The organism is Vibrio sp. 704 (genome assembly GCF_033339295.1).
The window spans coordinates 7322-51966 of record NZ_JAWOUH010000026.1; the positions used below are offsets into that span (position 1 = coordinate 7322).

The window sequence follows — 44645 nt, forward strand, 5'->3', positions numbered from 1 at the left end:
TAGACATATAGACATATAGACATATAGACATATAGACATATAGACATATAGACATATAGACATATAGACATATAGACGTCTAAACATCGATTTTAAGGATTTGTTTTCGTGGCGGAGTGCCGCAGGGAGAGTAAGATGGGATATACGCACGCAGGCCATATCGACGCCTTGAACCAGAATATTGCTGAGTTATCAGATAACATCAATGTATCGTTTGAGTTTTTTCCGCCAAGCAGCGCTAAGATGGAAGAAACACTTTGGAATTCAGTGCACCGTCTTAAAACGCTTCAACCTAAATTTGTTTCTGTGACTTACGGTGCGAACTCCGGCGAGCGTGACAGAACACACTCCATCATTAAAGAAATTAAAGCAACAACCGGATTGGTTGCCGCTCCCCATCTCACTTGTATTGATGCGACTCGTGAAGAGTTGATTAATATTGCCGATGATTATTGGAACAATGGTATTGAAAATATCGTCGCTCTGCGTGGTGATATTCCTCCAGGTGGAGGTGCGCCTGATATGTATGCCTCGGATTTGGTTGAGCTGCTGAAATCACGCCACGATTTCGATATCTCCGTTGCTGCATTCCCTGAGGTTCACCCTGAAGCTAAAAGCGCTCAGTCTGACTTATTGAACCTAAAACGTAAGGTAGATGCAGGTGCAAACCGTGCTATTACTCAGTTCTTTTTTGACGTTGAGTCTTACCTGCGATTCCGTGACCGTTGTGTCGCAGCAGGAATTGACGTAGAAATTGTGCCAGGAATTTTGCCTGTATCGAACTTTAAGCAAGCTTCTCGCTTTGCGGCACAGAACAACGTGAAAGTACCAGGATGGATGAGCAAACAATTCGATGGTTTGGATGATGATCCGGTGACTCGCCAGCTTGTAGGAGCTAGCCAAGCTATTGATATGGTGCGTGTACTGAGTCGTGAAGGGGTTAAGGACTTTCACTTCTACACACTAAACCGTGCAGAGATGACTTACGCGTTATGCCATACGTTGGGTGTTCGTCCTCGCGCAGTAGTCGGTGCGTAAATCTGGTTTCAAAAAGATAAAAGGCTTGCCAAGTGGCAAGCCTTTTTCGTTTTATCAAAGCAAAAGGAGTTTAACCAATCACTTCAAGTTCAGTTAGAACTTCTTCTGCCCAAGTGATCCAAGTTTCACGTAACAGAAGGTTACGGCGAAGCGTTAGACGTTCTAGGCGAGCTTGTTTATCTAAAGTTGACGGCGTTGCGTAGTAAGCCGCTTCAATTTCTTTGTAGTGAGAAACCAGTTTGCGAGACTCTTCAACTAGCTCGGCGAGTTGGTCACGGAATGGAGCTGCAGGTTGAACGGCACATGCCATCAATTTCGCTGAAAACTCATCACGAACTGTTGGGTGTGCAGTTGGTTGATCAAACCACTCTCCTAAAGCGCTGCGACCAGCGTCTGTAATGGAGTAAACCTTGCGGTCTGGTTTGCCTTCTTGGGGTTCTAATACGCAAGTAACCAGTTCTTTCTCAGCCATTTTGTTGAGTTCACGGTACACCTGTTGGTGGCTTGCTTTCCAGAAGTAACCGATGCTAGCAGAGAATTCTTTAGTGATATCGTAACCGGTTGCGTCGCGAGTGCTAAGAACAGTTAAGATTACGTGTGGTAATGACATGTCTTCAATCCAAATGGTCAATAAACTTGTAAACAAGCTACTTATACTTTCAGCTGCGCTCTTACTGGCACTTGAGTTTTTTAATGTATAAGTAGCACCAACAATGTTGGTCCTGTCACCTTAAAGCCGTTTATCACCTAGAGAGATGGGGAGTCCCATCAAGGCTGGAGCAGGTATGATTGGATTTATGAGCTCTCAGCAGGCAAGTAGTATATAAATAATAAGCATGAAGTGGAATAGTAGGACAAAATTACCCTAAAAAACTAACATAATAATCAATAGTGTTAACTTGTGGTTTTTTGTTCTTTTATTTTGGTATTTTTTGGGTCTGTTATGGTTTATTTGACTGCTTTTGTTTTGGTGCGATTATCCTGTGATAAAAAAAAGCTGAGCATTTGCCCAGCTTTTTATTAAAAATGAAACGATTAGCCTGTGTTGCGCATACCAGCAGCAATACCAGCAATCGTCACCATCAACGCTTCTTCCAAGTTTGCAGAGGCTTCTTCGGTTTGACGCGTGCGGTATAGCAGCTCTGCTTGTAGCATATTCAATGGCTCAACGTAGATATTGCGTAAGCGAATCGACTCGAGTCCCCAAGGGTCATGCTGCATCAAGTTTTCATTGTTCTCTACATTCAGTACCGCTTTGATGTCTTCTTGAAGCTGAGCACGAAGTTTTTCACCGAGTGGACGGAGCGACTCATCCACCAATCGCTCATCGTAGTAGCGAGAGATATCAATATTACACTTCGAGTACACCATCTCTAGCATGCCGAGACGAGTAGAGAAAAACGGCCATTCGCGGCACATCTCTTCGAGCAATGCTTGGTGGCCTTTATCGATCGAGTATTGAATCGCTTCACCTGCGCCTAGCCATGCAGGAAGTACCAAACGGTTTTGACTCCATGAGAAGATCCACGGGATTGCACGTAAGCTTTCTACTCCGCCTTTAGGGTTGCGTTTTGCAGGACGAGAACCAAGTGGCAACTTGCCGAGTTCGAGTTCTGGTGTTGCTTGGCGGAAGTAAGGCACGAAATCTGGCTCGCCACGAACCACATTTCGGTAAGACTCACAGCTTACTTCTGATAGCACTTCCATCAAGTCGCGCCATTCTTGTTTTGGCTCTGGTGGCGGTAACAAGTTGGCTTCCAGAATCGCACTTGCATATAGGTTAAAGCTGTTTACTGCGACATCTGGGAGTCCCAGTTTAAAGCGGATCATCTCGCCTTGCTCTGTTACACGTAAACCGCCTTTCAAGCTTTTTGGTGGTTGCGACAAAAGCGCAGCATGTGCAGGTGCGCCACCGCGACCGACTGTGCCCCCACGACCATGGAATAGAGTTAGCTCAACGCCTTCTTCCTCAGCCACTTTAACTAACGATTCCATCGCATGATACTGAGCCCAACCAGCAGACATAACACCTGCATCTTTCGCTGAGTCAGAGTAACCAATCATGACCATCTGGTGGTTTTGGATAAAACCACGGTAAAGGTCAATCCCCATAAGCTGCTTGATGACCGATTCCGCGTTGTTCAAATCGTCTAGCGTTTCGAATAGAGGACACACATCCATGCGGTAAGGGCAACCAGCTTCTTGTAGCAGTAGATGAACGGCTAGTACGTCAGAGGCGGTACGTGCCATTGAAATAACGTAAGCGCCAAACGCTTCACGCGGTTGTGCTGCAACAATCTTGCAGGTATCCAAAACCTCTTTGACGGGTTCAGACGGTTCCCAATCACGAGGGAGAAGCGGACGTTTAGATGCAAGCTCGTTAGTTAGAAAAGCAATCTTATCTTGCTCACTCCATTGTTCGTAATCACCAATACCTAAGTAGCGAGTTAGTTCAGACAAGACGTCTGAGTGACGCGTGCTCTCTTGGCGGATATCAAGACGTACAAGATGGATACCAAATGCTTTTACGCGGCGTAGTGTATCCAGTAGTGAGCCGTTGGCTATTACACCCATGCCACATTCGTTTAGTGACTGGTAGCAGGCATACAGCGGTTCCCAAAGTTGCTCGACTTTTTGCAGTGGTGCTTTAACGGCCAGTTTTTGACCGTGGATCTTAGCATCGAGAATATCTTTGGTTTCATTGAGCAGAGTGCGTAATTGCTTCAGGATCGCACGGTATGGTTCGTGCTGATCTTCGCCAGCAAGTTCACGGACTTGATCGTTTGAAACTGTCATAGACAGCTCGCTGATCAACTCGTTAATGTCATTGAGATAAAGATCGGCGGCTTTCCAACGAGACAATAGTAAGACTTCACGCGTAACGTTGTGAGTAACAAACGGGTTACCGTCACGGTCACCGCCCATCCAAGAGGAGAAGTGCACTGGGCGAGCATCAATGGGTAAACCTTCTCCAAGGTAAGATTTTAGACGGTCATTCATCTCACGTAGGAAGTCCGGTACTGCTTCCCATAGCGAGTTTTCAACGACCGCAAAGCCCCATTTTGCTTCATCCAACGGAGTTGGGCGTTGTTGTCGAATCACGTCTGAATGCCAGCCTTGGGCAATCAGTTGCTCTAGGCGGCGTTCGGTTTTTCTGCGCTCTTTAGAAGAAAGATCGCGTAGCTCCAACTTTGATAAGCACTCGTTTATCTTGACCAGTTTGTTGATCATCGTACGGCGCGTAATTTCTGTTGGGTGAGCCGTCAATACCAATTCAATATTTAGATCACGAACCGCTTGGGCAGTGTCCAGTTTGCTCACATCGTTTTGTACCAGTTTAGAAAACAGCGAGTTAATCGCGTCTGGTTCACAAATGTGCTCTTCACAATGGCGTGAAATCGTGTGGTATTGCTCAGCGATATTGGTGAGGTTTAGAAATTGGTTAAACGCGCGAGTAACGGGCGTTAGCTGCTCATCAGGTAGATGTTTGATTTCTTCGATCAAGCTGTCCCTGTCTGCTTGATTCCCTGCTTGAGCTGATTTGGATAATTTACGAATGGTTTCCACTTTCTCGAAGATTTCTTCGCCATGGGCATCGCGAATGGTGTTACCCAATAAGTGGCCTAACATGCGCACATTACTTTTGAGTGCGGCGTATTTCTCGTTCATTGTCGTCCTGCCTCGTAAAAAAACTACATCCATTGTCCTTGTTAAGACTCCAATCTAGCGAAAAGCACCAGTTATAGTCAAATAAAGCAGACTAAGTTTGCAATTATTCCGCTGTCTCCTGATTTAGAGCAAATTTACGGCAGCCATAGAGTAAGAAGTGAAAATTAATTACAAAATAACAAGTTAAATAAGTGTTAAGACTAGCGCTAAATTGTGAAGATAAAAAGATGCAGCTCAATCGAGCTGCACAGACTTTTGAGCTTAAACGCGTATTAACAGCAGTACTTGACCATCGCCTTTGAAAGCACATCAATTGTGGGGTCGATAAAGTCGAAGGATAGAAACTCATCCGGTTGGTGGGCTTGGTCGATTGACCCAGGGCCGAGCACCAAGGTTGGACACAACTGCTGTAGAAATGGTGCTTCAGTACAGTAGTTCACGGTTTCTGAACTGGTTTGGCAGATCTCTTCAACACCACCAATAAATGGGTGGTCATGTTGGCATTCGTAACCTGGAATAGGCTCATGCAATGGAATAATCTCCAGTCTCCCAGGCCATTTCGCTTCGACTTCTTTTAATGCTCCGCGCAACATGTTCTCTAAACCATCAAGACTAATGCCGGGAAGAGGACGCACGTCGTAATGCAGCTCGCAGCAACCACAAATACGGTTAGCGCTGTCACCACCATGAATGTGTCCAAGATTTAGGGTTGGGCTTGGAATGGCAAAACCCGGATGGTGATATTCTTTAATCAATTTGTCACGCAGTTGCATCATGGCGAACATGACTTCATGCATGATCTCAATAGCGTTAACGCCAAGCGCTGGGTCCGATGAGTGACCGGACTTGCCTGTTACGCGAATGGCATTTGCCACATGCCCTTTATGACCTCGAATTGGTACAAGGCTGGTGGGTTCACCAATGATGCAGTAATCCGGCTTAAATGGGGCGTTTGCTGTGAAATGTCGCGCGCCCAACATGGTGGTCTCTTCGTCACAAGTGGCTAATACGTAAAGTGGTTTGCTCTGCTTGCTCCAATCGACTTTCTTCACTGCTTCATAAATAAAGGCGAAAAAGCCTTTCATGTCTGCTGTGCCTAAACCGTAGAAGCGGTTGTCTTTTTCCGTCAGTTTATGCGGATCAAAATTCCATCGCCCTTGATCGAATGGCACGGTATCACTATGGCCAGCAAGTAAAAGGCCACCTTCTCCCTCTCCCATACGTGCGATCATATTGTGCTTGCCTGGCTCGACTTCGATCACTTCAACGCTAAAACCCAGATCTTTAAACCAAGATGCGAGTTTTTCGATGACTTTTGCATTGCCCTGATCCCAGCTCGGATCCGTGGAGCTGATAGAAGAGGTGCTGATGAGTCCTTCATAGACCTCTAGAAAAGTTGGTAATTGCATGGATTCTTCAAATCTCCTGTTGACAGACAGACCACAAAAATGTAAAACACATATTAAATCATATTTAATGAATAAAAAATCAAAATAAAGCAAAAATTAAATATGAATAGTCATTTGAGCCTTTAAGTATATGGATGTCACACAATGCTAAAAACCACGATTATTGGAGCCAGCGGTTACACCGGCGCAGAGTTAGCGTTAATGGTTAATAAACACCCACAACTCACGCTATCAGGTTTATACGTTTCCGCCAACAGTGTTGATGCGGGAAAGAGCATCGCGCAGCTGCACGGTAAGCTAGCGGGCATCATTGATATGCCAGTTTTACCACTAACGGATCCACTGCAAATCGCTCAAGAATCGGACGTGGTGTTTTTGGCAACGGCTCACGAAGTCAGCCATGATTTAGCCCCAACTTTCTTGGAGGCAGGCTGTCAGGTATTCGATTTATCGGGTGCATTCCGTGTGAAAAGTGAAGGCTTTTACGACACTTTTTATGGCTTCGCACATCAACATAACAACTGGCTAGATAAAGCAGCATACGGCTTAGCTGAGTGGAACCAAGAATCAATAAAAACCACTCCTTTGATTGCAGTAGCAGGTTGCTACCCAACCGCTTCACAGCTTGCAATCAAACCTTTATTAGAACATGCGTTGCTCGATACCAACCAATGGCCAGTGATCAACGCAACCAGTGGTGTATCAGGTGCAGGGCGTAAAGCCTCCATGGTTAACAGCTTCTGTGAAGTGAGCTTGCAACCCTATGGTGTATTTAACCATCGTCACCAGCCAGAGATTGCTCAGCACTTGGGTTGCGATGTGATTTTTACTCCGCACCTCGGCAACTTTAAACGCGGCATTCTTGCCACTATCACCATGAAGCTTGCGCAAGGTGTGACAGAAGCACAAGTGGCACAGGCGTTTGAACAAGCTTATCAAGGCAAGCCTGCGGTGCGTCTTAAAGGCGACGGTATTCCACGTATTCAGGATGTCGAAAATACCCCTTTCTGTGATATCGGCTGGAAGGTACAAGGCGAACACATCATTGTGATTTCAGCTATCGACAACCTACTTAAAGGTGCATCGAGTCAAGCGATGCAATGTCTCAATATTCATTACGGTTACCCAGAACTGACAGCGTTGCTGTAGTCGTTGAAAGAGGGAAATGCGATGACGCAAACCAATCAAGCTCCTTTAGTCATTAAGCTAGGTGGTGCAGCTCTATCATGCACTCAAACCTTAAGCCAACTGTTTGGTGCCATTGCGGCTTACCAAAAATCGGCACAGCGACAAATCGCCATCGTTCATGGCGGTGGCTACCTAGTTGATGAGTTGATGGCAAAGCTTCAGCTTGAAACCGTAAAGAAAAACGGTTTACGCGTAACGCCATACGAGCAAATTCCTGTGATTGCAGGCGCGCTTGCGGGCACTGCGAATAAGCTACTTCAAGGTCAAGCGATTGCGGACGGTCTTAACGCTGTGGGCCTTAGCCTTGCGGATGGTGGTTTGTGTCTTGTTGAAGAACTTGACCCAGAACTCGGCGCGGTAGGCAAAGCATCACCGGGTGACTCAGCACTATTACAAGCGGTGCTAAACACAGGTGCACTGCCGATCATCAGTTCAATTGGTTTAACCAAAGATGGCCAGATGATGAATGTGAATGCTGATCAAGCAGCAGTCGCGGTTGCGGGCGCATTAGATGCGGAGTTAGTCCTGTTATCAGACGTGAGTGGTGTATTAGATGGAAAAGGCCATTTGATCAAAACCCTGTCAGAGCAGCAAGCTAACTCGTTGATCGATGGACATGTGATCACCGATGGCATGATCGTCAAAGTTAAAGCTGCTTTGGAGGCCGCCAATGATCTTGGCCGTCCAATTGAAGTCGCGACCTGGCGTTACCCAGAAAAATTAGCACAGTTATTCGCTGGTGAAAGTATTGGTACTCAATTCTTGCCTCAATAAGCATCAGCAAAAGAATTCAATATTAGGAAGTCGTAGTTGGCACTGACCGCCGAGCGCAGCGCCAGTTAAGTTTGGAGAAAAAACATGAGCAAAGTGAACGTAAATAAAGTGGTAGTCGCATACTCAGGCGGTCTAGATACTTCAGTAATTATCCCGTGGCTAAAAGAGAACTACGACTGTGAAGTAGTGGCTTTCGTTGCCGATGTTGGTCAAGGTGCCGAAGAGCTAGAAGGCATTGAAGCGAAAGCAAAAGCCTCTGGTGCTTCTGAGTGCTACATCGCTGACTTGAAAGAAGAAATGGTCGCAGACTACATTTACCCAACGCTAAAAACCGGCGCGTACTACGAAGGTAAGTACCTGCTAGGTACATCAATGGCGCGTCCAATCATTGCCAAAGCGCAGGTTGAAGTGGCACGTAAAGTGGGCGCGGACGCTCTGTGTCATGGCTGTACAGGTAAAGGTAACGACCAAGTACGTTTTGAAGGCGCATTCGCAGCACTAGCACCGGACTTACAAGTGATTGCACCTTGGCGTGAGTGGGACCTAGTGAGCCGTGAAGAGTGTTTGGATTACCTAGCTGAGCGTAATATTCCTTGCTCTGCGTCTCTTACTAAGATCTATTCACGTGATGCAAACGCATGGCACATTTCGACGGAAGGCGGCGTTTTAGAAGATACGTGGAACGCACCAAACGAAGACTGCTGGGTGTGGACTGTCGACCCAGAGCAAGCGCCAAATGAAGCGGAATACGTCACGCTGAAAGTAGAAAAAGGTGAAGTGGTCGAAGTTGATGGTGAAGTGATGACACCATACAACGCACTGGTTTACCTAAACGAGAAGGGCGCTAAGCACGGTGTTGGCCGTATCGATATCGTGGAAAACCGTCTTGTTGGGATGAAGTCTCGTGGTTGTTATGAAACACCGGGAGGCACCATCATGATGGAAGCGCTGCGTGCTGTAGAGCAGCTTGTGCTAGACAAATCATCATTCGAATTCCGTGAGGAGCTAGGTCTAAAAGCGTCTCACCTTGTATACGATGGCCGTTGGTTTACGCCACTATGTAAATCGATCCTTGCCGCTTCAGAAGAGCTAGCGCAAGACGTTAACGGTGAAGTGGTTGTTAAGCTCTACAAAGGTCAAGCGACAGTGACGCAAAAACGTTCTGACAACAGCTTGTATTCAGAAGAGTTCGCGACTTTTGGTGAAGATGAAGTTTACGACCAAAGCCATGCAGGTGGGTTTATCCGTCTTTACTCGCTATCAAGCCGTATTCGTGCATTGAACAGCCAGAAGAAATAATCCCTTAACATCCATCTCGGATTGAATAAAGACCCGCCATTTATAGGCGGGTCTTTTGGTTTCTAAAAGCGGGTATCTAAAGTTAGTTTGAATATATATGTAAAAATATTGAATTTATACTTTATTTTTTATCGAAATTGCCGTAACGTTGACCCATAAGAAAAAGTGAGCAAATGACCATCAAATTGGTTACTACTCATTCGAGAACGTTAGAGTAAGCAATAGTCATCAGGAGAGACGCAATGGCATTATGGGGCGGAAGATTTACCCAAGCGGCAGACACCAGATTTAAAGAGTTCAATGATTCGTTGCGTTTTGACTACCGATTGGCTGAGCAAGACATCGTAGGTTCAATCGCATGGTCTAAAGCTCTGCTTTCTGTTGATGTGCTATCGGCAGAAGAACAGCAGAAACTGGAACTTGCTTTAAATGAGCTGAAGTTAGAAGTGATGGAAGACCCTCACCAAATTCTTCGCTCTGATGCAGAAGATATCCACTCTTGGGTTGAACAGCAGCTAATCAGTAAAGTGGGAGATTTAGGTAAAAAACTCCACACTGGGCGTTCTCGGAATGACCAAGTCGCCACAGACTTGAAACTTTGGTGTCGTCAGCAAGGTCAGCAATTATTGATTGCTTTAGATCGCCTACAAGCACAAATGGTCCATGTTGCTAAACAGCACCAAGGCACCGTATTGCCAGGCTATACTCATCTTCAGCGTGCTCAACCTGTAACCTTTGCTCACTGGTGCTTGGCTTATGTTGAAATGTTCGAGCGTGACTACTCTCGTCTGAATGATGCCTTACAGCGTCTCGACACTTGTCCACTTGGCTCGGGTGCGTTAGCGGGAACGGCTTATCCGATTGATCGCGAACAATTAGCACATAATCTCGGTTTCCACCGTGCTACGCGTAATTCACTCGATTCGGTTTCAGATCGTGATCATGTGATGGAACTGATGTCGGTGGCGTCGATTTCTATGCTTCACCTTTCTCGTCTTGCAGAAGATATGATCTTCTACAATTCAGGCGAGTCAAACTTCATTGAGTTAGCGGATACGGTGACATCTGGTTCGTCATTAATGCCACAGAAGAAAAACCCAGATGCACTTGAGTTGATCCGTGGTAAGACAGGGCGTGTCTATGGCGCATTATCGAGCATGATGATGACAGTTAAAGCCTTGCCATTGGCGTACAACAAAGACATGCAGGAAGATAAAGAAGGGTTGTTTGACGCTTTAGATACATGGAACGACTGCATGGAAATGGCAGCTCTGTGTTTTGACGGTATTAAAGTGAATGGCGAGCGCACACTAGAAGCGGCGAAACAAGGTTACGCAAACTCGACTGAGTTGGCTGATTACCTAGTGGCGAAAGGCATCCCATTCCGTGAAGCTCACCACATCGTCGGTGTCGCGGTCGTTGGTGCTATTGCTAAAGGCTGTGCGCTGGAAGAATTGTCTCTGCAAGAGCTAAAAGCCTTCTCTGAGGTGATTGAAGATGATGTGTATGACATTCTGACTATCGATTCGTGTTTGGAAAAGCGTTGTGCTTTGGGGGGGGTTTCGCCTCACCAGGTCGCTTACGCGGTAGAACAAGCGGATAAGCGCCTGAGCCAGCGTGACAGCTCGGCGGTGAAAGTGCGTCCTGCACGTTTGACGGACATTGAAACGTTGGAAGGTATGGTTGCTTACTGGGCGAACCTTGGTGAGAATCTTCCGCGCTCTCGTAATGAGCTCGTGAGAGATATTGGCTCTTTCGCGGTGGCTGAGCATCATGGTGAAGTGACGGGTTGCGCTTCTCTATATGTGTATGACTCAGGGTTGGCTGAAATACGCTCTCTTGGTATCGAAGCGGGCTGGCAAGGCCAAGGGCAGGGCAGTGCGATTGTGAACTATTTGGTTGAGAAAGCGCGCCAGATGGCGATCAAGAAAGTCTTTGTTCTAACGCGAACGCCTGAGTTCTTTATGAAGCAAAGCTTTTTACCGACATCGAAGTCATTACTGCCGGAGAAAGTTCTGAAAGATTGCGATCAGTGCCCACGTCAACATGCATGTGATGAGGTAGCGCTTGAGATCAATTTAATGGAGCAAGTGATCCAAAAAACGCATGTGGCATGAACTGAAGTTGTGGAGTGATTTTATTAGCATTCAATGACATAGTCATTTTCCTGTTTACTTACATCAGTATTCGCTAAAAAAATCGAAAAAATTTGGAACCTTTGAGAGGAAGCCCGGTCTATTAAAGTACCACTGCTTTTTCTTAGAAGAATCTAAGAGAGCCCCAGAACTGACATTGGTTTTGGGGCTTTTTTCTATCTGTCACTTTTCTCTTTTTTATTCGCCTTTTTTTGTCCCCGTCGACGCTGCCAAGGCAAGATGACAAAACGCATCCATAAGTGTAAAAACAACAAAACGTTGAAAGCGAAGCCGGCAAAGATCAAAGCGATCGACTCGATGCTTTGTGGATCATCTTTGAGCGTAAACCACCATACAATCCAACACAGTACAGAAAGTACCGTCAATTGATCCAAGCATCGTTGGCAACGTCCAAGTTTTTTCCAAAACCAATGTTCTTCGCAGCGGCGACAAGTCATAGTGTTTTCCAAACCATTAGTGTTGCTTCAGATTATATATCTAACTAAATGGTGGAAAGCGTTTCTTACACGGGCTTAGATCGCCATGACACAACCAAAAATGGAAAGTTAGCTTTGTAAAAGCTTTGTGGCACGTAATTGATGTATGGTGCGCTGTCAGTCTTTAACAGGAAATATAATGATGTCGACAGAGTTGAAACTTGCGCTGAGTATCGCTGGTGGGTTCTTTATGATCGGTGTTGTCGCGATTTGTATGGTCAGCCGCTATGCAATGATGGCAGCGTAAGAGAGATTTCATTGCACCGAAGTAGTAAAGCAAAGCCTCGTTGATGACGAGGCTTTGCTTTATATTTAGATAGAAGCCTGAAAGCGTTAGCAGCCAGGGCCGCAGTCAAGACAATGTTTCACCATTTCTGGCCCTAAGTGTAGTTTTGCATTCAAATCACGTAGAGCGGTGCGGACGCCTTCTTCAATCACTGGGTGATAGAAGGGCATATCTAACATCTCAGAAATCGTCATCCTATTTTGGTGCGCCCATGCTAAAAGGTGAGCAAGATGCTCTGCATTCGGGCCCATCATTTCTGCACCTAAAAAACGTCCAGTGCCTTGCTCTCCGTAGACATGCAGAATGCCTTTATTACGAAGCATGACGCGCGAACGTCCTTGATTTTCAAACGAGACTTCACCGGTTGCGAAACATCCACATGTGCCTAGACGTGTTTCTAGTTGTTTATATGTTTCGCCAACCATAGCAATTTGAGGGTCGGAGAACACGGCTGAAATTGGTGAGCGACGCAGACCCGCACGAATATCTGGGAAACGGCCTGCGTTGTCTCCAGCAATACGGCCTTGGTCAGCGGCTTCGTGCAGCAGTGGAATTTGGTTACTTGCATCACCTGCGATGAAGATGCTCTCTACCGAAGTTTGCAATGTATAGTGATCCGCCGTTGGTACGCCACGTTCATCGAGCGCCACATTGGTGTTCTCGATCGTCAGCTTATCTACGTTTGGACGACGACCCGTTGCAGCCAATACGTAATCGACAACGAAAGTTTCTAATTCGCCATCATGGTTGATGAATTGGATTTCGACCTTGTCTTCGCCGTCATTGTCTGACGAAGCAATGCGTTTCATGCTTTCGACTTTTACATCTGCATCAAGGTAGAACTCTTCCTTAAAGGCTTTATCTGCATACGCCATCACCTCTGGGTCTGTCAGTGGGCCCACTTGTCCTCCAATGCCAAAGAGCTTCACGTTTACTCCTAGGCGGTGTAAAGCCTGACCCAATTCAAGGCCGATGACTCCTGGGCCAAATACTGCCACGGACTCTGGTAAGTCATCCCAGTCAAATACATCATCGTTAATCACTAGGCGATCACCCAGTTCATTCCAAGCTGCCGGATATGCTGGACGAGATCCTGTCGCAATAACAATGCGCTGTGCGGTGACCTGAGTATGATCATCTATGATGAGAGTGTGGTCATCGGCAAACTTCGCGTAGCCCGATAGTTTGTCTTCAGCGGGAATATCATCGACACTTTCAAGCACAAAGCCAACAAAACGATCGCGTTCGCGCTTTACACGATCCATAACTTCTCGTCCGTTAATTCGTACTTCACCTTGCGGGTGTATCCCAAATCCAGGTGCTTTTTCGATTTGATGAACACTTTCTGCTGCCGCAATTAACAGCTTAGACGGCATGCATCCGACACGAGCACAGGTTGTTCCGTAGGGACCGCCCTCAATCATTACCACGCTGTTGGTATGAGCTTTTGCTGCTCGATAAGCACCAAGACCAGCCGTCCCGCCACCAATAACCGCTACGTCGACATTAACTTGTTTCATCGTGAACTCTCGCTTTTGTTTTAAGCCAAGCTAGCTACATTGAGCTTGGAGAGTGAATTGGATAGTTGAATCTGGATAAGTAGTCACCTTATTGGTAGATGACTACTTATCTAGACTAGTAGAAGAAGTGGTTTAGGGTTGGCCTCCGAGCCAAAAGGCACCGGAGACCGAGGGTGTAGGCTATGGACAGCTTAGCCTAGATACGCTTCTAGCTCTTCGCTACCGCCGATGTGCTTGCCACCGATAAAGACTTGTGGAACAGTCGTGCGACCAGATATAGCTCGTAGACTAACTGTTGTTGCGTCTTTACCCAGAATCACTTCTTCATATTGAAGACCGTGGTCAATCAGATTTTGTTTCGCTTTCATACAGAAAGGGCAGCCTGGTTTAGTGAACACAGTGATGGATTCTTGCGTTTTGTAGTCAGGCGCTATGTAGTTCAGCATCGTATCTGCGTCTGACACCTTGAATGGGTCGCCTGGTTCGTTTGGCTCAATGAACATTTTTTCCACTACGCCATCTTTTACTAGCATGCTGTAACGCCATGAACGTTTGCCAAAGCCGATGTCGTTTTTATCCACTAACATACCCATGCCATCGGTGAATTCACCATTACCATCCGGGATGAAGGTAATGTTTTCTGCTTCTTGGTCTTGTTTCCATGCATTCATCACGAACGTATCATTGACCGAGACACAAATAATCTCATCCACTCCGTGCTCTTTAAATACAGGGAACAATTCGTTGTAACGAGGTAGATGGCTTGATGAACAGGTTGGAGTAAATGCACCCGGTAAGCTAAATACGATAACGGTCTTACCTTTAAATAGCTCATCGGTCGTTACATTCACCCAAGAGTCACCTTGACGAACTGGAAAAGTAACTTGAGGGACTTGTTGACCTTCTTTAGATACAAACATAATGATTTCCTTTAACTATTTTAAATTATGCGTATAGAGCTTAGCGTTTTTCGTCGCTCTGTTTCGTTTTGTTGAGCCCATTATTGTAAAAATCCTTTGATAGCTCTAATCGTTTGGTGTTATGGTTTTGATAGGTATTAGCTATTGTTAAAGAAGCGAAGCGTGAAGTATGAATATTCGAGATTTTGAGTACTTAGTTGCACTTGCGGAACATAAGCACTTTCGCAAAGCGGCAGAGGCATGTTTTGTTAGCCAGCCAACATTGAGTGGGCAAATTCGTAAACTAGAGGACGAACTCGGGACCACGCTTTTAGAGCGAAGCAGCCGACGTGTTTTGTTTACCGATTCAGGGTTACAGCTGGTGGAGCAGGCTAAACGCATCTTAAGTGAAGTGAAAACCTTCAGAGATATGGCAAGCGGTCAAAGCGGAGCCATGACTGGACCGATGCATATTGGTTTCATCCCGACGGTTGGGCCTTATCTACTACCCAAAATTCTGCCGCAGATAAAAGAAGCATTTCCTGAGCTGGAGCTATTTCTGCACGAAGCTCAAACACATCAATTAGTGCGTCAATTGGAAGAAGGCAAACTAGATTGCTTAGTTTTAGCTTCGGTTGATGAAACTGCGCCATTTAAAGAGATCGAAGTGTATCAAGAGCCATTAAGTGTCGCAGTGCCATGTGACCACGAGTGGGCCTCTCTCGACCATGTTGATATGTTGGAGCTGAATGGTAAAACCGTTTTAGCGTTGGGAGACGGCCACTGTCTGCGAGATCAAGCGTTAGGTTTTTGTTTTGCCGCTGGTGCAAAAGACGATGAGCGTTTTAAAGCCACCAGCTTGGAGACGTTACGCAATATGGTTGCTGCCGGTGCGGGGATTACGTTATTGCCTCAGCTTTCTATCCCTAATGAGAAGCAAAAAGATGGCGTATGCTACGTACCAGCTGTTAACCCAACACCCTCGCGTAATATCGTTCTCGTATATCGTCCGGGCTCACCATTACGAGCTAGGTTTGAAGCTTTAGCAGCGAAGATTAAAGAGGTGTTGGCTTCTTATCCATCATTGAATGCTGCAGCATAAGAAGCAGACATAAAAAAGGGAGAGCTTGATGCTCTCCCTTGTGCTTTTGTGATTTAGAACAGTTCTTCTGCGCCAGAGCCTGAAGAGTAAATACTATCTTCTAAACGGTCGCCAGCGTATTCGGTAGGCTCCGTGCCTTTTTCAAAGTATTCGAACATTGATGTGCTATCTACCTTGTGCGTTAGCATACCGCTGTTGCGATCAATACGAACTCGAATAATATCCTCTGGAATATTTTTACCTTGCTCCGGCGTCCCTTCTAGCGCAACACGCATGAAGTCAATCCAAGCAGGCTCTGCGGTTTTCGCACCCGACTCGGCACCAGAAATTTGGCCTTGCCCTAGGTTGCTGTTAACAGTGGTGCGGCCAAGTGCACGTGAGTGATCATCAAAGCCAACCCAAGCTATCGCAACGACACCAGGTCCATAGCCATTGTACCAAGCATCCTTGGAATCATTCGTTGTACCCGTTTTACCCCCGATATCACGACGACCAAGTTTTTGCGCGCGCCAGCCTGTACCATTCCAACCTGTGCCTTCACGCCAGTTACCGCCACCCCAAATGTTGCTGTACATCATCTCACGCATTAAGAATGCATTCTGTTCGGAGATAACTTGCGGTGCATATTGAGGTTCATCATTTTCAAGGGCATTGTCTGTTGCAAGGCCGTCAATTGCGACGTCTTGTTCGCCAAATTCATCAGCGTAGCGATTTTCTGGCTGCTCGCTCATTTGTGGACAATCCTTATGACAAACACTCTTTGGGTTGGCTTTAAACAGTACTTCACCGAATGCATCTTCCACGCGTTCTACATAGAATGGTTCAACGTAATAACCACCGTTTGCAAACACAGAGTAACCTTGTGCCACTTTCATTGGTGTTAAGCTGCCAGCTCCGAGTGCGATGGTCTCAGAGCGTGGTACTTGGTTAATATCAAAACCGAAACGAGTAAGGTACTGACGTGTCTCCTCGAGGCCAACTTCACGGAGTGTACGTACTGCCATGACGTTTTTTGATTGAGCTAAGCCGAGGCGAAGACGCGTTGGACCACCATAAGTCGGTGGTGAGTTTTTTGGTCGCCAAGCTGAACCAGAACCTGCATCCCACTTGTTAATCGGCGCATCGTTAATCAAAGTGGCTAGAGTCAGTCCTTTGTCAATTGCTGCCGAGTAGATGAAAGGCTTGATACTTGAACCAACCTGACGCACTGACATGGTTGCACGGTTAAACTTGCTGTGAACAAAGTTGAAACCACCAACCAGCGACAATATCGCGCCATTTTCTGGGTTCATCGCAACAAACGCGGTGTTTGCTGTCGGCACTTGGCTCAGTTTCCAGCTCAGTGTTGTGTTGTCATCTTCATCGGTTTCACTTACTTCGCGAACCCAAACTTGTTGACCTGTCGCTAGCACATCATGCGCTGACTTTGGTGTTGAGCCTTGGCGGTTATCGGTAATGTACTTACGCGCCCAGTGCATTCCAGTCCAAGGGATGGTTTGCTCTTCATGGTTCTTAACCCATACTTGCGCCGTCTTATCATCGACTTTCGTCACAACCGCAGGGTAAAGGTCACCATAAGTTGGCTGTTTCTTCAGGTGCTTTTCTATTTGCTCATTGCCCCAGGCTGCTTCCCCTTCTTTCCAAAGCACACTTTCTGCACCACGGTAGCCATGACGTTCATCGTATGACAAGAGGTTATTTACCGCAGACGTATTTGCAGCATCTTGCAGTTTAGAGTCCACAGTCATGTAGATATTCAAGCCAGAGGTGTAAGCTTCTTCTTCACCGTACTCTTTTACTGCCCATGCACGAGCCAACTCTGCTACGTAAGGCGCTGAAAGCTCAATTTCAGCGCTATGATAACGCGCCACAATAGGTTCATTGCGTGCTTCGTCATACTGCTCTTGTGTAATGTATTTCTCATCAAGCATTCGCATTAATACAACGTTACGGCGTTTTGTTGCGCGCTCAAGAGAGTAAATTGGGTTCATGGTTGATGGCGCTTTTGGCATACCAGCGAGTGTTGCAATCTCACTTAACGTCAATTCATCAAGGCTCTTGCCAAAATACACTTGAGCGGCAGCACCAAAGCCATATGAGCGGTAACCAAGGAAGATTTTATTGACATAAAGCTCCATGATTTCTTGCTTACTTAAAAGCTGCTCAATATGGATAGCAATAAAAATCTCTTTAATCTTACGCATGATCTTCTTCTCATTAGATAAGAAGAAGTTACGAGCTAGCTGTTGCGTAATCGTACTTGCACCCTGTTTAGCCGAGCCTGAAACCGCAACAACAACAGCTGCACGAGTGATGCCGATAGGGTCGATACCGGGATGCTCGTAGAAACGGCTATCTTCGGTTGCGATGAGCGCGTGAATTAAGTCTTGAGGAATTTCGTCATAAGTAACAGGAATACGACGCTTTTCACCGAACTGTGCGATCAGCTTCCCGTCTTGACTAAACACCTTCATAGGTGTTTGTAATTCAACGTCTTTTAGAGTTGCAACATCTGGCAATTCAGGCTTCACGTACTGATAGAAGCCAAATATTGTGGTGACTCCAAGAATTATGCAAATCAATGTTAAAAATAATAAACGCTTTATGAACTTCACCGGAGAATCCCTGATTGGTTGAGGCTGTGTAACGGCAAACCCTTGTACTCTTAGGTCAAAAATTTAGCACATAAGAGATATTAACTCTTATTTGGATGCTAATAACAACCTTTGCACGAAGAAATTTCGGAGCGAGAGTAAGAGATGGATAAGCTAATCGTTACCGGCATCGATATAGGCCATAACAGCCTCAAAGCCGTAGTACTTAAACCCACAGGCAACAATTACGCTCTGTTGGGTTACAAAGAAATATTACTAAAGGAAGGTATTGTCGCTGAAAATAACACCATAAATCATCAAGAAATTGTAAAGACCCTCAAGCAGATAAAAAAAGAACTGCCTTTTGGCGCTAAAAAAGTTGCGATTTCAGTTCCTGATAACTCGGTAATTAGCAAGAAACTGCAAATAGAACAAAATCTTGAAGAGAGTGAAGTTGAGTTTGCAGTGATACAAGCCTTTTCTCATCAATCGCCATTCCCTGTCGAAGAGCTGAGTTTAGACTTCGTTCGTCTTCGCGCTGAGGGCGGGCAGAGTGGCAGTGATAGCTATCAAGTGTTTGCGACAAGAAAAGATGTGGTAGAAGGCCGAGTCGATGCATTACAAAAGTCCGGACTAAAACCTGTTTTAGTGGACGTGCATTCGCAAAGCCTTGGTCATATCTGGAAGCTCACCGCCGATCGCTTTCCTGACAAAAACAAATACTGCTTACTCGATATTGGCACCTTATCGAGCTCCTTCACCATGTTTACCGAACAAGGTGAACTGTTTCACAAAGAGTTTGCTTACGGCACACGCGGAGTAAACAGCGCTTCTCCAGTCGATTTTCTGTCCGATGATGCTCAGGAGAAAACAGAGCTGTTTAACCGTCAAATCGTAGAGCGAGTAAAGCGCCAGATGCAGCTCTATACCTCAATCAATGGCTCACAAAACATCAAGGGTATCTGGTTATCAGGGGAAGGGGCCTCCACTCCCATGCTCGCAGAGGAGTTGTCTCAACAATTGTCGTTAGAGTGTGAATTGCTAAATCCGCTAGGGCTATTTGAGATGAAGGTGTCTAAGCGTAAGCGTCGTGCTGTGGATTGGCAGCATTTCTCAACAGCAGCCGGACTGGCCGTTCGTGGCATTCATTGGCTAGGAGGCGCCCGTGCTTTATCGCATTAATTTACTTCCTTGGCGAGAGAATCAAAGAGAAGAGCACCGACGTCGTTTCATCAGTTTGGTCGCATTAGGCATGTTGGTCGCTGTTGGCATCCAGTGGGGTATTGGAAAGTTTTTTGAGTACCAACAAGATCAACAACAGGAGCGGCTCGATTACCTCACTCACTACATTGCCGAACTCGACCAGCGTATTGAAGCAATGAAAATTGCAGAGCTAGAGCACAGCAAAATCCTCGAACGTCTAAAGGTCGTTGAAGGTTTACAAAACGGACGAAACAAAACGACCGAGTTCATGAACTTAATGCCTGCCGTTATCCCTGAAGGTGTATATGTCGACAAGATCAAAATGAATGATCTGGAAATTGAGATCTCTGGGATCTCTGATAGCACTCCAAAACTTGCCACGATGCTGGACAACATGGAGCGCTCGGCCAAGTTGAACGACGTAGAAATGCATTCCATCGTTCACGGCAAAGCCCGTTTTGGGAAAGAGTTTCAAACATTCAAAGTGTCTTTCATGTTCAAAGTAACGGAGAAGAAATTGGAGGCTCAACGTGGTTGATTGGCAGGATCTCGAAATAGATGAAATGGCCGAGTGGCCATTGTTGCCCCAGATTGTAGTAATCGCACTTCTGATCATGGCGATTCAAGGCTTAGGTTATTGGTTTTACCTTAAACCGAAAGACGAACAGTTGAATCACTTGATTCAGCAGGAGCAGACACTCAAGGTGGCATTGAAGATCAAAGCGAACAAAGTGGCAGCGTTGCCTCAGCTTCAATCTCAATTGGATGAACTTACCACTCGTTACGAGTTATTACTGCAACAACTGCCTGCGCAAAAAGAGCTGGCTACAATGCTCGCTTCAGTGAATGAGCTTGGCATCGACAATAAGCTGACTTTCACCCGAATCGACTGGGGCGAAAAACAATCAGAGCACTTCCTTTATCGTCTCCCTTTAAACATAGAGTTAACGGGCGACTTTCATGACATCGGCCATTTTTCTCAGGCAATAGCGACGCTACCTCGAATCATCACGTTTAAAGATGTGACTTGGCAACGTGTCAGCCAAGAGAGCGAAACCCTGCACTTTCGGGTGCGTGCTAATACCTATCAGTTTAAGCCGGAGGAGACGAAAAATGACAAGTAAGTCTTTGTTGCTGGTACTGATGGGTTCTCTATTGATGGGCTGCCAGGCGAATGATGAATCATTGACGGATTTTATTCGAGGAGTGGAAACACAGGCGCGTCGAGAGGTCGAGAAGCTTAAGCCCGCAGACAAGTATGTTGCAGTCACGTACGCACCGGAAGTACAGCGTGCACCCTTTGAATTACCCAAAGAAGCCACCATCGCGACTCAGCCAGTTGCAAGAAAAGATTGTTGGCAACCGCCCTCAAGAAGGCGAACTGGCAAATTAGAAAAATTCCCATTAAGCCAATTACGTTTGAAAGGTGTCATGGGCATGGATAACACGGTTTCTGGCCTCGTTCAGGCTCCCAATGGCACCGTCTATAAAGTTAAGCCGGGTCAATACCTCGGACGCAATAATGGCAAAGTGACACATGTCAGCCACTCCTATTTGTTGATTAATGAAACGTTGCCCGACGGCTTAGGATGTTGGCAAAAACGTAAAGTTAAGTTGGCTTTGAGATAGCCCCATTTATTTTTGATATTGAGTAATGAAAATGAGACAAGGATTAACACGTACACCAAGGATACTTACTGGGCTCTTCTCCTTATGGTTGTTTGTATTTTTAGCCCCTTTAGCGGCAGCTGAAGAAGTTTCGTCCAATGCCCTAAAAAGTATCGACTTTCGAACTAATAAAGATAAAGACGCCGTGATTGTCGTCGAATTGGCGTCACCGGCCGCGATTGTAGATATCAAGCGTGTACAGGAAGGGTTAAGTATCGATTTGCTTAACACTTCAGTAAAAGACGAGCAATTGTATCTCCTAGACGTGAAAGACTTTTCGACTGTGGTTGAGAGCGTAGAAGTGTTTCGCGACACCTCGACGACGCGCTTGGTTGCGCACATCAATGAAGAATACATGCATGATTACCGTTTAACGGGGCGTTTTTTGGAAATCAAAGTAGCGAAGATCAAACCCAATGAGAAAACCCCAGATAAAAGCATTTTAGAAAGAGAAGGTAAGCTTATTTCGATTAACTTCCAAGATATTCCTGTGCGAAACGTCTTGCAGCTTATTGCTGATTACAACCAATTCAATTTGGTTGTCTCCGACTCTGTAGAAGGCAACCTCACGCTTCGTCTTGATGGTGTCCCTTGGCAGCAAGTGCTGGATATTATTTTGCAAGTTAAGGGGTTAGATAAGCGTGTTGATGGCAACGTGATTTTAGTTGCTCCGACTGATGAGCTGGACTTGCGTGAGAAGCAGCAGTTAGAAAAACAAAAATTGACGGAAGAAATGGGAGAGCTTTCATCTGAAATCATCAAAGTTAATTTTGCTAAAGCATCAGACATTGCGGAGATGATCAATGGTGAAGGAAATATCAGCATGCTGTCAGAGCGCGGCAGTATGACCATTGATGAGCGAACTAACTCGTTATTGATTAGAGAGTTACCTGAAAACATCGAGGTGATTCGAGAAATTATTGAGTCTTTGGATATTCCAGTTAAACAGGTTCAAATTGAGGCGCGTATTGTGACCATCAATGAAGGTAACATGGACGAGTTAGGGATTCGTTGGGGTTTTACGTCTATTAATGGCAGTAATACAGTGGGTGGTTCTATTGAGAACAACCTCGCCACGATCGGTCTCTATAATGGAGAAGGGGGTGATGACGGTGGTGACGGTGATGGAGTAGGGATCGATGACTTCCTAAATGTAAACTTAGCTGCAACCAGCCCGAATGCGACCAGCATTGCTTTTCAGGTCGCAAAGTTAGGTTCAGACACCTTGTTGGATCTTGAGCTTTCTGCGCTGCAACAAGAGTCTAAAGCTGAGATTATCTCGAGCCCACGTTTGATCACTACCAATAAGAAACCTGCCTATATCGAACAAGGTACAGAGATTCCTTACCTAGAGTCATCATCAAGTGGTGCAACGACGGTGACGTTCAAAAAGGCGGTATTAAGTTTGAAGGTAACCCCGCAAATCACACCGGATAACCGCTTAGTATTGGATTTAAGTGTCACGCAAGATAGACCAGGACAAGTCGTGAAGACAGGCACTGGTGAAGCTGTTGCGATTGATACTCAACGTATCGGGACGCAAGTGTTAGTGAATAACGGTGAAACGGTCGTTCTTGGTGGTATTTTTCAGCACAGCATTACTAACTCGGTGGACAAAGTGCCTTTGTTGGGCGACCTGCCGCTATTAGGTGCTCTTTTTCGTCGAAGTTATGAGAATGTTGGCAAAAGTGAGCTGTTAATTTTCGTCACGCCTAAGGTGGTGATTCAGTAGTTCTGTCTCGGGAAAAACTGATTAAATCAAAAATAAAGTTGCAATAGTGGCACCATGCTTGGATAATTTCGGGTCTTATCACGAATTATCTGTGAGGAACTGGTGCCACAAGCCTTGTAGAACAGCAGTTTAGCTGTGTTTTCTTGTGGCGATCTTATTGAATCAATGTTGTAAATTACTGCTAAACATGGCTGAGAAACGTAATATTTTCCTTGTTGGCCCAATGGGCGCCGGCAAAAGTACAATTGGTAGACATCTAGCACAGCAACTGCATATGGAGTTTGTTGACTCCGATACAGTGATCGAAGAACGCACTGGTGCAGACATCTCTTGGGTTTTTGATGTAGAAGGTGAAGAAGGCTTCCGCAAGCGTGAAGAAGCGGTACTTGAAGACCTAACACAAGAGCAAGGCATCGTGCTTGCGACTGGCGGTGGCTCTGTTAAGAGCAAAGAAAACCGCAATCGTCTTTCGGCACGTGGTGTTGTTGTTTACTTAGAAACGACGATTGAAAAGCAACTTGCGCGTACAAACCGCGACAAGAAGCGTCCTTTACTTCAAACGGATAACCCTCGCGAAGTACTGGAGCAATTAGCTGAAGAACGTAATCCTTTATATGAAGAAGTAGCGGATTACACTGTTCGCACTGACGATCAAAGTGCAAAAGTGGTAGCCAACCAGATCGTAAAAATGCTAGAAGAGAGATAAGTCTTTATCTTTTTTTTAATTGGAGCAAACCGATGGAACGGATTACGGTCAACCTAGCTGAGCGTAGCTACCCAATCTCTATTGGCGCCGGGTTATTTGAGGACCCGGCGTACCTCTCTCAAGTTCTCTCAAACAAAAATGCAAAACAAAAAGTTGTTGTGATCAGTAATGTCACAGTGGCGCCTTTGTATGCAGACAAAATTTTAAAGCAACTCGAGCAGCTCGGTTGTAGTGCATCCTTGTTAGAATTGCCTGATGGTGAACAGTACAAAAACTTGGATGTATTTAATCAAGTAATGAACTTCTTACTGGAAGGGAGTTATGCTCGTGATGTTGTGATCATCGCGTTAGGTGGTGGTGTTATTGGCGACCTTGTGGGTTTTGCGTCTGCCTGTTACCAGCGTGGGGTCGACTTTATTCAAATACCGACCACATTACTATCCCAAGTGGACTCTTCGGTTGGTGGAAAAACCGCGGTTAACCATCCGTTGGGTAAGAACATGATAGGTGCGTTTTACCAACCTAAAGCCGTGATCATTGATACGAACTGCCTGTCGACGTTGCCTGAACGTGAGTTCGCTGCGGGTATCGCCGAAGTCATTAAGTACGGCATTATTTACGATGCAGATTTTTTTGTATGGTTAGAAGACAATCTTGAGCGCTTGTATGCGTTGGATGAAGAAGCACTAACTTATGCGATCGCACGTTGCTGTGAAATAAAAGCGGAAGTGGTGGCTCAGGATGAGAAAGAATCGGGCATCCGTGCTTTGCTTAACTTAGGTCACACCTTTGGTCATGCGATTGAAGCGGAACTTGGCTATGGCAATTGGCTGCATGGTGAAGCGGTATCTTCCGGCACTGTTATGGCGGCCAAAACGTCGCATCTACGCGGTCTGATCTCGGAAGAGCAATTTGAGCGTATTGTTGCGATTTTGCGTCGTGCAAAACTGCCTGTGCATACTCCAGACAGTATGAATTTCGATGACTTCATCAAGCACATGATGCGAGATAAGAAAGTCCTCTCTGGTCAATTACGATTGGTTTTGCCTACAGGCATTGGCACTGCCGAGGTAATTGCTGATACGACGCAAGACGTACTCAAACAGGCGATAGACTTCGGTCGCGATATTTAACCTTGTAATGGCGCCTTTGGGCGTCATTCTTGTAGTGTATTAAGGTTATTAGATGAGTGTTGCTCACGTACTGGAATTAGATTCTCAAATCGAGTTGCTTGATAGATTAGGTCTACTGACTAACTTTGGTTCCAATCTCATTGCGATTAATGGTCATGATGGGTACGGGAAATCTTGGCTAGCGCAGCGATACCTTGAAGTGGGTGCCAGTAACAAGAATCAATGTTTGTTACTTTGTCATTCTAATCAAGACGATGTGCAGCATCGCGTCCTTATTTTGAGTCAACTGGTTTCAGACGCATTGTTTAATCAGCAAGAGCCTTTACTTGATAGCCTTGAAAGGCTTTTAGGTGATGAGCCGTGTGACATTGCAATTGTTGTAGATGATGCGCATTTATTGAGTGAGACACTTATCTCTGAGCTTTGGATGCTGGTCTTAGAGGCGCACCATAAGCCAAATTGGACCATCAATATCCTACTGTTTACACAGTCTGGACGTTTAGAAGGTTTGCTAGCACGTCTCAGTTATGGACAAGAGATAAAGCCTGTTGAGCTTGATATTGATATGTTGTCCGAAGTGGAAGCTCGTCGTTTCTTTGAGTCACTTGTTGCGCGCTACGTCGATGATGAGTCTGAGAAACGGGTTCGAGATGCATTTAAAAAAGTCGACCCAGTACCGGGTGACATCATGGCGTTAGGAGAGATGAAAGTGGAAAAAAGGATCATTATCCGCTCGATTGTCGGTTCACCCCTGAATATTGCGTTGGTGGTATTAGTATTACTGTTGCTTGCTGCTGGTGGCTATTGGTGGATGCTTAGTCAACCAAGTCCTGATGATAAAGCGCAGCAAATTGCTGGCAGTTTAGAGCAAACGGCTATTCCAACTTTTGAAGAGTCAGGAATCAGTGCAGCGCAGTCTTCACTGATTCCTGTAACCGATGGCTCTAGCAGTCTTGATAAGTCTGGTGCGGTTGATGATTCTGATTCATTACCGCCAGCAGTGACAGAAGAAGTAGCGAGCGTAGGCAGTGATGACAATCAACAAAGAGTGGTGATTGAGTCGAATGTGGTCGATGCATTGCTTGAAGGTAAAGCTGATTCAGCAGACACAAAAGCGATTGATGATGTCGTAGGTACTGAGAAGACAGAAACCGCCGATGAAACTAGCTCCCCTTTGATTAAAGTCGTAAAACCGAATCAAGATATGACGCAAGCACCTGCTCAGTCAGAAGAGGGTGAGGCAAACCAACCTGTTGTGAAATTTTCATTTGCTCGTGAAGAACTAAAAGCGCTATCGCCAAGAGCTTATACTTTACAACTCGCGGCTATGACCTCAATGGAAGATGTACAATCCTTTCTCAATGAGCATCAACTGAATAATCAAGTGCGAATTTATCCTACCGTTCGTAATGACACCGAGTGGTATATCATCACATATCAAGATTATCCGACAATTCAAATGGCTCGTGATGCCGTCGCAAGCTTGCCAGATTCGGTTAAGTCGGTGAGTCCTTGGGCAAAATCACTCCGTCAGGTTCACCGTGAAATTGAACGAGTGAAATAAACCTGAGCTTCCCTGAAAAATATGTTACATTCCGCAGCCTTAATTTTTGGTCGATAGATAGAGCAGTAGATGAAAAAGCAACGAGCCTTTCTTAAATGGGCAGGAGGAAAATACGGACTGGTTGAAGACATCCAACGTCATTTGCCGCCGGCTCGAAAGCTAGTTGAACCTTTTGTTGGTGCGGGCTCAGTGTTTCTGAATACCGATTATGACCATTATCTACTTGCAGATATCAATCCAGATTTGATCAATCTGTACAACCTGCTGAAAGAACGCCCTGAAGAGTATATCTCTGAAGCGAAGCGTTGGTTTGTCGCTGAGAACAACCGCAAAGAAGCCTACCTACACATTCGCGCTGAGTTTAATAAAACCGATGACGTGATGTACCGCTCTTTAGCGTTTTTGTATATGAACCGCTTTGGTTTTAATGGCCTATGCCGTTACAACAAAAAAGGTGGCTTCAATGTACCGTTTGGCTCTTACAAAAAGCCGTATTTCCCTGAGGCGGAATTGGAGTTTTTTGCAGAAAAAGCCAAAAAAGCTACGTTTGTTTGTGAAGGTTATCCTGAAACATTTCGTCGTGCGCGCAAAGGGAGCGTCGTGTATTGCGATCCACCTTATGCGCCGCTTTCAAATACGGCAAATTTCACCTCATACGCAGGTAATGGTTTCACGTTGGACGACCAAGCTGCATTAGCCGACATTGCTGAAAGAACAGCGACTGAACGTGGCATTCCTGTGTTGATTTCTAACCACGACACTACCTTGACACGTCGGTTGTATCACGGCGCGGATCTTAATGTGGTAAAAGTAAAGCGTACCATTAGCCGTAATGGTAACGGTCGTAATAAAGTTGATGAGCTACTTGCGCTTTTTCATGCCCCAGACATGGATAAATCAAGCTCTTAATTCTCACACTATTATATCTAAATAGTGGATCTCCCCACTGGCTTCGGTAGAATTGCGCGCAGATTGTTTGCTCATTACTACTGAGGTCAGGTATGAAAGATTTTCTTATTGCTCCATCCATTTTATCGGCAGATTTTGCTCGTCTCGGTGAAGATGTAGAAAAAGTACTCGCAGCGGGTGCGGATGTGGTGCATTTCGACGTTATGGATAACCACTATGTACCAAACCTGACTTTTGGTGCGCCTGTGTGTAAAGCACTACGCGATTATGGCATCACAGCGCCAATCGATGTTCACCTAATGGTGAAACCCGTTGACCGTATTATTCCTGATTTCGCAAAAGCGGGTGCGTCGATGATTACGTTCCATGTAGAAGCTTCTGATCATGTAGACCGTACACTGCAGTTAATTAAAGAGCACGGCTGTCAGGCTGGTGTGGTACTAAACCCAGCAACGCCACTTGCAAGTCTTGAGTTTATTATGGATAAAGTCGACATGATTCTACTGATGTCGGTAAACCCTGGTTTTGGTGGTCAATCATTCATTCCTCATACACTAGATAAACTGCGTGCCGTTCGTAAGATGATTGACGAGTCTGGTCGTGATATCCGCTTAGAAATCGATGGCGGTGTGAAGGTTGACAACATTCGTGAAATTGCAGAAGCGGGCGCAGACATGTTTGTTGCAGGCTCGGCGATTTTCGGTGAGCCAGATTACAAACAAGTGATCGATCAAATGCGCGCTGAACTAGCTGAAGTTAAATAAGCACCGATAATCCAGCGCAATAACACGCTGATTTTAAAGGCTGCCATGTTGTTGGCAGCCTTTGTGTTTTCTAGTATTAGAAGAAATTAAATATCCGCTGCGATGAGCAAATAATCACTTGCCTATTTTACGCCCTTTCTGTACTATTCGTGCTCCTTAAACTCAGTCAATTATCTTTAGTTCCTTGCTTCCTCTGGACGACTGAGCCATTTGTGGAAGCTGAATAATCCGTAAGGAGCAACCAATGCGTCATTACGAAATCGTATTCATGGTGCACCCAGATCAAAGCGAGCAAGTTGCTGGCATGATCGAGCGTTACACTGGTTCAATCACTGAAGCTGGCGGTAAAATCCACCGTCTAGAAGACTGGGGCCGTCGTCAACTGGCTTACCCAATCAACAAGCTTCACAAAGCTCACTACGTTCTTATGAACGTTGAAGCTGACCAAGCTGTAATTGATGAGCTAGAAACTGCTTTCCGTTTCAACGATGCAGTTCTACGTAACATGATCATGCGTACTAAAGCAGCGATCACTGAGCAATCTATCATGCTTAAGCAAAAAGAAGAGCGTGCTCCACGTCGTGAAGAGCGTTCTGAAGCTAAGCCTGAAGCTAAGTCAGAAGCTGCTGAGTAAGTTTTCTTATGGCCAATCGAATGGAGCTGAGCGGCACCATTGCCAAACCGCCCATTCGTAGTAAAAGCCCTGGTGGCATTGAACACTGTCGGTTTTGGCTGGAGCATCGCTCTACTATTATCGAAGCTGACTTACCTCGACAAGTTTATTGTCGTATGCCGGTAGTCGTCAGCGGGCTTGGGTCACAAGCACTAACTCAGAATTTAGTTCAAGGCAGTAACATTAAGGTAAGTGGTTTTGTCACTTATCAAACCGGCCGAAATGGCGTGGGAAAATTAGTGTTACACGCCGACAACATTACTCAAATTTAAGATCAGGAGATAGCCCATGGCTCGTTTCTTCCGTCGTCGTAAATTCTGCCGTTTCACTGCAGAAGGCGTACAAGAGATTGATTACAAAGACGTAGCAACTCTTAAAAACTACATCACTGAAGCTGGTAAAATCGTACCTAGCCGTATCACTGGTACAAGCGCTAAGTACCAGCGTCAACTAGCACGTGCTATCAAGCGTTCACGCTACCTAGCTCTACTACCGTACACTGACAAGCATCAGTAATCGGTTCATTTTATTAAGAAAGAGGATTAAGCAATGCAAGTTATTCTACTTGATAAAATTGGTAACCTAGGTGGTCTTGGCGATACTGCAAACGTTAAATCTGGCTACGCTCGTAACTTCCTTATCCCACAAGGTAAAGCAGTTATGGCAACTAAAGCTAACGTTGAAATGTTTGAAGCTCGTCGTGCTGAACTAGAAGCTAAAGTTGCTGAGCAACTAGCTGCTGCAGAAGCTCGCGCAGAGAAAGTTAACGCTCTAGAAGCGGTAGTTATCGCTTCTAAAGCTGGTGACGAAGGCAAACTATTCGGTTCTATCGGTACTCGTGACATCGCTGACGCTATCACAGCTGCAGGCGTTGAAGTTGCTAAGAGCGAAGTTCGCCTTCCTGAAGGTGCTCTACGTAACACTGGTGAGTTCGAGATCAGCGTTCAACTTCACTCTGAAGTTTTCGCGACAGTTAACCTACAAGTTGTTGCTGCTGAGTAATTCAGTATCAAGACGAAATACTAAAAAGCACCTCCTCGGAGGTGCTTTTTTTATTTCTAAAACTGAGAGAAAAAGGGTTAAAAAGCGAAAAGTAAATTAACGGAAAATACGCTGTCCGCTTTGCTTAAGCCTTCAGGCACTTTATCGTGATACTGACGAGAGTGCGCCAGTTTCAGTGCAATATCTTCAGTAATATCATTGGTTACACTGAGTTCACTATCAGTACGTGTGTTACTTCTACCTGTTACCAACGTAATATCAGCTGCGAAACTTAAATTATCCAACGCATGCCAAGTTGTGTTGATATTTCCTCGAAAAATGCCTTCTCTAACGATATCGGGAAAGACAATATCGTCATCATCTATTTCGTCTAAGTTTGGCTCTTGATAGCGAAAACCAGGGCCTACTTCTACCTCTAAAATGAAGTTCTCAGTGTAGGAGAACTGGTAACCCAAACCACCTGACAACGTATAGTCTTTAAAATAAGCACTGTAGCGAGAATCCACTCCTTTAAAGCTGCCATACAAATACGTCTTAGGGCCTAACTTGTAGTCACTCTGCAGGGAATAGGTGGATGAGCGTTTGTCTTCTTCACCGTCTTTGTACAAGTTGTAGTACTTCCATTCACCATTAGAACGGTGTCGACCTGACGTATATTCAGCACTCAAACGAGCATTCAGGGAACGAGAGTCCGTGTTACCTGTGTGAGCTTGATAGCCGAACTCCACCTCGGTTTTTAGTGGGTCGGGTACATCAATATTTTGCTCTGGCTGTACTGATTCGTCAGCATACGATGCACTAGCGCACAGTAGGCTAAAGCTAAGTAACCAGTATCGGGACACATCAACCTCGAACGTAATCAAAAAGGAGGGGCATGATACTGATACAGATATTTGGTTGGGTCAATGGTAGGTTAATTTTTATTAGAGCTAGGCGGAAGAACCAGGCTATTACCTGGGTGGTTCACATGATGATTTCTTAACAAGTAATTGTCGCTTCGGGGAAGCATCTCAGTTAGGTTAAGGTTATAATCGTGGGTCATAGTAGTTATCGAGCAAAGTCATGGCGGAAAACAGAAATCGCAAACCTTCAGACAGTCAGGTCGACGCAATCAAAGTGCCACCTCACTCACTAGAAGCCGAGCAATCAGTAATTGGTGGTCTTTTACTGGATAATGAACGTTGGGACACCGTTGCCGAACGTGTTGTGAGCAGTGATTTCTATAGTCGTCCACACCGCCTGATTTTTGAAGGTGTAAAAACCATTCTTGAAGCGGGTAAACCTCTCGATCTTATTACTTTATCGGAGTATCTAGAGCGTCACGAGTTGTTAGAAGATGTAGGCGGTTTTGCTTACCTCGCTGACTTGGCGAAGAATACGCCAAGTGCAGCTAACATCAATGCGTATGCTGATATTGTCGCTGAGCGTGCGATTGTTCGTGGCCTTATTGGTGTCGCGAATGAAATTGCGGACGCGGGCTATGACCCTCAAGGTCGCAGTTCTGAAGATTTAATAGACATGGCGGAGAGTAAAGTTTTTGCTATCGCCGAGTCTCGAACTAGTGAAAACGAAGGACCACAAAACGTCGACAACATCCTCGAAAAGACGTTAGAACGTATCGAGTTGTTGTATAAAACGCCACAAGATGGTGTTACGGGGGTCGATACCGGTTTCACAGATCTCAATAAGAAAACCGCAGGTTTGCAAGGCTCTGATTTGGTGATTGTCGCAGCGCGTCCATCGATGGGTAAAACGACCTTTGCGATGAACTTGTGTGAAAATGCGGCCATGCAACAAGAAAAGCCCGTACTTATTTTCTCGTTAGAGATGCCAGCTGAACAGTTGATGATGCGTATGTTGGCCTCTTTGTCTCGTGTAGACCAAACCAAGATCCGTACGGGTCAGCTAGATGACGAAGATTGGGCGCGTATTTCTTCTACTATGGGTATCCTGATGCAGAAGAAAAATATGTACATTGATGATAGCTCTGGTCTAACTCCGACCGAAGTGCGTTCGCGCGCTCGCCGTATCGCTCGTGAACATGGCGGTCTATCGATGATCATGGTCGACTACCTTCAGTTGATGCGCGTGCCTTCGTTAACCGATAACCGTACTCTTGAGATTGCTGAGATCTCTCGCTCTCTTAAGGCGCTGGCAAAAGAGCTAAATGTGCCTGTTGTGGCACTGTCGCAGCTAAACCGTTCCCTAGAGCAACGTGCGGATAAACGACCAGTAAACTCGGACTTGCGTGAATCCGGTTCCATCGAGCAGGATGCCGACTTGATCATGTTCATCTACCGTGATGAGGTTTATCACCCAGATAGTCCGTACAAAGGTACGGCCGAAATCATTATTGGTAAACAGCGTAACGGTCCTATCGGCTCTGTTCGCCTCACTTTCCAAGGTCAACATTCGCGTTTCGACAACTACGCGGGTCCTGCATTCGATATTGATGATGAGTAATTCCATGAGCTATATGAAAGCGGCCAAGGCGTGCATTGATTTGTCTGCGTTGCAGCACAACTTACAGCGCGTAAAAGCTCAAGCGCCACAAAGTAAAGTGATGGCTGTCGTCAAGGCCAATGGTTATGGTCACGGATTACGTCATGTCGCAAAACATGCTAACCATGCGGATGCGTTTGGCGTGGCTCGCATTGAAGAAGCATTGCAACTGCGCGCTTGTGGAGTAGTAAAGCCGATTCTATTGCTAGAAGGTTTTTACTCTCCTGGTGATTTACCTGTTCTTGTGACGAACAACATCCAAACCGTGGTGCACTGTGAAGAGCAGCTTATCGCCTTGGAGCAAGCAGACCTTGAAACTCCGGTTGTCGTGTGGCTGAAGATTGACAGTGGCATGCACCGCCTTGGGGTTCGTCCTGAACAATATGACGACTTTGTAACGCGGCTGAAGGAGTGTCCAAATGTAGCGAAACCGTTGCGTTACATGAGCCACTTTGGCTGTGCAGATGAGCTGGATAGCGATATTACCCCACAACAGATTGAGCTGTTTAAATCGTTGACTTCTGGTTGCCAAGGGGAACGTTCACTGGCGGCATCTGCGGGGTTATTGGCATGGCCTCAAAGCCATTTAGATTGGGTTCGTCCGGGTATTATCATGTATGGTGTGTCGCCATTCGATGACAAAACGGCGCAAGATCTTGGGTATCAGCCTGTCATGACACTTAAATCCCACCTTATTGCGGTACGTGAAGTGAAGAAGGGCGAAAGTGTTGGCTATGGTGGTATTTGGACCAGTGAGCGAGATACAAAAGTTGGGGTCATCGCTGTAGGGTATGGCGACGGTTACCCAAGAAGTGCTCCAAACGGTACGCCGGTGTGGGTTAATGGCCGTAAAGTACCTATTGCAGGTCGAGTTTCCATGGATATGCTGACGGTCGATTTGGGACCAGACGCAACGGATAAAGTCAGCGACGAAGCGATTCTTTGGGGGAAAGAGCTCCCAGTAGAAGAAGTGGCGGGTCACATTGGTACGATTGCGTATGAACTCGTGACTAAGCTAACGCCTCGCGTCGAGATGGAATACTCCAAATAAACAACGAAAGGCTAACCCAAGGTTAGCCTTTGTTTTATCTACTCACCGTTAATCGTAGCAATAACGCGGCGGCCGCCACCAAAGTCTCGATGCTCACCCAAGTAAATACCTTGCCATGTTCCTAAAGCTAATCGACCATTTTGGATTGGTACCGTCACACTACTGCCAAGCAGTGATGCTTTAATATGTGCCGGCATGTCGTCGTCACCTTCATAGGTGTGCTGATAATAAGGAGCACGCTCTGGCACAAACTTATTGAAGTGCGCTTCCATGTCCATACGCACGGTTGGATCAGCATTCTCATTTAAGGTCAAACTGGCGGAGGTGTGCTGAATAAATAAGTGTAATAAACCTACTGAAAGTTCGTTTATTTGTGGTAATTGTTGTTCAATTTCATCAGTTATCAGGTGAAAACCGCGGCTTCTCGCTTTTAATTGCAGTGTTTTTTGTGCCCACATACGTGTTCCTTTGGAAATTTATAAATTGGCGTCTATCCTATTCCAATTAGAGCCTGTCATTAGTAAATGATATGATTCTTGTCATCGTAAATGAATGTTCAATTTCAGGGCAGGGAACGTGACCTAACTCAATGTGAGTGTAAAAGCTCTCGGTCATAATTGGCGCCTGAAAAAAAATTACAAAGACTTGTTTTGTGGCAATTTGCCCAAACATCTAATTTATATTCTATTTGCTAAATCGGGGATTCCACAGTTTTCGCTAGACTGTAAGGAATGGAACCTACTGTAACATCGGGATAAAGACCATGTTGAAAAATATCAATCCAACGCAAACACAAGCTTGGAAAGCGCTAACGGCGCATTTCGAATCTGCACAAGATATGGATCTTAAAGAGCTGTTTGCTCAAGACGCAGCGCGTTTCGACAAATACTCTGCACGTTTCGGCTCAGACATCCTAGTCGATTACTCAAAGAACCTCATCAATGAGGAAACTCTGAAGCACCTGTTTGCTCTTGCGAAAGAGACCGAGCTGAAATCTGCAATTGAAGCGATGTTCAGTGGTGAAGCGATCAACCAAACAGAAGGTCGCGCTGTTCTTCACACTGCACTACGTAACCGCGCTAATACTCCAGTTATGGTAGATGGCGAAGACGTAATGCCAGCAGTGAACGCGGTTCTAGAAAAAATGAAATCATTCACTGAGCGCGTTATCGGCGGTGAATGGAAAGGTTACACAGGCAAAGCAATTACCGATATTGTGAACATCGGTATCGGCGGTTCTGACCTTGGCCCTTACATGGTGACGGAAGCTCTAGCGCCATACAAAAATCATCTAAACCTTCACTTCGTATCTAACGTTGATGGTACACACATCGTTGAAACGTTGAAGAAAGTTAACCCAGAAACGACGTTATTCTTGATCGCGTCTAAGACGTTTACAACACAAGAAACCATGACTAACGCGCACACTGCTCGTGATTGGTTCCTAGAATCGGCGGGTGATCAGGCTCATGTGGCTAAGCACTTTGCTGCGCTTTCAACAAACGCGACAGCCGTGTCTGAATTTGGTATCGATACAGCGAACATGTTTGAATTCTGGGACTGGGTTGGTGGCCGTTACTCACTATGGTCTGCGATCGGTCTATCAATTGCACTAGCAGTAGGTTTCGACAACTTCGTTGAGCTGCTTGATGGCGCTCACGAGATGGACAAGCACTTTGTATCAACAGATCTAGAAAGCAACATCCCTGTGATCCTTGCGCTTATCGGTATTTGGTACAACAACTTCCACGGTGCGGAATCAGAAGCTATTCTGCCTTACGATCAGTACATGCACCGTTTCGCGGCGTACTTCCAGCAAGGTAACATGGAATCAAACGGTAAATACGTTGACCGTGACGGCAATGCTGTAACTTACCAAACTGGCCCAATCATTTGGGGTGAACCAGGTACCAACGGTCAGCACGCGTTCTACCAGCTAATTCACCAAGGTACTAAGCTTATCCCATGTGACTTCATTGCACCTGCAATTAGCCACAACCCAGCTAGCGATCATCACCAAAAACTGATGTCTAACTTCTTCGCGCAAACTGAAGCTCTAGCGTTTGGTAAAAATGAAGAAACCGTGAAAGAAGAGTTGGTGAAAGTAGGTAAGAATGCTGAAGAAGTGGCAGCGATTGCGCCATTCAAAGTGTTTGAAGGTAACCGTCCAACAAACTCTATTCTAGTGAAGCAAATCACGCCTCGTACGCTAGGTAACTTGATCGCAATGTACGAACACAAAATTTTCGTACAAGGTGTTATCTGGAATATCTTCAGTTTTGACCAGTGGGGCGTGGAGCTAGGTAAACAACTGGCTAACCAAATCCTACCTGAGCTTGCAGACGAGTCTCAAATCAGCTCGCATGACAGCTCAACAAATGGTCTAATCAACGCATTTAAAGCGTTCAAAGCTTAATGTTTGAATAGATAAAGAAAAGGTCAGCAAATGCTGACCTTTTTATTGCCTGAGGCAAAAACAAAATAGGTTGGCCAGTGCCAACCTATTTTTTCTCTTTTATTCGAAGCAAATTTCGATAAAGGCATTTCCCCATTGGGAAGAGAAAGGCATGATAATAATTGAGCCTTCACACTTGTGGCGAATCGTATGACCTCGGCCCGAAACCACAACCGGTGTTGCCATATCAAAGTCAAAACCACTTTCCGCCAGAATGCGTTTCGCACCACCAGTAACCATGTTGGTGATCTCACCCACCATATCGGTCACTTCTTCATTGAGCCCATTTGGACGTTCACCAAGCATGTTCTGCATGATTTCTAGGGCGAGTGCTTCATCAAAGGTGATCGACATTGAACCACGAGTTTGTGGGCCTACCATACCAATCAGACCAGAAACGTCACCTCGTGCGATCTCATCTTTTTTGATTCGCGGTTTTTGTGGCTTCAGCTCAAGAGAAGCCATAGTTTTTAGCACGTTCATTAAAGAAGCTAAAAACGGGTTTACAAATTCAGCGCGCATAACGTTCTTCTATACTTTTTCTTTCGTCTCGGAGGAACAGGCCTGGCATTCACCATGAGTTTCAATAACTTGGTTGGTCAGTTTGAATCCATGCTTCTCGGCGTTTTCGGCTAACAAGGATATCAGCGTCTCATCTTCGAGTTCAACGACATCACCACATTTATCGCAAATTAGTAATTGGAAAAAGTGCTGCTGAGTATTGAAAGAACAACAAGTAATAAAGCTATTTGTCGATTCCACTCGGTGGATGAAGCCTTGCTCTAGGAGAAAATCTAATGCTCGATAAACAGTGGGCGGCTTAGCCTGAGGCTCACTCTCTTTTAGTTGCTCCAATAGCTCATACGCACTTGAGGCGCGGCGATTAGAACAAATGAGTTCAAATACGCGTCGGCGTTGCGGAGTCAGTCGTACTCCACGCTCTGCGCAGATACTTTCAATTTGTTCAATGATTGTTGGGTTCAAACCTTTCACCATAACTATCGGACGTGCTCTATGATAAATCATTTCTATACGAAGTTCGTTTAGAAATGCTTCATTTTACCCACTATCAAAACGAAAATCATGAATTAAAGCAAGTCGGTGGTGGTGTGAAGGCGGAATGATCATCACAGAATGAATCAACGAATGACAGATTCGTATTACTTCTGCGTATTCCTAAGCACTTGGCTAGTCAGCCAACCAAATCATTCTCGCTGAAACTAGCACCCAGAGGTGCTTGGGTATACAATACCCGACTTATTTTTTGAGCGTACTGCTGCGCTCGACCTTGGCAACATAAAAACGGGTGTTTATATCATGACTCATTCTTGCAGGCTCTCCGTAGCACCAATGTTAGATTGGACTGATCGTCATTGTCGCTACTTCCATCGCTTAATGACCAAAGAAACCCTGTTGTACACTGAAATGGTGACGACAGGTGCGATCATTCATGGAAAAGGAGATTTCCTGGCTTATAACGAAGAAGAGCATCCGTTAGCCCTTCAACTTGGTGGTTCAAACCCAGCAGATTTGGCTACGTGTGCCAAGCTAGCGCAAGAGCGTGGCTACGATGAGATTAACCTAAATGTGGGGTGTCCATCTGACCGCGTACAAAACGGTCGATTTGGTGCTTGCCTAATGGCTGAACCGCAGTTAGTTGCGGATTGTGTCGCAGCAATGAAAGACGTGGTCGATATCCCTGTAACAGTCAAGACTCGCATTGGTATTGATGATCAAGACTCTTACGAATTCCTAACGGATTTCGTTTCTATTGTTTCAGAAAAGGGTGGCTGTGAGCAGTTCACTATCCACGCACGTAAAGCATGGTTAAGTGGTCTAAGCCCAAAAGAAAACCGTGAGATCCCACCATTGGATTACCCACGCGCTTACCAATTGAAGCAAGACTTCTCACACCTAACGATTGCGATTAACGGTGGCGTGAAATCATTAGAAGAAGCAAAAGCACATCTTCAGCATCTTGACGGTGTGATGATTGGTCGTGAAGCATACCAAAGCCCATATTTACTGGCATCGGTAGATCAAGAGTTGTTTGGCTCTAATGCTCCAGTGAAGAAACGCAGCGAAATTGTTGAAGAGATGTATCCATACATTGAAGCGCAATTAGCGAAAGGTGCGTACCTTGGTCATATTACCCGCCACATGTTAGGTTTGTTCCAAAGCATGCCCGGTGCTCGTCAATGGCGTCGTCATATCAGTGAAAATGCGCACAAACCAGGTTCTGGTCTAGAAGTATTGCAAGACGCGCTAGCTAAGATTCCAAAAGAATTGAATGTGTAAAATTCGCCAGTGAATGGCTAAAATTACCAACTAAAGAATGATAAAGCCAGAGTGCAGAAATGCCTCTGGCTTTGTTTTTTTATTAAAAATCATAATCTTAACTTCGTTTCTGTAAGTTGGTATGGAAACTGCTCTGTTTATTGAAAACAAATGGAGAAGTGATTATGTTGGAGCTAATCTTTATTTTAGTCTTTGCGGCGACCTTGTTGGTTACGGGTATCACAATGATGACCGTATTCGCAGCAACTGGTATTGCGTTAGTTGTGATGTTTTTACTGGGAATGGTTGGAGCGGTACTTAAACTATTACCATGGTTAATCGTGATTGCATTGGGTATTTGGTTCTTCAAGAATTACGTCGCTCAGCCCCGCTATAAATAATGAGTAACATCATTTAGTTGATGGAGAGGCGTGAGAATATGGTATATTTCCTCTCACGTCCTCTACGTGAATATCAGCTATCTCGGAGTAAATACTACATGACAAATAAAGCGAACATCGCTTTAACGGCATTATCGTTGGCAGTATCTTTTCCTGTTTTTGCAGAGTACTCTGTATCGACAAAAGTCGGCGCAGAGGTATGGGCTGCCGACACTAAAGTTAATGAAGTGAGACGAGATAGCAGTACCGCAGGCACTTTTTACGCGGCGATTGAACATGATGTTAAATACGTCCCTAATGCGCGCCTTCGTTACTCAAGTGTTGATGCGGATTACATGGGGTTCGATAAGCTCGATTTAACCTTGTATTACCACGTTCTAGAGCATGATTTATTGCACTTTGATGCGGGTCTCACGTTTAGTAATTTAAGTGACACTAAATACATTGATGCTGGCTCAAGCAGGCGTGTAGAAGAATTTGATGAGCTGATTTGGGCTTGGTATGGTTACGCAGAAATTCAAGTTCCGGATACAAACTTTGATGTGATTGGTGAGATAAACTTTGGTGACAACAAAGGTATCAAAAGCACCGATTTCATGGCAGGTGTTCAATACAATGTACCGCTCGAAAAAGCTCGACTGGCTTTTCGTGGAGGTTACCGTGTGATTGATTTAGAGTCCGATAAATTCATGTCGGATCTAGGGAAAGAGTTTATTTTTGCTAACGGCTTCTTTGTGAGTGCGGAATACGCGTTCTAAACTCAGCCATGTTAGATATTCGATTTACTTAAAACGTCGCTTTATAAGCGGCGTTTTTTTATATCACTTCATTATATCTAATCGAAATTTCTCCCTATTTGGCTGACTTAGACCATGCTTACCTAGGAGCAATGTGAAAGTTAAAACAGGGATAGCGATGACAATAAATGAACTAAGACATCTATTCCGTGAAAATCAGCTTATCGAAGCGATTATTGAGCCTGCAATCCAAGAGGGTGGTTGGGTTGTAGAGTTCAGACATGCGCGCGGTGGTTTTGTTTTTCTAACGGACAGTCACGGCGAAGAATGTCTTTATGAAGATTTGGATACTGCGTCAAAATCGGCAATGGCAGTAGGCTTTCAACAAGTCCGCATTGAAGATCGATGAGCAAAAAGTAAGCCGTTCTTACTTCCAAAAAGTTATAAAACATTCACTTCTATTCTTTCTTGTTATTAAGGAGAGTGGGTACTCTATCGTCACGCAATGAATAGGGATGTCGTGATAATGTCTTTTCAAAAGAATGAGTATTCTCACAAGAATGTGTCTGAAGATAATAATGGGCAAGGAGGAAATCCTCCAATCGCAAGCCCTCTGAATGACCAACAAATTAGCTCACTCCAACAAACTGTCTCTGAGTTGTCTTCACAGCAACTTGCTTGGGTCAGTGGGTATTTTTGGGGATTAGCTCAAAATCAACCAAACACAGCGGTAACGCCAATTGCACAAGCAACGGCAGCCGTATCAGCGAAGCCAGCAGGTAAGTTGAGTATTATTTTTGCTTCCCAAACGGGCAATGCTAAAGGTGTTGCTGAAGCTCTGGAGCAGGAAGCAAAAGCAGAAGGAATTGCAGTCGAACTTTTTGATGCAAGCGATTACAAAGGTAAAAACTTAGCCAAAGAAACGCATGTCATTATTGTGGCATCGACTAACGGCGAAGGCGAAGCGCCAGACAATGCCATTGAGCTACATGAGTTTTTGCAATCGAAGAAGGCTCCTAAGCTGCCAAACCTGCAATATGGTGTTATTGCATTGGGAGATTCTAGCTACGAGTTCTTCTGTCAGACCGGTAAAGACTTCGACACTTACCTATCAAAGCTAGGCGCGACTCCATTTATCGAGCGTCTTGATTGCGATGTGGATTATGAAGCCCGCGCAACTGAATGGCGTAAGAATGCGTTAGACAAGGTAAAAGATACACTTTCTTCTGGCTCTGAAGCGGATGTGGTTCAACTTCCTGTGGGTCAAGCTGCGACTGCGCACTCTCCTTACAATAAACAAAATCCGTACACTGCGACGTTACTGACCAGTCAAAAAATCACGGGCCGTGACTCTGGAAAAGACGTTCGTCATATAGAAATCGACTTAGAAGGCTCGGGCTTAACGTATCAGCCAGGTGATGCACTAGGTGTGTGGTTTGAAAATAGCTCGGAACTTGCAAATGCCATTCTTGGTAAGGTCGGTTTGTCTGGGGTTGAGACTGTTGACGTTGATGGTGAAAGCTTGTCAATCCACAGTGCTCTTGTGAGTAAATATGAAATCACAACATCTAACCCGCAGCTCATCACAAAGTTTGCCGAGTTATCCGGTAGCAAGAAGCTACAAAAGTTAGTTGAAGATAAAGATAAGCTTCGCGAGTACTCTGCAAATACTCAAATCGTTGATGTACTGGCAGAAAAGAAAACCAAGTTAACCGCAGATGAGTTGATTGGTTTGCTTCGTCGTCTTACTCCACGCCTTTACTCTATTGCATCAAGCCAAGAAGAGGTCGATGAAGAAGTACACCTAACGGTTGCTTTGGTTGAGTACGAACAAAACGACGAAAAACGATATGGTGGTGCGTCTAGTTTCTTAGCACAGCGTCTCGAAGAGGGAGATGAAGTTAAAGTATTTGTTGAGCATAACAACAACTTTAAACTGCCGGAAGATGATAGTACTCCAATTATCATGGTTGGTCCTGGTACAGGGATCGCACCATTCCGTAGCTTTATTCAGGAACGTGAAAACCGCGATGCTGAAGGCAAAAACTGGTTGTTCTTTGGTGATCGCACGTTCACTCAAGATTTCTTGTACCAAGTGGAATGGCAAAAGTATCTCAAGTCAGGAGTACTAAGCCGATTGGATGTTGCCTTTAGTCGTGACCAAGTAGAAAAGGTTTACGTACAACATCGCATCTTAGAAAACGCAGCTCAAGTGTGGCAGTGGATCCAAGAAGGCGCTTATATCTATGTCTGCGGTGATGCAACGCGTATGGCAAAAGATGTGCATGACGCATTGGTTATCGTTGCTGAACAAGAAGGCAAGATGCCGCGTGACGATGCAGAACAATTTATTAATGACCTACGTAAAGCGAAACGTTATCAGAGGGATGTGTACTAATGACTTTTTCTACGGACAATAATAAGCAGGTTGTATTAGGTGAAGAGTTAGGGCCGCTATCTGATAACGAGCGCCTGAAGCGAGAAAGCAACTTATTACGTGGCACCATTGAGCAAGATTTACAGGACCGTATTACTGGTGGCTTTACTGCCGACAACTTCCAGTTAATTCGTTTCCACGGTATGTATCAACAAGACGATCGTGATATCCGTAATGAACGCACAAAGCAAAAACTGGAACCATTACATAATGTGATGCTTCGTGCTCGTATGCCTGGAGGCATCATCACGCCAACGCAATGGTTAGCGATCGACAAGTTCGCAACGGAGCACTCTTTATATGGAAGTATTCGTCTGACGACTCGCCAAACGTTCCAGTTTCATGGGGTATTAAAACCGAATATTAAGTTGATGCATCAAACGCTCAACAGTATTGGCATTGATTCGATTGCAACCGCGGGTGATGTAAACCGTAACGTGTTGTGTACCACTAACCCAGTGGAGTCAGAGTTACACCAAGAAGCTTACGAATGGGCGAAGAAGATCAGTGAGCATCTATTACCAAAGACGCGCGCTTATGCAGAGATTTGGCTAGACGGTGAAAAAGTAGAAAGCACGGAAGAAGACGAACCGATTCTAGGCAAGAACTACTTACCACGTAAGTTTAAAACTACAGTGGTTATCCCACCGCAAAATGACGTAGATGTACACGCTAACGATCTCAACTTCGTAGCGATTGCAGATAACGGTAAGCTGGTAGGCTTTAACGTCCTGGTCGGCGGCGGCTTAGCGATGACGCATGGCGATACATCAACTTATCCGCGCCGCGCTGACGACTTTGGCTTTATTCCGCTGGACAAGACACTTGATGTTGCCGCAGCTGTAGTAACAACTCAGCGCGACTGGGGTAACCGTTCAAACCGTAAGAACGCAAAAACCAAATACACATTGGATCGTGTAGGTAGCGATGTCTTTAAAGCGGAAGTCGAGAAACGTGCTGGTGTTAAGTTTGAGCAAAGCCGTCCATATGAATTCACAGAACGTGGTGACCGTATTGGCTGGGTAGAAGGAATTGATGGTAAATATCATCTAGCGCTTTTCATCGAAAACGGTCGCTTATTAGACTTTCCAGGTAAACCACTTAAGACGGGTGTTGCTGAAATTGCCAAAATCCACAAAGGCGATTTCCGCATGACAGCAAACCAAAACCTAATTGTTGCGGGTGTACCTAAAAACGAAAAAGCGAAGATTGAAAAGATCGCTCGTGAACATGGCTTAATGGACGACGGCGTAAGTGAACAGCGTAAGAACTCAATGGCTTGTGTTGCTTTTCCAACTTGTCCGCTAGCGATGGCAGAAGCTGAACGTTTCCTTCCTCAGTTTGTTACTGATGTGGAGGGGATTCTGGAGAAGCACAACCTACCAGAAAATGACAACATCATTTTGCGTGTAACTGGGTGTCCAAATGGCTGTGGTCGCGCAATGTTGGCTGAAATTGGTCTAGTTGGCAAAGCGCCGGGTCGTTACAACTTGCACCTAGGTGGTAACCGTGCCGGTACTCGAGTACCAAAAATGTATAAAGAGAACATCACGGATAAGCAAATCTTAGAAGAGATTGATCTGCTGGTGGCTCGATGGTCGAAAGAGCGTGAAGAAGGCGAAGCCTTTGGCGATTTCACTATTCGTGCTGGCATTATCCAAGAAGTGCTCGTATCAAAGAGGGACTTTCATGCTTGATTCTGTAGCATCCAAGCTGGAGCTCACAGAGTTACTGACATTAACAAAGACGGAGCAAATCCTCCGTCTTGCTCAAATTAATGTCGAGCTCGAAAAGCTTTCAGCACAAGAGAGAGTAGCGTGGGCTTTAGATAATCTAGAAGGCGAGTTCGCGGTTTCTTCTAGTTTTGGTATTCAAGCCGCGGTTATGCTTCATTTAGTTACTCGCGCCAAAGCGGACATCCCCGTCATTCTAACCGATACTGGTTACCTGTTTGCTGAGACGTACCGATTTATCGATGAGCTGACAGATGCTCTCAACCTAAATTTAAAAGTTTATCGAGCCAAAGAAAGTGCGAATTGGCAAGAAGCTCGATATGGAAAATTATGGGAGCAGGGTGTAGAGGGAATTGAAAAATACAACAAGCTCAATAAAGTTGAGCCGATGCGTCGAGCGTTAAAAGAGCTTAATGTTGGAACGTGGTTCTCTGGATTGCGTCGAGAGCAAAGTAAATCTCGTGCAGGTTTACCGATTCTATCAATTCAGAACGGTGTGTTTAAATTTCTACCAGTAATTGATTGGACTAATAAAGACGTTCATTACTACTTAGAACAACACGGCCTTAAATACCACCCATTATGGGATGAAGGTTACCTTTCAGTTGGTGATACACATACCACTCGTAAATGGGAGCCGGGAATGTCAGAGGAAGAAACTCGATTCTTTGGCTTAAAGCGAGAATGTGGCCTACACGAAGATGATGGCTCTGAACAAGATGGGTCTGGCATATAGCCATAATGCTCTTTAAATAGAGTTTAGGTTAAGTTTAATAAAGATAGCTGCAATAAAGCAGCTTTCTTTATTTATGGTACTTGAAAAATACGTCTCAAAGAACAACTCTGTGGATAAGTTGTGTGAGAGTTTGGGGTAAAGTTGAATAAATAAAGGTTTGATCGAAAACTCATCGTTTAACCATTATTTTTGCAATTTTTGAAAAATAACACTTGCCAATGTGAGCGCGATCTCTATAATGCCTCCTCGTCGACAGGGCAAGGGCTCACAAGGGTTTAAGCGAAGTTGATAAGGCTGAAAAGAAAAACGAAATAATTTGAAGAAAGTGTTTGACACAATAAATTATCTCGCTAGAATGGCCGCCTCTTCCGAAGTGATGTCAATCACAAAGAAGAGTTGCTCTTTAACAATATAGACCTATCAATCTGTGTGGGCACTCGTTGATGATAATCCAATTCGATACTTCGGTATCAAATTAGGTTTCAATGATACGAAGTGACCATTGAATCGAAAGATTCAGCACAGTCAATTCAAACATTACTTATGTAATGT

General features: G+C 45.2%; 41 protein-coding genes. 30 read left to right on the plus strand and 11 right to left on the minus strand.

Annotated elements, in window-relative coordinates; genetic code table 11:
- Positions 1-135 precede the first annotated feature (135 nt).
- Positions 136-1038 carry a methylenetetrahydrofolate reductase gene (gene metF, locus R7R24_RS22110; protein ID WP_005381345.1) on the plus strand — a complete coding sequence of 301 codons (903 nt, stop codon included), beginning with the start codon at positions 136-138 and terminating at the stop codon, positions 1036-1038.
- Positions 1039-1108: 70 nt separating this feature from the next.
- Here metF and R7R24_RS22115 read toward each other — a convergent pair whose 3' ends face one another.
- From R7R24_RS22115 to argE, 3 genes are all read right to left on the minus strand, one after another.
- Positions 1109-1648 (minus strand): PadR family transcriptional regulator, encoded by a 540-nt coding sequence (locus R7R24_RS22115; protein WP_005382791.1) that lies wholly within the window; start codon positions 1646-1648, stop codon positions 1109-1111.
- 425 nt (positions 1649-2073) lie between these two features.
- A complete protein-coding gene (ppc, locus tag R7R24_RS22120; RefSeq protein ID WP_017633524.1) occupies positions 2074-4707 on the minus strand; it encodes a phosphoenolpyruvate carboxylase in 2634 nt (877 codons plus the stop codon).
- Positions 4708-4979: 272 nt separating this feature from the next.
- Positions 4980-6116: an acetylornithine deacetylase gene (gene argE, locus R7R24_RS22125; protein WP_005381335.1), complete on the minus strand. Its 1137-nt coding sequence runs from the start codon at positions 6114-6116 to the stop codon at positions 4980-4982.
- Between the two features lie 144 nt (positions 6117-6260).
- On the opposite strand from argE, the gene argC reads away from it, so the two are divergent.
- From argC to argH, 4 genes are all read left to right on the plus strand, one after another.
- Complete coding sequence (gene argC / locus R7R24_RS22130) at positions 6261-7265, plus strand: N-acetyl-gamma-glutamyl-phosphate reductase (RefSeq protein ID WP_017633525.1); 1005 nt, start codon at positions 6261-6263, stop codon at positions 7263-7265.
- 21 nt (positions 7266-7286) lie between these two features.
- Positions 7287-8078, plus strand: a complete 792-nt coding sequence (gene argB / locus R7R24_RS22135; RefSeq protein ID WP_137282407.1) for an acetylglutamate kinase — start codon at positions 7287-7289, stop codon at positions 8076-8078.
- A gap of 84 nt (positions 8079-8162) precedes the next feature.
- Positions 8163-9377 (plus strand): argininosuccinate synthase, encoded by a 1215-nt coding sequence (locus tag R7R24_RS22140; RefSeq protein WP_005381332.1) that lies wholly within the window; start codon positions 8163-8165, stop codon positions 9375-9377.
- A gap of 242 nt (positions 9378-9619) precedes the next feature.
- A complete protein-coding gene (gene argH / locus R7R24_RS22145; protein WP_017633526.1) occupies positions 9620-11494 on the plus strand; it encodes an argininosuccinate lyase in 1875 nt (624 codons plus the stop codon).
- A gap of 194 nt (positions 11495-11688) precedes the next feature.
- Here the strand turns inward: argH and R7R24_RS22150 are convergent, their stop codons facing one another.
- The 3 genes from R7R24_RS22150 to R7R24_RS22160 form a co-directional block, all read right to left on the minus strand.
- Positions 11689-11970 carry a DUF3624 domain-containing protein gene (locus R7R24_RS22150; RefSeq protein ID WP_017633527.1) on the minus strand — a complete coding sequence of 94 codons (282 nt, stop codon included), beginning with the start codon at positions 11968-11970 and terminating at the stop codon, positions 11689-11691.
- A 372-nt stretch (positions 11971-12342) separates the two neighbouring features.
- A complete protein-coding gene (locus R7R24_RS22155) occupies positions 12343-13815 on the minus strand; it encodes a dihydrolipoyl dehydrogenase (RefSeq protein ID WP_005382783.1) in 1473 nt (490 codons plus the stop codon).
- A gap of 191 nt (positions 13816-14006) precedes the next feature.
- Entirely contained in the window at positions 14007-14735 is a 729-nt protein-coding gene (locus R7R24_RS22160) for a redoxin family protein (RefSeq protein WP_005382781.1), read from the minus strand.
- Between the two features lie 169 nt (positions 14736-14904).
- On the opposite strand from R7R24_RS22160, the gene oxyR reads away from it, so the two are divergent.
- Complete coding sequence (oxyR, locus tag R7R24_RS22165) at positions 14905-15816, plus strand: DNA-binding transcriptional regulator OxyR (RefSeq protein ID WP_005381326.1); 912 nt, start codon at positions 14905-14907, stop codon at positions 15814-15816.
- A gap of 53 nt (positions 15817-15869) precedes the next feature.
- Here the strand turns inward: oxyR and R7R24_RS22170 are convergent, their stop codons facing one another.
- Complete coding sequence (locus R7R24_RS22170) at positions 15870-18431, minus strand: penicillin-binding protein 1A (protein ID WP_025768081.1); 2562 nt, start codon at positions 18429-18431, stop codon at positions 15870-15872.
- Positions 18432-18575: 144 nt separating this feature from the next.
- Between R7R24_RS22170 and pilM the strand changes: the two genes are divergently transcribed.
- The 14 genes from pilM to rplI all read left to right on the plus strand — a co-directional run bounded on the left by pilM (position 18576) and on the right by rplI (position 29764).
- On the plus strand, positions 18576-19592 hold the full coding sequence (gene pilM / locus R7R24_RS22175) for a type IV pilus biogenesis protein PilM (RefSeq protein ID WP_005382774.1): 1017 nt from the start codon (positions 18576-18578) through the stop codon (positions 19590-19592).
- Positions 19576-20151 carry a PilN domain-containing protein gene (locus R7R24_RS22180; protein WP_054579557.1) on the plus strand — a complete coding sequence of 192 codons (576 nt, stop codon included), beginning with the start codon at positions 19576-19578 and terminating at the stop codon, positions 20149-20151. The genes pilM and R7R24_RS22180 overlap by 17 nt, the downstream gene beginning before the upstream one ends.
- Positions 20144-20737 (plus strand): type 4a pilus biogenesis protein PilO, encoded by a 594-nt coding sequence (locus tag R7R24_RS22185; protein ID WP_017633532.1) that lies wholly within the window; start codon positions 20144-20146, stop codon positions 20735-20737. Before R7R24_RS22180 ends, R7R24_RS22185 begins: the two co-directional genes overlap by 8 nt.
- Positions 20727-21242, plus strand: a complete 516-nt coding sequence (locus R7R24_RS22190; protein WP_005382766.1) for a pilus assembly protein PilP — start codon at positions 20727-20729, stop codon at positions 21240-21242. The genes R7R24_RS22185 and R7R24_RS22190 overlap by 11 nt, the downstream gene beginning before the upstream one ends.
- Positions 21243-21267: 25 nt before the next feature.
- Positions 21268-23013 carry a type IV pilus secretin PilQ gene (locus R7R24_RS22195; protein WP_025768080.1) on the plus strand — a complete coding sequence of 582 codons (1746 nt, stop codon included), beginning with the start codon at positions 21268-21270 and terminating at the stop codon, positions 23011-23013.
- A 187-nt stretch (positions 23014-23200) separates the two neighbouring features.
- Positions 23201-23719 (plus strand): shikimate kinase AroK, encoded by a 519-nt coding sequence (gene aroK, locus R7R24_RS22200; protein ID WP_005381319.1) that lies wholly within the window; start codon positions 23201-23203, stop codon positions 23717-23719.
- 32 nt (positions 23720-23751) lie between these two features.
- Entirely contained in the window at positions 23752-24852 is a 1101-nt protein-coding gene (aroB, locus tag R7R24_RS22205) for a 3-dehydroquinate synthase (RefSeq protein ID WP_005381318.1), read from the plus strand.
- 52 nt (positions 24853-24904) lie between these two features.
- Positions 24905-26416: an SPOR domain-containing protein gene (locus tag R7R24_RS22210; RefSeq protein WP_025768079.1), complete on the plus strand. Its 1512-nt coding sequence runs from the start codon at positions 24905-24907 to the stop codon at positions 26414-26416.
- Between the two features lie 69 nt (positions 26417-26485).
- A complete protein-coding gene (locus R7R24_RS22215; RefSeq protein WP_005382762.1) occupies positions 26486-27325 on the plus strand; it encodes a Dam family site-specific DNA-(adenine-N6)-methyltransferase in 840 nt (279 codons plus the stop codon).
- Between the two features lie 92 nt (positions 27326-27417).
- Positions 27418-28089 (plus strand): ribulose-phosphate 3-epimerase, encoded by a 672-nt coding sequence (rpe, locus tag R7R24_RS22220; RefSeq protein WP_005381300.1) that lies wholly within the window; start codon positions 27418-27420, stop codon positions 28087-28089.
- Between the two features lie 244 nt (positions 28090-28333).
- Positions 28334-28723, plus strand: a complete 390-nt coding sequence (rpsF, locus tag R7R24_RS22225; protein ID WP_005381299.1) for a 30S ribosomal protein S6 — start codon at positions 28334-28336, stop codon at positions 28721-28723.
- Positions 28724-28731: 8 nt separating this feature from the next.
- Entirely contained in the window at positions 28732-29034 is a 303-nt protein-coding gene (gene priB, locus R7R24_RS22230) for a primosomal replication protein N (RefSeq protein WP_005381298.1), read from the plus strand.
- A gap of 16 nt (positions 29035-29050) precedes the next feature.
- Positions 29051-29278: a 30S ribosomal protein S18 gene (gene rpsR, locus R7R24_RS22235; RefSeq protein ID WP_000090472.1), complete on the plus strand. Its 228-nt coding sequence runs from the start codon at positions 29051-29053 to the stop codon at positions 29276-29278.
- 33 nt (positions 29279-29311) lie between these two features.
- On the plus strand, positions 29312-29764 hold the full coding sequence (gene rplI, locus R7R24_RS22240; RefSeq protein WP_005382760.1) for a 50S ribosomal protein L9: 453 nt from the start codon (positions 29312-29314) through the stop codon (positions 29762-29764).
- A 77-nt stretch (positions 29765-29841) separates the two neighbouring features.
- Here rplI and R7R24_RS22245 read toward each other — a convergent pair whose 3' ends face one another.
- Entirely contained in the window at positions 29842-30606 is a 765-nt protein-coding gene (locus R7R24_RS22245; RefSeq protein WP_005381276.1) for a DUF481 domain-containing protein, read from the minus strand.
- A 220-nt stretch (positions 30607-30826) separates the two neighbouring features.
- Here R7R24_RS22245 and R7R24_RS22250 point away from each other — a divergent pair, with 220 nt between their 5' ends.
- Positions 30827-32227: a replicative DNA helicase gene (locus R7R24_RS22250; RefSeq protein ID WP_005382759.1), complete on the plus strand. Its 1401-nt coding sequence runs from the start codon at positions 30827-30829 to the stop codon at positions 32225-32227.
- 13 nt (positions 32228-32240) lie between these two features.
- Positions 32241-33317: an alanine racemase gene (gene alr / locus R7R24_RS22255; RefSeq protein WP_005381272.1), complete on the plus strand. Its 1077-nt coding sequence runs from the start codon at positions 32241-32243 to the stop codon at positions 33315-33317.
- 38 nt (positions 33318-33355) lie between these two features.
- Here the strand turns inward: alr and R7R24_RS22260 are convergent, their stop codons facing one another.
- On the minus strand, positions 33356-33775 hold the full coding sequence (locus R7R24_RS22260; protein WP_005381271.1) for a secondary thiamine-phosphate synthase enzyme YjbQ: 420 nt from the start codon (positions 33773-33775) through the stop codon (positions 33356-33358).
- Between the two features lie 305 nt (positions 33776-34080).
- On the opposite strand from R7R24_RS22260, the gene pgi reads away from it, so the two are divergent.
- On the plus strand, positions 34081-35733 hold the full coding sequence (pgi, locus tag R7R24_RS22265) for a glucose-6-phosphate isomerase (RefSeq protein ID WP_005381270.1): 1653 nt from the start codon (positions 34081-34083) through the stop codon (positions 35731-35733).
- Positions 35734-35832: 99 nt separating this feature from the next.
- Here the strand turns inward: pgi and R7R24_RS22270 are convergent, their stop codons facing one another.
- Complete coding sequence (locus R7R24_RS22270) at positions 35833-36294, minus strand: chemotaxis protein CheX (protein WP_005381269.1); 462 nt, start codon at positions 36292-36294, stop codon at positions 35833-35835.
- A 9-nt stretch (positions 36295-36303) separates the two neighbouring features.
- Positions 36304-36768, minus strand: coding sequence for a zinc uptake transcriptional repressor Zur (zur, locus tag R7R24_RS22275; RefSeq protein ID WP_005381268.1), 465 nt, complete (start codon positions 36766-36768; stop codon positions 36304-36306).
- A 321-nt stretch (positions 36769-37089) separates the two neighbouring features.
- Between zur and dusA the strand changes: the two genes are divergently transcribed.
- The 7 genes from dusA (at position 37090) to R7R24_RS22310 (ending at position 44093) form a co-directional block, all read left to right on the plus strand.
- The gene (gene dusA / locus R7R24_RS22280) at positions 37090-38070 is read left to right on the plus strand and encodes a tRNA dihydrouridine(20/20a) synthase DusA (protein ID WP_017821727.1); all 981 of its coding nucleotides are present in this window, start codon (positions 37090-37092) and stop codon (positions 38068-38070) included.
- Between the two features lie 164 nt (positions 38071-38234).
- On the plus strand, positions 38235-38450 hold the full coding sequence (gene pspG, locus R7R24_RS22285; protein WP_005381266.1) for an envelope stress response protein PspG: 216 nt from the start codon (positions 38235-38237) through the stop codon (positions 38448-38450).
- Positions 38451-38548: 98 nt separating this feature from the next.
- The gene (locus R7R24_RS22290; RefSeq protein ID WP_005381265.1) at positions 38549-39208 is read left to right on the plus strand and encodes a TIGR04219 family outer membrane beta-barrel protein; all 660 of its coding nucleotides are present in this window, start codon (positions 38549-38551) and stop codon (positions 39206-39208) included.
- A 157-nt stretch (positions 39209-39365) separates the two neighbouring features.
- A complete protein-coding gene (locus tag R7R24_RS22295) occupies positions 39366-39596 on the plus strand; it encodes a hypothetical protein (RefSeq protein ID WP_005381264.1) in 231 nt (76 codons plus the stop codon).
- A 117-nt stretch (positions 39597-39713) separates the two neighbouring features.
- Positions 39714-41585, plus strand: coding sequence for an assimilatory sulfite reductase (NADPH) flavoprotein subunit (locus R7R24_RS22300; RefSeq protein ID WP_017633538.1), 1872 nt, complete (start codon positions 39714-39716; stop codon positions 41583-41585).
- On the plus strand, positions 41585-43321 hold the full coding sequence (gene cysI / locus R7R24_RS22305) for an assimilatory sulfite reductase (NADPH) hemoprotein subunit (protein ID WP_005382750.1): 1737 nt from the start codon (positions 41585-41587) through the stop codon (positions 43319-43321). The genes R7R24_RS22300 and cysI overlap by 1 nt, the downstream gene beginning before the upstream one ends.
- Positions 43314-44093 carry a phosphoadenylyl-sulfate reductase gene (locus tag R7R24_RS22310; protein ID WP_005382748.1) on the plus strand — a complete coding sequence of 260 codons (780 nt, stop codon included), beginning with the start codon at positions 43314-43316 and terminating at the stop codon, positions 44091-44093. Before cysI ends, R7R24_RS22310 begins: the two co-directional genes overlap by 8 nt.
- The last annotated feature ends 552 nt before the right edge of the window (positions 44094-44645 follow it).

Bases quoted from the DNA above. Each gene is read 5' to 3' on its own strand.
- aroK (WP_005381319.1), top strand. From the start codon at position 23,201: ATGGCTGAGAAACGTAATATTTTCCTTGTTGGCCCAATGGGCGCCGGC.
- R7R24_RS22190 (WP_005382766.1), top strand. From the start codon at position 20,727: ATGACAAGTAAGTCTTTGTTGCTGGTACTGATGGGTTCTCTATTGATG.
- rpe (WP_005381300.1), top strand. From the start codon at position 27,418: ATGAAAGATTTTCTTATTGCTCCATCCATTTTATCGGCAGATTTTGCT.
- oxyR (WP_005381326.1), top strand. From the start codon at position 14,905: ATGAATATTCGAGATTTTGAGTACTTAGTTGCACTTGCGGAACATAAG.
- aroB (WP_005381318.1), top strand. From the start codon at position 23,752: ATGGAACGGATTACGGTCAACCTAGCTGAGCGTAGCTACCCAATCTCT.
- R7R24_RS22300 (WP_017633538.1), top strand. From the start codon at position 39,714: ATGTCTTTTCAAAAGAATGAGTATTCTCACAAGAATGTGTCTGAAGAT.
- cysI (WP_005382750.1), top strand. From the start codon at position 41,585: ATGACTTTTTCTACGGACAATAATAAGCAGGTTGTATTAGGTGAAGAG.
- R7R24_RS22140 (WP_005381332.1), top strand. From the start codon at position 8,163: ATGAGCAAAGTGAACGTAAATAAAGTGGTAGTCGCATACTCAGGCGGT.
- R7R24_RS22270 (WP_005381269.1), bottom strand. From the start codon at position 36,294: ATGCGCGCTGAATTTGTAAACCCGTTTTTAGCTTCTTTAATGAACGTG.
- R7R24_RS22150 (WP_017633527.1), bottom strand. From the start codon at position 11,970: ATGACTTGTCGCCGCTGCGAAGAACATTGGTTTTGGAAAAAACTTGGA.
- R7R24_RS22195 (WP_025768080.1), top strand. From the start codon at position 21,268: ATGAAAATGAGACAAGGATTAACACGTACACCAAGGATACTTACTGGG.
- R7R24_RS22215 (WP_005382762.1), top strand. From the start codon at position 26,486: ATGAAAAAGCAACGAGCCTTTCTTAAATGGGCAGGAGGAAAATACGGA.
- rpsF (WP_005381299.1), top strand. From the start codon at position 28,334: ATGCGTCATTACGAAATCGTATTCATGGTGCACCCAGATCAAAGCGAG.
- R7R24_RS22250 (WP_005382759.1), top strand. From the start codon at position 30,827: ATGGCGGAAAACAGAAATCGCAAACCTTCAGACAGTCAGGTCGACGCA.
- argB (WP_137282407.1), top strand. From the start codon at position 7,287: ATGACGCAAACCAATCAAGCTCCTTTAGTCATTAAGCTAGGTGGTGCA.
- priB (WP_005381298.1), top strand. From the start codon at position 28,732: ATGGCCAATCGAATGGAGCTGAGCGGCACCATTGCCAAACCGCCCATT.
- pgi (WP_005381270.1), top strand. From the start codon at position 34,081: ATGTTGAAAAATATCAATCCAACGCAAACACAAGCTTGGAAAGCGCTA.
- ppc (WP_017633524.1), bottom strand. From the start codon at position 4,707: ATGAACGAGAAATACGCCGCACTCAAAAGTAATGTGCGCATGTTAGGC.
- dusA (WP_017821727.1), top strand. From the start codon at position 37,090: ATGACTCATTCTTGCAGGCTCTCCGTAGCACCAATGTTAGATTGGACT.
- R7R24_RS22160 (WP_005382781.1), bottom strand. From the start codon at position 14,735: ATGTTTGTATCTAAAGAAGGTCAACAAGTCCCTCAAGTTACTTTTCCA.
- R7R24_RS22295 (WP_005381264.1), top strand. From the start codon at position 39,366: ATGACAATAAATGAACTAAGACATCTATTCCGTGAAAATCAGCTTATC.
- R7R24_RS22310 (WP_005382748.1), top strand. From the start codon at position 43,314: ATGCTTGATTCTGTAGCATCCAAGCTGGAGCTCACAGAGTTACTGACA.
- R7R24_RS22260 (WP_005381271.1), bottom strand. From the start codon at position 33,775: ATGTGGGCACAAAAAACACTGCAATTAAAAGCGAGAAGCCGCGGTTTT.
- R7R24_RS22115 (WP_005382791.1), bottom strand. From the start codon at position 1,648: ATGTCATTACCACACGTAATCTTAACTGTTCTTAGCACTCGCGACGCA.
- zur (WP_005381268.1), bottom strand. From the start codon at position 36,768: ATGGTGAAAGGTTTGAACCCAACAATCATTGAACAAATTGAAAGTATC.
- R7R24_RS22155 (WP_005382783.1), bottom strand. From the start codon at position 13,815: ATGAAACAAGTTAATGTCGACGTAGCGGTTATTGGTGGCGGGACGGCT.
- argC (WP_017633525.1), top strand. From the start codon at position 6,261: ATGCTAAAAACCACGATTATTGGAGCCAGCGGTTACACCGGCGCAGAG.
- pilM (WP_005382774.1), top strand. From the start codon at position 18,576: ATGGATAAGCTAATCGTTACCGGCATCGATATAGGCCATAACAGCCTC.
- argH (WP_017633526.1), top strand. From the start codon at position 9,620: ATGGCATTATGGGGCGGAAGATTTACCCAAGCGGCAGACACCAGATTT.
- pspG (WP_005381266.1), top strand. From the start codon at position 38,235: ATGTTGGAGCTAATCTTTATTTTAGTCTTTGCGGCGACCTTGTTGGTT.
- rplI (WP_005382760.1), top strand. From the start codon at position 29,312: ATGCAAGTTATTCTACTTGATAAAATTGGTAACCTAGGTGGTCTTGGC.
- rpsR (WP_000090472.1), top strand. From the start codon at position 29,051: ATGGCTCGTTTCTTCCGTCGTCGTAAATTCTGCCGTTTCACTGCAGAA.
- metF (WP_005381345.1), top strand. From the start codon at position 136: ATGGGATATACGCACGCAGGCCATATCGACGCCTTGAACCAGAATATT.
- argE (WP_005381335.1), bottom strand. From the start codon at position 6,116: ATGCAATTACCAACTTTTCTAGAGGTCTATGAAGGACTCATCAGCACC.
- alr (WP_005381272.1), top strand. From the start codon at position 32,241: ATGAAAGCGGCCAAGGCGTGCATTGATTTGTCTGCGTTGCAGCACAAC.
- R7R24_RS22290 (WP_005381265.1), top strand. From the start codon at position 38,549: ATGACAAATAAAGCGAACATCGCTTTAACGGCATTATCGTTGGCAGTA.
- R7R24_RS22210 (WP_025768079.1), top strand. From the start codon at position 24,905: ATGAGTGTTGCTCACGTACTGGAATTAGATTCTCAAATCGAGTTGCTT.